The sequence below is a fragment of the Streptomyces sp. NPDC054783 genome, from assembly GCF_053611725.1.
Genome location: NZ_JBSHAY010000020.1, coordinates 56,319 through 113,217, shown reverse-complemented (window position 1 = coordinate 113,217; position 56,899 = coordinate 56,319). Strand labels below are relative to the sequence as shown.

Annotated in this window: 49 protein-coding genes and 1 tRNA gene (2 of these 50 only partly in view); 35 read left to right on the top strand and 15 right to left on the bottom strand. The window is 71.5% G+C overall.

The genetic code is table 11. The features are described 5' to 3' along the window. From ACWGJ5_RS29885 to ACWGJ5_RS29875, 3 genes are all read left to right on the top strand, one after another. Positions 1-138, top strand: partial view of a DUF4244 domain-containing protein gene (locus tag ACWGJ5_RS29885; protein WP_453312750.1) — the 3' portion only. Its footprint begins 63 nt before the window's first position; 138 of the gene's 201 nt are visible here — the last part of the coding sequence; its start codon lies beyond the left edge, outside the window; it ends in the stop codon at positions 136-138. Beyond that, entirely contained in the window at positions 125-553 is a 429-nt protein-coding gene (locus tag ACWGJ5_RS29880) for a TadE family type IV pilus minor pilin (protein WP_453312749.1), read from the top strand. Before ACWGJ5_RS29885 ends, ACWGJ5_RS29880 begins: the two co-directional genes overlap by 14 nt. 68 nt (positions 554-621) lie before the next feature. Beyond that, complete coding sequence (locus ACWGJ5_RS29875; RefSeq protein WP_453312748.1) at positions 622-1,020, top strand: Rv3654c family TadE-like protein; 399 nt, start codon at positions 622-624, stop codon at positions 1,018-1,020. A gap of 130 nt (positions 1,021-1,150) precedes the next feature. Here the strand turns inward: ACWGJ5_RS29875 and ACWGJ5_RS29870 are convergent, their stop codons facing one another. Beyond that, on the bottom strand, positions 1,151-3,718 hold the full coding sequence (locus ACWGJ5_RS29870; protein WP_453312747.1) for a DEAD/DEAH box helicase: 2,568 nt from the start codon (positions 3,716-3,718) through the stop codon (positions 1,151-1,153). 82 nt (positions 3,719-3,800) lie between these two features. Here ACWGJ5_RS29870 and bldG point away from each other — a divergent pair, with 82 nt between their 5' ends. The 13 genes from bldG to ACWGJ5_RS29805 all read left to right on the top strand — a co-directional run bounded on the left by bldG (position 3,801) and on the right by ACWGJ5_RS29805 (position 25,707). Then, positions 3,801-4,142, top strand: a complete 342-nt coding sequence (gene bldG, locus ACWGJ5_RS29865) for an anti-sigma factor antagonist BldG (protein ID WP_010986038.1) — start codon at positions 3,801-3,803, stop codon at positions 4,140-4,142. Between the two features lie 202 nt (positions 4,143-4,344). Next, positions 4,345-4,776, top strand: a complete 432-nt coding sequence (locus tag ACWGJ5_RS29860) for an ATP-binding protein (protein WP_453312746.1) — start codon at positions 4,345-4,347, stop codon at positions 4,774-4,776. A gap of 270 nt (positions 4,777-5,046) precedes the next feature. Continuing rightward, positions 5,047-7,449, top strand: a complete 2,403-nt coding sequence (locus ACWGJ5_RS29855; RefSeq protein ID WP_453312745.1) for a sodium-translocating pyrophosphatase — start codon at positions 5,047-5,049, stop codon at positions 7,447-7,449. 270 nt (positions 7,450-7,719) lie between these two features. Continuing rightward, positions 7,720-8,349 (top strand): small secreted protein, encoded by a 630-nt coding sequence (locus ACWGJ5_RS29850; protein ID WP_453312744.1) that lies wholly within the window; start codon positions 7,720-7,722, stop codon positions 8,347-8,349. 72 nt (positions 8,350-8,421) lie between these two features. Next, positions 8,422-9,963: a DUF7059 domain-containing protein gene (locus ACWGJ5_RS29845; RefSeq protein ID WP_453312743.1), complete on the top strand. Its 1,542-nt coding sequence runs from the start codon at positions 8,422-8,424 to the stop codon at positions 9,961-9,963. Between the two features lie 436 nt (positions 9,964-10,399). Beyond that, positions 10,400-10,597, top strand: a complete 198-nt coding sequence (locus tag ACWGJ5_RS29840) for a hypothetical protein (RefSeq protein WP_453312742.1) — start codon at positions 10,400-10,402, stop codon at positions 10,595-10,597. A 267-nt stretch (positions 10,598-10,864) separates the two neighbouring features. Then, entirely contained in the window at positions 10,865-13,696 is a 2,832-nt protein-coding gene (gene topA, locus ACWGJ5_RS29835) for a type I DNA topoisomerase (RefSeq protein WP_453312741.1), read from the top strand. A gap of 200 nt (positions 13,697-13,896) precedes the next feature. Continuing rightward, on the top strand, positions 13,897-17,166 hold the full coding sequence (tmk, locus tag ACWGJ5_RS29830; RefSeq protein WP_453312740.1) for a dTMP kinase: 3,270 nt from the start codon (positions 13,897-13,899) through the stop codon (positions 17,164-17,166). Between the two features lie 170 nt (positions 17,167-17,336). Then, positions 17,337-18,542 (top strand): DNA polymerase III subunit delta', encoded by a 1,206-nt coding sequence (locus ACWGJ5_RS29825; protein ID WP_453312739.1) that lies wholly within the window; start codon positions 17,337-17,339, stop codon positions 18,540-18,542. A 140-nt stretch (positions 18,543-18,682) separates the two neighbouring features. Continuing rightward, positions 18,683-20,287 carry an alpha/beta hydrolase gene (locus ACWGJ5_RS29820; protein ID WP_453312738.1) on the top strand — a complete coding sequence of 535 codons (1,605 nt, stop codon included), beginning with the start codon at positions 18,683-18,685 and terminating at the stop codon, positions 20,285-20,287. Between the two features lie 107 nt (positions 20,288-20,394). Further along, positions 20,395-20,471, top strand: a tRNA-Thr gene (locus tag ACWGJ5_RS29815). Between the two features lie 206 nt (positions 20,472-20,677). Further along, positions 20,678-21,571, top strand: coding sequence for a glycosyltransferase family 2 protein (locus ACWGJ5_RS29810; protein WP_453312737.1), 894 nt, complete (start codon positions 20,678-20,680; stop codon positions 21,569-21,571). Between the two features lie 893 nt (positions 21,572-22,464). Then, on the top strand, positions 22,465-25,707 hold the full coding sequence (locus ACWGJ5_RS29805; RefSeq protein ID WP_453312736.1) for a BTAD domain-containing putative transcriptional regulator: 3,243 nt from the start codon (positions 22,465-22,467) through the stop codon (positions 25,705-25,707). A 176-nt stretch (positions 25,708-25,883) separates the two neighbouring features. On the opposite strand, the gene ACWGJ5_RS29800 is transcribed toward ACWGJ5_RS29805, so the two are convergent. The 3 genes from ACWGJ5_RS29800 to ACWGJ5_RS29790 all read right to left on the bottom strand — a co-directional run bounded on the left by ACWGJ5_RS29800 (position 25,884) and on the right by ACWGJ5_RS29790 (position 29,093). Continuing rightward, positions 25,884-27,584, bottom strand: a complete 1,701-nt coding sequence (locus ACWGJ5_RS29800) for a bifunctional 3'-5' exonuclease/DNA polymerase (RefSeq protein WP_453312735.1) — start codon at positions 27,582-27,584, stop codon at positions 25,884-25,886. Positions 27,585-27,632: 48 nt separating this feature from the next. Then, a complete protein-coding gene (locus tag ACWGJ5_RS29795; RefSeq protein ID WP_453312734.1) occupies positions 27,633-28,397 on the bottom strand; it encodes a Clp protease N-terminal domain-containing protein in 765 nt (254 codons plus the stop codon). Between the two features lie 69 nt (positions 28,398-28,466). Next, positions 28,467-29,093: a LysE family translocator gene (locus tag ACWGJ5_RS29790; RefSeq protein ID WP_453312733.1), complete on the bottom strand. Its 627-nt coding sequence runs from the start codon at positions 29,091-29,093 to the stop codon at positions 28,467-28,469. A 214-nt stretch (positions 29,094-29,307) separates the two neighbouring features. Between ACWGJ5_RS29790 and ACWGJ5_RS29785 the strand changes: the two genes are divergently transcribed. Beyond that, entirely contained in the window at positions 29,308-30,417 is a 1,110-nt protein-coding gene (locus tag ACWGJ5_RS29785; protein WP_453312732.1) for a DUF2786 domain-containing protein, read from the top strand. A gap of 106 nt (positions 30,418-30,523) precedes the next feature. Here the strand turns inward: ACWGJ5_RS29785 and ACWGJ5_RS29780 are convergent, their stop codons facing one another. Both ACWGJ5_RS29780 and ACWGJ5_RS29775 read right to left on the bottom strand, forming a co-directional pair. Continuing rightward, entirely contained in the window at positions 30,524-31,039 is a 516-nt protein-coding gene (locus ACWGJ5_RS29780) for a DUF4232 domain-containing protein (protein WP_453312731.1), read from the bottom strand. Between the two features lie 278 nt (positions 31,040-31,317). Beyond that, positions 31,318-31,818: a hypothetical protein gene (locus ACWGJ5_RS29775; RefSeq protein WP_453312730.1), complete on the bottom strand. Its 501-nt coding sequence runs from the start codon at positions 31,816-31,818 to the stop codon at positions 31,318-31,320. A 223-nt stretch (positions 31,819-32,041) separates the two neighbouring features. Between ACWGJ5_RS29775 and ACWGJ5_RS29770 the strand changes: the two genes are divergently transcribed. The 4 genes from ACWGJ5_RS29770 (at position 32,042) to ACWGJ5_RS29755 (ending at position 33,695) form a co-directional block, all read left to right on the top strand. Further along, the gene (locus ACWGJ5_RS29770) at positions 32,042-32,416 is read left to right on the top strand and encodes a VOC family protein (protein ID WP_453312729.1); all 375 of its coding nucleotides are present in this window, start codon (positions 32,042-32,044) and stop codon (positions 32,414-32,416) included. A gap of 7 nt (positions 32,417-32,423) precedes the next feature. Beyond that, positions 32,424-32,780, top strand: coding sequence for an ArsR/SmtB family transcription factor (locus ACWGJ5_RS29765; protein ID WP_142218641.1), 357 nt, complete (start codon positions 32,424-32,426; stop codon positions 32,778-32,780). Further along, positions 32,777-33,256 carry an SRPBCC family protein gene (locus ACWGJ5_RS29760; protein ID WP_453312728.1) on the top strand — a complete coding sequence of 160 codons (480 nt, stop codon included), beginning with the start codon at positions 32,777-32,779 and terminating at the stop codon, positions 33,254-33,256. Before ACWGJ5_RS29765 ends, ACWGJ5_RS29760 begins: the two co-directional genes overlap by 4 nt. Before the next feature lie 169 nt (positions 33,257-33,425). Continuing rightward, the gene (locus ACWGJ5_RS29755; RefSeq protein ID WP_228624203.1) at positions 33,426-33,695 is read left to right on the top strand and encodes a DUF397 domain-containing protein; all 270 of its coding nucleotides are present in this window, start codon (positions 33,426-33,428) and stop codon (positions 33,693-33,695) included. A 115-nt stretch (positions 33,696-33,810) separates the two neighbouring features. On the opposite strand, the gene ACWGJ5_RS29750 is transcribed toward ACWGJ5_RS29755, so the two are convergent. After that, positions 33,811-34,341 (bottom strand): ATP-binding protein, encoded by a 531-nt coding sequence (locus ACWGJ5_RS29750; RefSeq protein ID WP_453312727.1) that lies wholly within the window; start codon positions 34,339-34,341, stop codon positions 33,811-33,813. 344 nt (positions 34,342-34,685) lie between these two features. Between ACWGJ5_RS29750 and ACWGJ5_RS29745 the strand changes: the two genes are divergently transcribed. The 6 genes from ACWGJ5_RS29745 (at position 34,686) to ACWGJ5_RS29720 (ending at position 40,239) form a co-directional block, all read left to right on the top strand. Then, positions 34,686-35,510 (top strand): helix-turn-helix domain-containing protein, encoded by an 825-nt coding sequence (locus ACWGJ5_RS29745; protein ID WP_453312801.1) that lies wholly within the window; start codon positions 34,686-34,688, stop codon positions 35,508-35,510. Positions 35,511-35,634: 124 nt separating this feature from the next. Further along, on the top strand, positions 35,635-37,095 hold the full coding sequence (locus ACWGJ5_RS29740; RefSeq protein WP_453312726.1) for an aldehyde dehydrogenase family protein: 1,461 nt from the start codon (positions 35,635-35,637) through the stop codon (positions 37,093-37,095). Positions 37,096-37,225: 130 nt separating this feature from the next. Next, positions 37,226-37,774, top strand: a complete 549-nt coding sequence (locus ACWGJ5_RS29735) for a DinB family protein (RefSeq protein WP_453312725.1) — start codon at positions 37,226-37,228, stop codon at positions 37,772-37,774. A 39-nt stretch (positions 37,775-37,813) separates the two neighbouring features. Continuing rightward, positions 37,814-38,455 carry a PadR family transcriptional regulator gene (locus ACWGJ5_RS29730; RefSeq protein WP_453312724.1) on the top strand — a complete coding sequence of 214 codons (642 nt, stop codon included), beginning with the start codon at positions 37,814-37,816 and terminating at the stop codon, positions 38,453-38,455. Between the two features lie 72 nt (positions 38,456-38,527). Next, on the top strand, positions 38,528-39,481 hold the full coding sequence (locus tag ACWGJ5_RS29725) for an ATP-binding cassette domain-containing protein (RefSeq protein WP_453312723.1): 954 nt from the start codon (positions 38,528-38,530) through the stop codon (positions 39,479-39,481). Beyond that, positions 39,478-40,239: an ABC transporter permease gene (locus ACWGJ5_RS29720; RefSeq protein ID WP_453312722.1), complete on the top strand. Its 762-nt coding sequence runs from the start codon at positions 39,478-39,480 to the stop codon at positions 40,237-40,239. The genes ACWGJ5_RS29725 and ACWGJ5_RS29720 overlap by 4 nt, the downstream gene beginning before the upstream one ends. 15 nt (positions 40,240-40,254) lie before the next feature. Here ACWGJ5_RS29720 and ACWGJ5_RS29715 read toward each other — a convergent pair whose 3' ends face one another. Both ACWGJ5_RS29715 and ACWGJ5_RS29710 read right to left on the bottom strand, forming a co-directional pair. After that, the gene (locus ACWGJ5_RS29715; RefSeq protein ID WP_453312721.1) at positions 40,255-41,664 is read right to left on the bottom strand and encodes a glutamate decarboxylase; all 1,410 of its coding nucleotides are present in this window, start codon (positions 41,662-41,664) and stop codon (positions 40,255-40,257) included. 30 nt (positions 41,665-41,694) lie between these two features. Continuing rightward, positions 41,695-42,981, bottom strand: coding sequence for an ion channel protein (locus ACWGJ5_RS29710; RefSeq protein ID WP_453312720.1), 1,287 nt, complete (start codon positions 42,979-42,981; stop codon positions 41,695-41,697). 113 nt (positions 42,982-43,094) lie between these two features. Here ACWGJ5_RS29710 and ACWGJ5_RS29705 point away from each other — a divergent pair, with 113 nt between their 5' ends. Beyond that, on the top strand, positions 43,095-43,862 hold the full coding sequence (locus ACWGJ5_RS29705; RefSeq protein ID WP_453312719.1) for a MerR family transcriptional regulator: 768 nt from the start codon (positions 43,095-43,097) through the stop codon (positions 43,860-43,862). A 27-nt stretch (positions 43,863-43,889) separates the two neighbouring features. On the opposite strand, the gene ACWGJ5_RS29700 is transcribed toward ACWGJ5_RS29705, so the two are convergent. Continuing rightward, positions 43,890-44,255, bottom strand: a complete 366-nt coding sequence (locus ACWGJ5_RS29700; protein ID WP_228624213.1) for a YbjQ family protein — start codon at positions 44,253-44,255, stop codon at positions 43,890-43,892. Between the two features lie 149 nt (positions 44,256-44,404). On the opposite strand from ACWGJ5_RS29700, the gene ACWGJ5_RS29695 reads away from it, so the two are divergent. After that, entirely contained in the window at positions 44,405-45,316 is a 912-nt protein-coding gene (locus tag ACWGJ5_RS29695; RefSeq protein WP_453312718.1) for a DedA family protein, read from the top strand. 10 nt (positions 45,317-45,326) lie between these two features. Here ACWGJ5_RS29695 and ACWGJ5_RS29690 read toward each other — a convergent pair whose 3' ends face one another. Further along, on the bottom strand, positions 45,327-46,982 hold the full coding sequence (locus ACWGJ5_RS29690; RefSeq protein ID WP_453312717.1) for a threonine/serine ThrE exporter family protein: 1,656 nt from the start codon (positions 46,980-46,982) through the stop codon (positions 45,327-45,329). Between the two features lie 135 nt (positions 46,983-47,117). After that, complete coding sequence (locus tag ACWGJ5_RS29685) at positions 47,118-47,609, bottom strand: inorganic diphosphatase (protein ID WP_030734045.1); 492 nt, start codon at positions 47,607-47,609, stop codon at positions 47,118-47,120. Positions 47,610-47,688: 79 nt separating this feature from the next. Between ACWGJ5_RS29685 and dacB the strand changes: the two genes are divergently transcribed. The 6 genes from dacB (at position 47,689) to folE (ending at position 55,476) form a co-directional block, all read left to right on the top strand. Next, positions 47,689-49,314: a D-alanyl-D-alanine carboxypeptidase/D-alanyl-D-alanine endopeptidase gene (dacB, locus tag ACWGJ5_RS29680; RefSeq protein WP_453312716.1), complete on the top strand. Its 1,626-nt coding sequence runs from the start codon at positions 47,689-47,691 to the stop codon at positions 49,312-49,314. Between the two features lie 88 nt (positions 49,315-49,402). After that, positions 49,403-50,536 (top strand): zinc-dependent metalloprotease, encoded by a 1,134-nt coding sequence (locus tag ACWGJ5_RS29675; RefSeq protein ID WP_453312715.1) that lies wholly within the window; start codon positions 49,403-49,405, stop codon positions 50,534-50,536. A gap of 191 nt (positions 50,537-50,727) precedes the next feature. Beyond that, on the top strand, positions 50,728-51,831 hold the full coding sequence (gene tilS / locus ACWGJ5_RS29670; RefSeq protein WP_453312714.1) for a tRNA lysidine(34) synthetase TilS: 1,104 nt from the start codon (positions 50,728-50,730) through the stop codon (positions 51,829-51,831). A 90-nt stretch (positions 51,832-51,921) separates the two neighbouring features. After that, positions 51,922-52,482, top strand: coding sequence for a hypoxanthine phosphoribosyltransferase (gene hpt / locus ACWGJ5_RS29665; RefSeq protein ID WP_030177349.1), 561 nt, complete (start codon positions 51,922-51,924; stop codon positions 52,480-52,482). 215 nt (positions 52,483-52,697) lie between these two features. After that, positions 52,698-54,737, top strand: coding sequence for an ATP-dependent zinc metalloprotease FtsH (gene ftsH, locus ACWGJ5_RS29660; protein WP_453312713.1), 2,040 nt, complete (start codon positions 52,698-52,700; stop codon positions 54,735-54,737). A 133-nt stretch (positions 54,738-54,870) separates the two neighbouring features. Continuing rightward, positions 54,871-55,476, top strand: a complete 606-nt coding sequence (folE, locus tag ACWGJ5_RS29655) for a GTP cyclohydrolase I FolE (RefSeq protein WP_055708011.1) — start codon at positions 54,871-54,873, stop codon at positions 55,474-55,476. Between the two features lie 24 nt (positions 55,477-55,500). Here the strand turns inward: folE and ACWGJ5_RS29650 are convergent, their stop codons facing one another. The 3 genes from ACWGJ5_RS29650 to folB all read right to left on the bottom strand — a co-directional run. Continuing rightward, positions 55,501-55,989 carry a DUF3180 domain-containing protein gene (locus ACWGJ5_RS29650; RefSeq protein WP_453312712.1) on the bottom strand — a complete coding sequence of 163 codons (489 nt, stop codon included), beginning with the start codon at positions 55,987-55,989 and terminating at the stop codon, positions 55,501-55,503. Between the two features lie 80 nt (positions 55,990-56,069). Further along, complete coding sequence (folK, locus tag ACWGJ5_RS29645; RefSeq protein WP_228624222.1) at positions 56,070-56,681, bottom strand: 2-amino-4-hydroxy-6-hydroxymethyldihydropteridine diphosphokinase; 612 nt, start codon at positions 56,679-56,681, stop codon at positions 56,070-56,072. After that, positions 56,678-56,899: the 3' portion of a dihydroneopterin aldolase gene (folB, locus tag ACWGJ5_RS29640; protein ID WP_228624223.1), read on the bottom strand. It continues 138 nt past the right edge of the window; the window shows 222 of its 360 coding nt (coding positions 139-360); the start codon falls outside the window, past its right edge; it ends in the stop codon at positions 56,678-56,680. The genes folK and folB overlap by 4 nt, the downstream gene beginning before the upstream one ends.

Genomic DNA, 56,899 nt, shown 5'->3' with positions numbered 1-56,899 from the left:
ATGGTGACCTCCGAGTATGCGATGGGGATCATCGCGGCCGTCGGTTTCGCGTTGCTGCTCTACGAAGTCGTCACCAGCGGGCAGGTCCGCGCGGAGTTGCAGGACATCGTGAAGAAGGCCCTCAATGCGCGGATGTGAGCGAGGGGCGGACCGGGGGTTCGTGACCGCGGAGGCGGCCGTGGTGTTGTGCGTGCTGGTGGCGTTCACGATGGCGCTGATCTGGGGGCTGCTCGTGGTGGCCGCACAGATCCAGTGCGTGGACGCCGCCCGCATCGGCGCCCGGGCCGCCGCCCGTCAGGACCCGGCCGACGCCGTGGTGACGGTGACCCGGGAGGCCGCACCGCGCGGCGCCCGGGTGACGGTCGGGCGCGAGGGCGACCAGGTGCGGGTGACGGTGGTGGCGAGACCGCCGGTGCTGAGCGGACTGCCGTTCGAGCTACGGGAGCAGGCCGTCGCACCGGCAGAGGAGACCGCGGCGACCGGTGCGACGACGTCGACCGGGGAGGTCGCGCCGGCTGGGAAGACCGCGGCGACCGGGGAGGCGGATCAGTGAGGCGAGGTGGGGCGAGGGATCGGCACCACTTGGACCGGGGGTCCGCCACGGTGTGGAGCCTGGGGGCGATGGCCGTGCTGTGTGCGGTGTTCGGCGCGGTGCTCGCGCTGGGACAGGCCGTCGTCGTCCGACACCGGGCGGCCGGCGGCGCCGATCTGGCAGCGCTCGCGGCGGCGGCCCACTGGGAGGAGGGCGGCGTGGCGGCCTGCACGCGGGCCGAGCGGATGGCGGCGGCTCAGGGGGTACGGCTGGTGCGCTGCACGATCGTCGGCGAGACCTCGGACGTGACGGCGGCCTCGGGAAGAGGGCCGTTCACGGCGGAGGCCAGGGCCAGGGCGGGGCCGGCGGGACCGGTGCCGAGTGGATCCGTGCCAGGACCGGTGCGAGAGACCCCCATGCCCGGAGGACCGGCGTCGGAAGCCCCCGTACCGGGAGGACCGGCGTCGGAAGCCGCCCCCGTGCGGTAGGCCCTGCCGGAGCCCCGTGGCGGAGCCTCGTTGGCCGATCCCCGCGCCGGACCTACCCGCGCCTGAGCCCCGTGCCGGAGCCCACACCCATGGCGGCCCCTCGTGCCCGAGAGGCCAGCGCCGCACACGCTCAACCCCGCGGTGCCGGCCCCGGAGCCGACTCGTCCGCCGGCCCTTCTCCTGGAACCGGCTCCACCGTCGGCTGTCCGCCCGGAACCTGCCCCTCCGCCGGCTGTTCCCCCGGCTTCTCCCCCGGCGCCCCCCGCAACAGCACCGTGAGAAGCCGTACCGCCCCCCTCTTGTGCAGCGGGTCGTTGCCGTTGCCGCACTTGGGGGACTGGATGCAGGACGGGCAGCCGGCCTCGCACTCGCAGGAGGCGATGGCCTCACGGGTGGCGGTGAGCCAGGTCCGGGCGGTGTGGAAGGCGCGCTCGGCGAAGCCCGCGCCGCCGGGGTGGCCGTCGTACACGAAGACCGTCGGCAGCAGGGTGTCCGGGTGCAGCGGGATGGAGACGCCGCCGATGTCCCAGCGGTCGCAGGTCGCGAAGAGGGGGAGGAGGCCGATGGAGGCGTGCTCGGCAGCGTGCAGGGAGCCGCCGAGGATCTCCGGGTTGATCCGGGCCTCGTCCAGCTGGTCCTCGGTGACCGTCCACCACACCGCGCGCGTGCGCAGCGTACGAGGAGGGAGGTCGAGTTTGGTCTCGCCGAGAACTTCGCCGGTCATGAGGCGTCTGCGGAGGTAGGAGACCACCTGGTTGGTGACCTCGACCGAGCCGTAGCAGAGGCGGCCCGTGCCCCAGGGGATCTCGGTGTCCGTCTCCAGGATGGAGATCGACGTGGTGTCGCGGGCGACCGTGGAGTACGGCGGGTCGGCCTGCTCGACCAGGGCGACCGAGTCCTCCAGGTCCAGCTGGCGTACCAGGTAGGTACGGCCCTGATGGAGGTGGACCGCGCCCTCGTGGACCGTGGAGTGGGCGGCGCCCGCGTCGACCGTGCCGAGCAGGCGGCCGGTGCCGGACTCGACGACCTGCACGGGGCGCCCGCCCGCGCCGCGGATGTCGGTCAGGTCGGCGGCCCGCTCCCGGCGCGTCCAGTGCCAGGCCTTCGTCCGCCGGCGCAGCAGCTTCGCGGCCTCCAGCTGCGGCAGCACGTCCGCGCAGGCGGGGCCGAAGAGGTCCAGGTCCTCCTCGGTCAGCGGGAGTTCCGCGGCGGCGGCACACAGGTGCGGGGCGAGGACGTAGGGGTTGTCCGGGTCGAGGACGGTGGACTCCACCGGCTGGGCGAACAGGGCCTCGGGGTGGTGGACCAGAAAGGTGTCCAGCGGGTCGTCGCGGGCCACCAGCACGGCGAGCGCGCCCTGTCCGGAGCGGCCCGCGCGGCCCGCCTGCTGCCACAGGGAGGCACGCGTGCCCGGGTACCCGGCGATGACCACCGCGTCCAGGCCGGAGACGTCCACGCCGAGTTCCAGGGCCGTCGTGGCGGCCAGGCCGAGGAGTTCGCCGGAGTGCAGGGCGCGTTCCAGGGCGCGGCGCTCCTCGGGGAGGTAGCCGCCGCGGTAGGCCGCGACACGCCGGACCAGGGAGCGGTCGACCTCGGCCAGCTTCTCCTGGGCGATCACCGAGATCAGCTCGGCGCCGCGCCGGGACCGTACGAAGGCGACCGAGCGCACGCCCTGCACGGTGAGGTCGGTCAGCAGATCGGCTGTCTCGGCGGTGGCGGTACGCCGTACGGGGGCGCCCCTCTCGCCGTGCAACTCGGTGAGCGGGGGCTCCCACAGGGCGAAGACCAGTTCTCCGCGTGGGGAGGCGTCGTCGGCGACCTCGAGCACCGGCAGGCCGGTCAGCCGGCGGGCGGCTACGGCGGGCTCGGCGGCGGTGGCAGAGGCGAGCAGGAAGACGGGCGAGGCGCCGTAACGGGCGCACAGGCGGCGCAGGCGGCGCAGCACCTGGGCGACGTGCGAGCCGAAGACGCCCCGGTAGGTGTGGCACTCGTCGATGACGACGTACTTGAGGGACTTCAGGAAGGACGACCAGCGCGGATGGGAGGGGAGTATCCCGAGGTGCAGCATGTCGGGGTTGGTGAGGACGTAGTTGGCGTACTGGCGGATCCACTCCCGTTCCTCGAACGGGGTGTCGCCGTCGTACACGGCCGGGCGTACCGAGGTGCCGAGCGGTTGTGAAAGTTCCTTCACCGACCGGCACTGATCCGCCGCGAGCGCCTTGGTGGGTGCGAGGTACAGCGCGGTGGCCCCTCGGCCGTTCGGAGCCTCGGAGCCGTCCAGGAGGGTGGACAGGACGGGCACGAGGTACGCGAGGGATTTTCCGGAGGCGGTTCCGGTGGCGACGACCACCGAGTCGCCGTCCAGGGCGTGCTCTGCGGCCAGTGCCTGGTGCGCCCAGGGGTGTTCGATGCCGCACGCCTGGACGGCCGCGATCACCTCGGACCGGATTCGGTCAGGCCAGACGGCATGGCGGCCCGCGCGCGGGGGCAAGTGCTCCGTATGAGTGATGCGCGCAGACCGGCTCGGCCCGGAGGCGAGCCGGTCCAGGACCGCGCCCGGAGACGGGCGGGACGCCGGGTCCGCCGGGGATCGATCGGATCGGTGATTCTTGGCCATCGGCACCGAGTGTGTCACTGGCGTGACGGACAATGGAGTCAAGGCGTCGTGCACGCCTGCCGGTAAGTGATTGAATGCCATCGCGGCTGGCGTTGCGTCCCTGGGGCCGCAAGCCGAGGTGTCCTTAAGGGCGACCGCTCGATAGCAAGGTGCTGGAGGATCCGTGGACCTGTCCCTGTCGACCCGTACCGTCGGCGATCGTACGGTCGTCGAGGTCGGTGGCGAAATCGATGTATACACCGCGCCCAAGCTGCGCGAGCAGCTGGTCGAGCTGGTGAACGACGGGAATTTTCACCTCGTCGTTGACATGGAGGGCGTGGACTTCCTCGACTCCACCGGGCTCGGCGTGCTGGTCGGCGGCCTGAAGCGAGTGCGTGCCCATGAGGGCTCGCTGCGCCTGGTCTGCAACCAGGAGCGCATTCTCAAGATCTTCCGTATCACCGGCCTCACCAAGGTGTTCCCGATCCACACCTCGGTCGAGGAAGCGGTGGCGGCCACCGACTGACCCTGGAGCGGTCACCGGCGCCGGGCTCCCGTCGGAGCCCGGACGCCGGCCGGTGGCGTCCGGTCCGCCGCGTTCGCGGCCGGTGCGTCGACCGGGTCCGTCCCGGGGCCTGGAGCGGCCCGGGGCACAGAAGCACATCAGGGGGTGCGGGCTCTCGGCGGCCCCGCCCCCGACCGCACGCCCGTAGTCGCGAGGGGGATGCATGGCCATCGTCGAACTCCGCTTCAGCGCGCTGCCCGAGCACGTCCGGACCGCCCGGTTGGTGGCGGCCGCGGTGGCACGCAGGGCCGGAGTGGACGAGGCCGTCCTCGACGAGCTGCGGCTCGCCGTCGGGGAGGCCTGCTCCCGCGCCGTCGGCCTGCACCAGAGCAGTGGCATCAGCGCGCCGGTGAAGGTGGCGCTGATCGAAGAGGAGAAACAGTTCTCCATCGAGGTCGGCGACGAGGCGCCGCACGCCGCCCCGGGCGACACGCCCGGCGCCGCGCAGGATGGCGAGGCGGAGGTCGAGGAGGACGAGATGGGCCTCGCGGTCATCAGCGGCCTCGTCGACGACGTCCAGGTCAGCACCGGACACGACGGCGGCCTGATCCGCATGACCTGGCCGACCACCCCGCCGACCACGGCGCTGGTCTGACCGCTGCCGCACCACGTCACGAGGGCCCTGCCGAGCAGGGCCCTCGGTGTTTTTCCAGCACATATGTGCACCCTCCGGAATTCGTGAATCAATTCACGATCATTAAAAATGCCCTGGGGGCATTACTCCATTCGGGTGGTCGGGCGGGATCTCGATCATTTACTGATGGGTCGGCGGAGGCGAATTCCGTTTACCGCGCCCTGTTTAGATCACACTGAGGTACCTAGAATCCCCACATCTTGAGCTCAGCCCAAGCGTCAAGGAGGACGAATGGCGGGGCTTTCTACCCCTCAATCGGGTCATCCCACATCCCTCGCAGCCGCAGTCCTGACCGGTGACAACCGGATCATCGTGGCCGTCATCGCGGTGGTCGCGCTGGCCGCACTGGTGGTCGCGGGGATCCTGGTGCGCCAAGTGCTGGCCGCGGGCGAGGGCACCGACAGCATGAAGCGGATCGCCGAGGCGGTCCAGGAAGGCGCGAAGGCGTATCTCGCGCGGCAGCTGCGCACGCTCGGCGCATTCGCCGTGGTGGTCTTCTTCCTGCTCCTGCTGCTGCCCGCGGACGACTGGAATCAGCGTGCCGGGCGATCGGTGTTCTTCCTGATCGGTGCGGCGTTCTCGGCGGCCACCGGCTATATCGGCATGTGGCTCGCCGTGCGCAGCAATGTGCGGGTCGCCGCGGCGGCCCGGGAAGCCACCCCGGGACCTGGCGAACCGCAAAAGGATCTCACCACCGTCTCGCACACCGCGATGAAGATCGCATTTCGCACGGGCGGCGTCGTCGGCATGTTCACGGTGGGGCTCGGCCTGCTGGGCGCCTCCTGCGTGGTGCTGGTGTACGCGGCCGATGCGCCGAAGGTGCTGGAGGGCTTCGGCCTCGGCGCCGCCCTGATCGCCATGTTCATGCGTGTGGGCGGCGGCATCTTCACCAAGGCCGCCGACGTCGGCGCCGACCTGGTCGGCAAGGTCGAACAGGGCATTCCGGAGGACGATCCGCGCAATGCCGCGACCATCGCCGACAACGTGGGCGACAACGTCGGCGACTGCGCGGGCATGGCGGCCGACCTCTTCGAGTCGTACGCCGTGACCCTGGTGGCCGCCCTGATCCTCGGCAAGGTCGCCTTCGGCAACTCGGGACTCGCCTTCCCGCTGCTCGTGCCCGCGATCGGCGTCGTCACCGCGATGATCGGCATCTTCGCGGTCGCCCCGCGGCGGGCCGACCGCAGCGGCATGACGGCGATCAACCGCGGCTTCTTCATCTCCGCGGTGATCTCGCTGGTGCTGGTCGCGATCGCGGTCTTCGTCTACCTGCCCTCGAAGTACTCCGCTCTGCACGGCGTGACGGACGCGGCGATCAGGGGCAAGGACGGCGATCCGCGGCTCCTCGCCCTGGTCGCGGTGGCGATCGGCATCCTGCTGGCCGCCGTCATCCAGCAGCTGACCGGCTACTTCACCGAGACCAACCGCCGCCCGGTCCGGGACATCGGCAAGACCTCCCTCACCGGACCGGCCACCGTCGTCCTGTCCGGTATCTCGGTCGGCCTGGAGTCCGCCGTCTACACCGCGCTGCTCATCGGGCTCGGCGTGTACGGCGCGTTCCTGCTCGGCGGTACGTCGATCATGCTCGCGCTGTTCGCGGTCGCGCTGGCCGGCACCGGCCTGCTCACCACGGTCGGCGTGATCGTCGCCATGGACACCTTCGGGCCAGTCTCCGACAACGCGCAGGGCATCGCCGAGATGTCCGGCGACGTCGAGGGCGCGGGCGCGCAGGTGCTCACCAACCTGGACGCGGTCGGCAACACCACCAAGGCCATCACCAAGGGCATCGCCATCGCCACCGCCGTCCTCGCCGCGTCGGCGCTGTTCGGGTCGTACCGCGACGCGATCACCACCAACGTGCAGGACGTCGGGGCGAAACTCACCGGGCCGGGCGCGCCGATGAGTCTGTCCCTGGACATCTCGCAGCCCAACAACCTCGTCGGCCTCATCGCGGGCGCCGCGGTCGTCTTCCTCTTCTCCGGACTGGCCATCAACGCCGTGTCGCGTTCGGCGGGTTCGGTGGTGTTCGAGGTGCGGCGGCAGTTCCGCGAGAAGCCCGGGATCATGGACTTCACCGAGACGCCCGAGTACGGCAAGGTCGTCGACATCTGCACCAAGGACGCCCTGCGGGAGCTGGCCACGCCAGGTCTGCTCGCTGTGATGGCGCCGATCTTCGTCGGGTTCACGCTCGGCGTCGGCTCGCTCGGCTCCTACCTCGCCGGCGCGATCGGCGCGGGCACGCTGATGGCGGTGTTCCTCGCCAACTCCGGCGGCGCCTGGGACAACGCCAAGAAGCTGGTGGAGGACGGCCACCACGGCGGCAAGGGCAGCGAGGCCCACGCGGCCACGGTGATCGGCGACACGGTCGGTGACCCCTTCAAGGACACCGCGGGACCGGCGATCAACCCGCTGCTGAAGGTCATGAACCTGGTCTCGCTGCTCATTGCGCCCGCGGTCATCAAGTTCTCCTACGGCAACGACAAGAACCTGGGTGTACGGATCGCGATCGCGGTCCTCGCGCTCTTGGTGATCGTCGTCGCCGTGTACGTCTCCAAGCGGCGCGGCATCGCCGTCGGCGACGACGAGAACACCGAGCGGGTCTCCAACTCGGCGAGCACGGCGGTGGTTTCGTAACCGAAAGCCCTGTCTCTTCGAGGAGCCCTGCTCAACGGGCGGGCGGACGGCGCGTGTTGGCGCGCCGTCCGCCCGCTGCCGTCTGTGGGACCGTCCAGGGGGGTGGTGTGCGGGGTCGTTTCCGTGGGGCCCGTTGAGGGCCCGCTTGTGGGCTCGCCCACGTGGTGAGCCTTCTCTCGCATGGTGCGAAGAGTCACAAAGGGCGCCTTGGGGAGCGTTCGGGGTGCGGAGGGTGTGGGTCCGCCGTGTAGGGTCCGTGGGCCGAGAGCCATGGAAGGGACCAATCCGGTGAACAAGAAGCTCGCGGCCGCACTGTCCGGCGGTGCGGTACTGGTGGTGGCGCTGTCGGGATGCACCAGCAGCGGCGGTGACAAGGGACCCGACCCCAAGCTGGTTGCCTGGGCCAAGTCGGTGTGTGACGCGGTGCCCGCGCAGGACGCGAAGATCAAGGCGGCGAACGCGGCGATCAGCACGACGGCCGCCGACACCGCCAAGCCCGAGACCCTCCAGAAGACGGACTCGCAGGCCTTCCAGGACATGGCCGACGGCTACAAGGCGATAGCCACGGCCGTCAGCAACGCGGGCGCGCCTCCCGGTGTCCAGGACGGCGCCAAGCGGCTCCAGGACGTCGTGAAGAGCTTCAACGGGCTCTCCGCCTCCTACGCCGGCCTGAAGAAGCAGGTCGACGCGCTGAACACCAAGGACCAGGCGAAGTTCGCCTCGGGTCTGCACGACATCGCGGTGCAGATGACGGACCTGGAGAAGCAGCACAAGAGCGGCACCGACGCGCTGGAGAAGCTTCAGCAGGGCGACGTGAAGAACGCCATCGCCCAGCAGGCCAGCTGCAAGAAGGTCGCGGCCACGGCTTCGTCGTCCTCCTCCTCGCCGTCGGCGGGCTGACCGACGGGCCGTGGCCGGGCCCGTGCCGGTGAGGCGTGCTGAGGCCGCGTACGGAACGTGCCGCGGGCCACAATGGGGGGCGTGACTGACTCCGGACTCGCTTCCCTGCCCGCTTCCGACCGGCCCGACATCGCCGCGCGCCTGCGTGACGCGCTGCTGGCCGCCTCCTTCACCGCCGACGGGCTGCTGGACCTGCTCGGTGCCCCCGCGTACGCGGCGCTGGCCCGCAGCGAGACCGTGCCCGCCCTGAGGGCGACCCGTGGCGACACGCCGCTGGAGACGCTCGTACGGCTGTTCCTGCTCCAGCAGCCGGTGCCGCACGCGCGCGTGGCGGCCGTTCTGCCGGCCCGGGAGGCGCTGGAGGCCGGGTGGCTCACGCGCGTGGGCGGCGACGAGGTGGCCGCCACCGTGGACGTACGGCCCTACGGCGGTCCCGGTGGCGAGGACTGGTTCATCGTCTCCGACCTGGGCTGTGCCGTCGGCGGGGCCGGTGGCATCGGGCAGCTGTGCCGTCAGGCAGACGCAGCTGTGGTCCTGGGCGTCGGCGGCGCCTCCACGACCCTCGCCGGCATCACCGTCCGTACGCCGGTCGCGTCCGCCCTGGACCTCGGCACCGGCTCCGGCATCCAGGCGCTGCACGCCGCCCAGCACGCCACGCGCGTGACGGCGACCGACCTCAACCCGCGCGCACTGCACATCACCGCGCTCACGCTCGCGCTCTCCGCCGCCCCCGCCGCCGACCTGCGCGACGGTTCGCTGTTCGAACCGGTCCGGGACGACGAGACCTTCGACCTGATCGTCTCCAACCCGCCCTTCGTCATCTCGCCCGGAGCGCGCCTCACGTACCGGGACGGTGGCATGGGCGGGGACGATCTGTGCCGCTCGCTCGTTCAGCAGGCGGGGGAACGGCTGAACGAGGGCGGGTTCGCGCAGTTTCTCGCCAACTGGCAGCACGTAGCGGGGGAGGACTGGCAGGACAGACTCAGGTCGTGGGTGCCGCGCGGGTGCGATGCCTGGATCGTGCAGCGCGAGGTGCAGGACGTCACGCAGTACGCCGAACTGTGGCTGAGGGACGCCGGTGACCACCGCGGGGACCCGGCGGACTACCAGGCGCGGTACGACGCCTGGCTCGACGAGTTCGAGGCGCTCAAGGTCAAGGCGGTCGGCTTCGGCTGGATCACCCTGCGCCGGACGGGTTCCGCCGAGCCCGTCGTCACGGTGGAGGAGTGGCCGCATCCGGTCGAGCAGCCCCTCGGGGACACGATCCGGGCGCACTTCGAGCGTCTCGACTATCTCCGGGAGCACGACGACGCGGCGCTCCTCGACAGCCACTTCAGGCTCACCGCCGAGGTGGTCCAGGAGCAGGTCGGGCTGCCCGGCGCCGAGGATCCGGAGCATGTGGTGCTGCGCCAGCACCGCGGGATGCGCCGGGCCACGAAGGTGGACACGGTCGGCGCCGGGTTCGCGGGCGTCTGCGACGGCACGCTGAGCGCGGGCCGCATCCTGGACGCCATCGCCCAGCTCATGGGCGAGGACCCGGTGGTGCTCCGGGACCGGACGCCCGCGCAGATCCGCCTGCTGGTGGAGCAGGGCTTCCTCGAGCCGGCGCACTGAGCCGCGCCGGGCGCGCCGGGCGGAGTGACGGGGGTACGGCGGCCGGTGCGGCGTGCGACAGGGGTCCGGCGGTCTCTCGGGCCCGCCGCGGGCCATGGCAGCTTGGGCCGCCTGAGGTACGCCCGGTACCGGTGCGGTCGTAGCCGTCCCCGGATGCCTTCGTGGCCGCGTCCGGATCATCGTCGTATGCCGAGGGCACGGGCCGGTGTGCTGCCCGGTGCTGCCCGGCGGCGGGAGCCGTGACGCGCCGATGCCGGGAAAACGGCCGGAAAAATATGGGTAGGACGGCCATCCCCGCGATGTTCGACTGTGTGTTCGATGTCACGTCGGTCTCCCGTTCACCCCGATGTCGCCCGCCCGTTCCCCCTCCGCCTCCCGCGCGTGCCAGTCTCCCGGCGCGGGCAGAGCCGGACGGCACGGAAGGGGTGGGTGGGGGATGGAGAGCGGGCCGGCGATCTTCGCGGGAATGGTGTTCGCCCTGTTCGGAGGCGCCCTCCTGGCCTGGACCGGCACCCGCCTCAGGCGCCGCGAACCGGTCGCCCACGGTGTGAACCAGGTCGCATCGGCGGCCCTCGCGAGTGTGGGCGGGACGGTCGCGCTGGCCCTCGGCATCTACTGCCTGACCCGCCTCTGACGTCGGCGGGCGCGCCGGGAAAGAGTGGCGCAGGAGTAAGGGGAGCATCACGCTCCGGACATGCCTCGAGTGGGTACCCGGTAGTCCGGGCGGCAGGAATGGCGGTAGTCGGGTTACCGTTCGAGTGGCCGTTGTGGGCTTTTCCCGTTTGACACGGGGGCGGGATGTACCGTCACACTCCGCAGCGTCACACGTGCCAGCAGTACGCCGCGACCCCGGGAAGAAGCCCTGGGGAGCCCCCAGCGTCGACCGGAGAGAAGAGCGAAGTTGTCCCCGACCAGCGAGACCGCACAGGGCGGCCGCCGACTCGTCATCGTCGAGTCGCCTGCCAAGGCGAAGACGATCAAGGGCTACCTCGGCCCCGGCTATGTCGTCGAAGCGAGCGTCGGGCACATCCGCGACCTCCCCAACGGCGCCGCGGAGGTGCCCGAGAAGTACACCGGCGAGGTCCGTCGCCTCGGTGTGGATGTCGACCATGACTTCCAGCCGATCTATGTGGTCAACGCCGACAAGAAGGCGCAGGTCAAGAAGCTCAAGGACCTGCTGAAGGACTCCGACGAGCTCTTCCTCGCCACCGATGAGGACCGGGAGGGCGAGGCCATCGCCTGGCACCTCCAGGAGGTTCTCAAGCCGAAGATCCCGGTCAAGCGGATGGTCTTCCACGAGATCACCAAGGACGCGATCCGCGAGGCCGTCGCCAACCCGCGCCAGCTCAACCAGAAGCTGGTCGACGCCCAGGAGACCCGCCGCATCCTCGACCGCCTCTACGGCTACGAGGTCTCGCCGGTGCTGTGGAAGAAGGTCATGCCCCGGCTGTCGGCCGGCCGTGTCCAGTCCGTCGCGACCCGTCTCGTCGTCGAGCGGGAACGCGAGCGCATCGCCTTCCGTTCTGCCGAGTACTGGGACCTGACGGGCACCTTCGCAACCGGCCGCACGGGAGACTCCTCGGACCCGTCGTCGCTGGTCGCCCGCCTGCAGACCGTCGACGGCCGGCGGATCGCGCAGGGCCGCGACTTCGACTCCCTGGGACGGCTCAAGAGCGAGAACACCCTCCACCTCGACGAGGCGACCGCCCGCGCCCTCGCCGCCGCCCTGGAGAGCACGCGGTTCTCGGTGCGGTCCGTCGAGTCCAAGCCGTACCGCCGCTCGCCGTACGCCCCGTTCCGTACGACGACGCTGCAGCAGGAGGCCAGCCGCAAGCTCGGCTTCGGCGCGAAGGCGACCATGCAGATCGCGCAGAAGCTGTACGAGAACGGCTACATCACGTACATGCGTACGGACTCCACGACGCTGAGCGACACCGCGATCGCGGCCGCCCGCGCCCAGGTCACGCAGCTGTACGGCGCCAACTACCTGCCCCCGCAGCCGCGCACCTACGCCGCCAAGGTCAAGAACGCCCAGGAGGCCCACGAGGCGATCCGCCCCTCGGGTGATCGTTTCCGCACCCCCGCCGAGACCGGCCTGGCCGGCGACCAGTTCAGGCTCTACGAGCTGATCTGGATGCGGACCGTCGCCTCCCAGATGAAGGACGCGACCGGTAACTCCGTGACCGTGAAGATCGGTGGTACCGCCGCCGACGGCCGGGACGTCGAGTTCAGCGCCTCCGGCAAGACGATCACCTTCCACGGCTTCCTGAAGGCCTACGTCGAGGGTGCCGACGACCCGAACGCCGAGCTGGACGACCGCGAGCGCCGGTTGCCGCAGGTCGCCCAGGGCGACGCGCTGTCCGCCGAGGAGATCACGGTCGACGGCCACGCCACCAAGCCCCCGGCCCGCTACACCGAGGCCTCCCTGGTCAAGGAGCTGGAAGAGCGCGAGATCGGCCGCCCGTCGACGTACGCGTCGATCATCGGCACGATCCTCGACCGCGGGTACGTCTTCAAGAAGGGCACCGCCCTCGTCCCGTCCTTCCTCTCCTTCGCCGTCGTCAACCTCCTGGAGAAGCACTTCGGGCGGCTCGTCGACTACGACTTCACCGCCAAGATGGAGGACGACCTCGACCGCATCGCGGCCGGTGAGGCACAGGCCGTGCCGTGGCTGAAGCGCTTCTACTTCGGAGAGGGCACCGCCACGGGCGGCGCGGCCGACGCCGGCAACGGCGACGGGGACCACCTCGGCGGCCTCAAGGAGCTGGTGACCGACCTGGGCGCGATCGACGCGCGCGAGGTGTCGTCGTTCCCCGTGGGCAACGACATCGTGCTCCGCGTCGGCCGCTACGGCCCTTACATCGAGCGCGGCGAGAAGGACACCGAGCAGCACCAGCGCGCCGACATCCCGGACGACCTGGCGCCGGACGAGCTGAGCGTCGAGCTGGCCGAGGAACTGCTGGCCAAGCCCAGCGGCGACTTCGAGCTGGGCACCGACCCGGCCACCGGCCACGCGATCGTCGCCAAGGCCGGCCGCTACGGCCCGTACGTCACCGAGGTCCTCCCCGAGGGCACCCCGAAGACCGGCAAGAACGCGGTCAAGCCGCGCACGGCCTCGCTGTTCAAGTCGATGTCGCTCGACACGGTCACGCTCGACGACGCCCTGAAGCTGATGTCGCTGCCGCGGATCGTGGGCACCGACGCCGACGGCCAGGAGATCACCGCGCAGAACGGCCGCTACGGGCCGTATCTGAAGAAGGGCACGGACTCGCGTTCGCTGCAGTCCGAGGACCAGCTCTTCACGATCACGCTGGAGGAGGCCCAGGCGATCTACGCCCAGCCGAAGCAGCGCGGTCGGGCCGCCGCCAAGCCGCCGCTGAAGGAGCTGGGCGACGACCCGGTCTCCGGCAAGCCGGTCGTGGTCAAGGACGGTCGCTTCGGCCCGTACGTCACCGACGGCGAGACCAACGCGACCCTGCGCTCGGGCGACAGCGTCGAGGCGATCACCCCGGAGCGCGGCTTCGAACTGCTCGCCGAGAAGCGTGCGAAGGGGCCCGCCAAGAAGACCGCGAAGAAGGCTCCGGCGAAGAAGGCGGCCCCGGCGAAGAAGACCGCCGCCAAGAAGACGGCGGCGAAGAAGACGACCGCGGCCGCGAAGAAGACCACGGCGAAGAAGACGACCGCCAAGAAGGCGACCGCTTCCAAGGCCACGTCTTCCGGCGCGGAGGACTGACGACTCCGGCGGGTCGCGGCGGCGCACGGCGCATGGGCGCGTACGGCGCCCGGCACAGCGCTTCCGGCCCCCGGGCCGACCCGCCGTCGGCGCCTTCCCGGCTTCACGATGCGAACGCCCCGGCATCACTTTGATGTCGGGGCGTGCCCATGCCAGGAGAGGCGGGGTGTGCTGTCGGTGGCTGCCGATAGGCTGAACGCATGACGCGAGCCGAGCAGCCTACGGCCCCCACTGCAGCCCCGGACGACGCCCTGGTCGCGGACTCCCGCGAGCGCGCCGTCCGTTCCCTGCTGCGCCGACCGCAGCTGAGGCGCCTGTGGAGCGCGCAGCTGGTGAGCGGTGTCGGCGACACCCTCGCCCTCCTCGTCCTGGTCGTCCTCGCCCTTCAGGCGGCGATCGGCCAGGGCGCGTTCGGCGGTGGGTACCGGGGTGTGGCGTTCGCAGTGGCGATGGTCTTCGCGGCGCGCGTCCTCGCCGCGCTGCTGTTCGGCGCGGTCCTCCTCGGCCCGCTGACCACGCTCACCGCCCAGGAGGGCCCGCTCGACCGCCGTTGGACCATGGTCGGCGCCGACGGCGTGCGCGCCGTGCTGCTGATCGTCGCGCCCCTGTGGATCGACTGGACCCCGGACAACGCGCTGGCCGTCCTGCTGGTCACTGCCTTCGTCACCGGCGTCGCCGAGCGCCTGTGGACGGTGTGCCGGGAGAGCGCCGCCCCGGCCCTGCTGCCGGGCCCGCCCCCGGAGGGCGCCACCGTACGGCCGCTTCCGGACCACATGGACGCCCTGCGCCGCCTCTCGCTGCGCACCACCTTCCTGGCCGTCCCGCTGGCCGCCGCCGCGCTGGTCGTGGCCGGCCTGCTCAACAACCTGCTGGGCACCGGCGTCGCCTGGTTCGACCAGCACCAAGCGGCCCTCGCCTCGTACGTGGCGGCCGGCCTGTTCGCCGCCTCCCTGTCCGTGCTGACGTTCCTGGAGCTGCCCGAGGTCCGCACCCCCCGAGCGCGCTCCCCGCTGGAGGGCCTGCGCCGCCCGCGCACCGGCACCGGTGTCGACAAGGGCCGCACGGGCGCGATCCCGCTGCTCGTCCCGGCCTGCGCGGCCGTGGCCGGAGCCGTCGCGGCGGCCGTCGCGGTGTGCGTGCTGCACGCCACCGACCTGGGCGGCGGCCCGGTCCTGTACGGCCTGCTGGTGCTCGGCCTGACCGGCGGTGTCGCGGTCGGCATCCGTACGGCGCCCGCGCTGCTGCCCTCGCTCTCGCGCCGCCGGCTGCTCGCCCTCGCGATCGCCTTCACCGGCATCGCCCTGCTGGCCGCCGGGCTGGTCCCGGACGTCACCACGGTGCTGCTGATCGTCACGCTCGCCGGCGTCACCGCGGGCGTGGCCGCGAACACCGGGCACGCCCTGCTCGACCAGGAGACCGAGGACTACCGCCGGGCGCGCGTCACCGAGCACCTGCACGCGGTCGTCCGGGTCTTCATAGCGCTCGGCGCCCTGATCGCGCCCGTCGTCGCCGGGCTCATCGGCCGGCACCGGCTGGAGAACGGCAAGTTCGTCTTCGCGCACGGCGGCGCCTCCTTCACGCTCATGCTGGTCGGCGCGCTGCTGCTGCCGGTCGCGGCCCTGGTGCTCGCCAAGGTCGACGACCGCTCCGGCATCCCACTGCGCCAGGACCTCAAGGACGCGCTGCTCGGCGGCGACGACCCGGTCGAGGCACCGGCGTCGGGCGGCTTCTTCATCGCCCTGGAGGGCGGCGACGGCGCCGGCAAGTCCACCCAGGCCGAGGCCCTCGCCGAGTGGATCCGCGGCAAGGGCCACGAGGTCGTGCTCACCCGCGAGCCGGGGGCCACGCCCGTCGGCAAGCGGCTGCGCTCGATCCTGCTGGACGTCTCCTCGGCGGGCCTGTCGCACCGCGCGGAGGCGCTGCTGTACGCCGCCGACCGGGCCGAGCACGTGGACACCGTCGTACGGCCCGCTCTGGAGCGTGGCGCGGTGGTCATCTCCGACCGCTACATCGACTCGTCGGTCGCCTACCAGGGCGCCGGCCGCGATCTGTCCCCGACCGAGATCGCCCGCATCAACCGCTGGGCGACCAACGGGCTCGTCCCGCACCTCACGGTCCTGCTGGACGTCTCTCCGGAGACCGCCCGGGAGCGGTTCACCGAGGCGCCGGACCGGCTGGAGTCGGAGCCGGCGGAGTTCCACGCGCGCGTGCGGTCCGGGTTCCTCACGCTGGCCGCCGCCGACCCCGGCCGCTACCTGGTCGTGGACGCCGGGCAGGAGCCCGAGGCCGTCACCACGGTGATCCGGCACCGGCTCGACACCGTGCTTCCCCTGTCCGAGGCCGAGATCAAGGCCCAGGAGGAGGCGCGGAAGAAGGCCGAGGAGGAGGCCCGCCGCAAGGCCGAGGAAGAGGCCGCGCGCAAGGCCGAGGAGGAGCGCCTGGAGCGCGAGCGCCAGGAGGAGCTGGCCCGGCTGCGCGCCGAGGAGGAGGAGCGCAAGCGCCGCGAGCTGGAGGAGGCGCAGCGCCGCGAGGCCGAACGGCAGGCCGAGGAGGCCCGGCAGCGGGCGGCGGAGGCGGCCCGGCGCGCGGAGGAGGAGCGGCAGCGCCTCCTTGCCGAGGAGAAGGCCCGCGCCGAGGAGGAGACCCGCCGCAGGGCCGAGGAGGAGCGGCGCCGCAGGCAGGCCGAGGAGGAGGCCCGGCTGCGCGCCGAGGAGGAGGCCCGGCGTCTGGAGCAGCAGCGCAAGGCCGAGGAGGCGCTGCTGCGCGCGGAGGAGGCCCGAAGGCAGGCGGCCGAGGCAGCGGCGGCGGCCGACACGGCGGCCCGCCGGTCCAGCACGCCCTTGCCGGCCGCGCCGGGCCCGGTCCCGGACGCGGCGACGGTTCCCACCCCGGCGGTGTCGCCGCACCAGGGCGAGCCGGGCGCGCGCGGGTCGGGCACGGACGAGACGGCAGTGCTGCGTCCGGTGCGCGAGGAGCGGGGCGACTCCGCCGGGAACGCCCAGGACGCCAAGGCTTCCGACGCCTCCCACCCGGACTCCGAGGTGACCGCCGAGCTGCCGCAGCCTCCGGCGGCTCCGGGCGCCGCGGACGAGACGGCGGTGCTGCCCCGGGTTCCGGGTGCGGCGGACGAGACGACGGTGCTGCCGCCGGTGGTTCCGGGTGCGGCCGACGAGACGGCCGTACTGCCGCCCGTACGGGGCGACGGACCGGCGGACCGGCGGCCGTCCGGCTTCTTCCGGGACGAGCGGTCCGCCGCGGGCCCCGACGGCACCGAGGACCGTACGCGCGAGATGCCGCAGATCGACGCCGACGGCGCCCCTCGCCGCCGGCCGCGTCCCGACTGGGCCGAGGAGACCCCGCTGGACGACCTGCCGTCGCTGGCGGACGAACTGCTCGGGTCGTACGACGAGCGGGAGCACGGCGACCACGGCGAGGAGCAGGGCCGCAGGGGCCGGGGCCGGCGCGGCTGACGTCCGGTACGCCGGGTGCGGCGAACAGAGGGGCGGCGTGGGTCGTGCACCGACCGGCGCCGCCCTCGCCGTTCCCACCGTCCGTCGACGCGCACGCGGACCGCGTTGTCAGTGCCCACCCGCACAATGGATTCCAGTACGCGGAGAGTGACGGAAGGGCGGCGTGACCCATGACCGTATGGGACGACCTCGTCGGGCAGGAGAAGGTGAGCGCGGTGCTCGACGCCGCCGCGCGGGACGCCGACGCCCTCGTCACGGCCGCTGCGGCCGACGAGCCGCTGCCCGAGGCGTCGAAGATGACACACGCCTGGCTGTTCACGGGCCCGCCCGGAGCGGGCCGGAACCAGGCGGCCAGGGCCTTCGCCGCGGCCCTGCAGTGCGTCAGCCCCGACCGCGCCCTCGGCGGAGCCCCCGGCTGCGGCTTCTGCGACGGCTGCCACACCGCGCTGCTCGGCACCCACGCGGATGTCACCGCGGTCGCCGCGGTGGGCTCCGAGATCCTGGTGAGGGACATGCGGGACACGGTCCGCAAGTCGTTCACCGCCCCGGCGAACGGCCGCTGGCAGATCATCCTGGTCGAGGACGCCGAGCGGCTGAACGAGAAGTCGGCCAACGCCGTCCTCAAGGCGGTGGAGGAGCCCGCCCCCCGCACGGTCTGGCTGCTGTGCGCCCCCTCCATCGAGGACGTCCTGCCGACGATCCGCTCCCGCTGCCGCCACCTGAACCTGCGCACGCCGTCCGTGGACGCGGTCGCCGACATGCTCGTCCGGCGCGACGGCATCGAACCCGAGGTCGCGGCGGCAGCCGCCCGCGCCACCCAGGGGCACGTCGACCGCGCCCGGCGCCTGGCCACCGATTCGGCGGCCCGCGAGCGCCGCGCGGCCGTCCTCAAGCTGCCCCTGCGCCTCGACGAGGTCGGCGCCTGCCTCAGGGCCGCCCAGGAACTGGTCGACGCGGCCGCCGAGGACGCCAAGCAGCTCGCCGAGGAGATGGACGGCAAGGAGACCGAGGAGCTGAAGGCGGCGCTGGGCGCTGCCCAGGGCGGCCGGCTGCCGCGCGGCACGGCGGGCGTGATGAAGGACCTCGAGGACATGCAGAAGCGCCGCAGAACCCGCACGCAGCGCGACAGCCTGGACATCGCCCTCGGTGACCTCACCGCCTTCTACCGCGACGTCCTCGCCCTCCAGCTCGGGTCCCGCGTGGCGATCGCCAACGGCGACGCCGAGGACGCCCTGGAGCGGCTGGCGCGCGGCAGCGCCGCGGAGTCCACACTGCGCCGCATCGAGGCGATCGCCGCCTGCCGCGAGGCCCTCGACCGCAATGTGGCCCCGCTGCTGGCGGTGGAGGCGATGACGATGGCGCTGCGGGCGGGCTGAGCAGCGCGGGCGGACCGAAGACCGAAGCGGGAGGCCGACCGACGATGTCACAGGTAAGAAGCCGCCGCCGTTGTCCCTCGTACGAGGCCACAATGCGCACGCATCGCGTCCGGGGTGTCGCACAGCGTTACGCTCGCCTGATGCACACCAGGCCCTCCCTCCGCCGGACCCGGGGCGCCCGCACCCGGACGACGGCCCGCCTCACGGCCGCCCTGTTCACGGCCGCCACCCTGCTCGTGTCCGCCTGCTCCTCCGGGAGCTCCACCACGTCGGCGGGCGGTGGGGCGGACGCAGTGCTGGCCGCGCTGCCGCGTGCGACGCCGTCGACGCTGTCGGCGTACTACTCCCAGCGGTTGCACTGGCGCGGCTGCGGTGTCTCCGGTTTCCAGTGCGCGACGATGAAGGCCCCGCTGGACTACGCCGACCCCGGTGCGGGCGACGTCCGGCTGGCCGTGGCCCGCAAGCTCGCCACCGGCAAGGGCAAGCCGCTCGGTTCGCTGCTGGTCAACCCGGGCGGCCCAGGCGGCTCGGCGGTGAGCTACCTCCAGAGCTACGCGGGCATCGGCTACCCGGCCGACGTCCGTGCCCGCTACGACATGGTCGCGGTGGACCCGCGGGGCGTGGCCGGCAGCGAGCCCGTGGAGTGCCTCGACGGCCGCCAGATGGACACGTACGCGCAGACGGACCTGACCCCCGACGACCAGCAGGAGCGGAACGCGCTGGTCACAGCGGACAGGAAGTTCGCGGAGAGCTGCGGGACGCACTCGGCGCGGCTGCTGCGGCACGTGTCCACCGTCGAGGCGGCGCGCGACATGGACATCCTGCGGGCGGCGCTGGGTGATCCGAAACTGAACTACGTGGGGGCGTCGTACGGCACGTTCCTCGGGGCGACGTACGCGGGCCTGTTCCCGGACCGGGTCGGCCGGATGGTCCTGGACGGCGCGATGGACCCGTCCCTGGACGCCCGGCAGATGAACCTGGACCAGACGGCCGGCTTCGAGACGGCCTTCCAGGCGTTCGCGAAGGACTGCGTACGGCACTCCGACTGCCCGCTCGGCAGCAGGAGCACGACGCCGGCGCAGGTCGGCGACCACCTCAGGGCGTTCTTCCGGAAGCTGGACGCGCATCCCGTCCCGGCGGGCGACGCGGACGGCCGCAAGCTCGGCGAGGCGCTGGCCACGACCGGGGTGATCGCGGCGATGTACGACCAGGGCACGTGGGAGCAGCTGCGCGAGGCACTGACCTCGGCGATGAGGCAGAACGACGGCGCCGGCCTGCTCGCGCTCTCCGACAGCTACTACGAGCGGGACACCAGCGGTCACTACAGCAACCTGATGATGGCCAACGCGGCCGTGAACTGCCTGGACCTGCCGTCGGCCTTCACCGGCCCCGAGCAGGTCGAGAAGGCGCTGCCCACCTTCGAGAAGGCATCCCCGGTCTTCGGTGACGGCCTGGCCTGGGCCTCGCTGAACTGCGCGTACTGGCCGGTGAAGGCCACGGGCGAGCCGCATCGCATCGAGGCGAAGGGCGCGGCGCCGATCGTGGTGGTCGGCACCACCCGCGACCCCGCGACCCCCTACCACTGGGCCCAGTCCCTGGCCCGCCAGCTCTCCTCGGGCCGCCTCCTGACATACGCCGGCGACGGCCACACCGCCTACGGCCGCGGCAGCACCTGCATCGACACGGCGATCAACACCTACCTGCTCGGTGGCCCCCCGCCGATCGCGGGAAAGCGCTGCTCATAGGCCCTGTGCCCCGCCCCGGAGCCTCGCCTCCGGGGCGTGGTCGGAGCACCCCCGGAAACTGTGTAGACTTACCGACGTTGCCGATCGCACCATAGTGCGGACGGCGCGCCGCCTTAGCTCAGATGGCCAGAGCAACGCACTCGTAATGCGTAGGTCTCGGGTTCGAATCCCGAAGGCGGCTCCACCGGGACCCCAGGTCAGATATCAGCTGGCCTGGGGTTTCCTCTGTTCTGGCCCCGATCGTCCAACGCCCGGACAAAACCACAGCAAAGGGGCCGCAAAGTGAATCGGGGTCGGGTGAACCCGCAGACCTGAGGCAACATCTTGGTGAACGGTGGGCACCCAGCGGTCAGGGCGCGGTGCCGCCGTCGGCCGGATGGGGTGAGAGACGTGGTGGAGCCGAGGATCGCCGTCGCCGTGGTGACCATGGGCAACCGGCCCGCCGAGGTCGACGCCCTGCTGGAGTCCGTGGCCAAGCAGGACCTCGCCCCCGCCCGCATCGTGATCGTCGGAAACGGCTGCCGGCTGCCCGAGTTCGCCCGCCGGCTCTCCCTGCCCGGCGAGGTCGCCACCATCGACGTGGAGGAGAACCTCGGCTGCCCGGGCGGCCGCAACGTCGCCCTCGCCCGCCTGCGGGAGTTCGGCGACGTCGACGTCGTCGTGGAACTGGACGACGACGGCCTGCTCGTCGACGCCGATGTGCTGCGCCGCGTACGGGACCTGTACGCCGCCGACCCGCGTCTTGGCATCGTCGGCTTCCGCATCGCCGACGAGCACGGCGAGACCCAGCAGCGGCACGTGCCGCGCGTGGGCAAGTCCGATCCGATGCGCGGGGGCCATGTCACCGGGTTCCTCGGCGGCGGGCACGCCCTGCGCATGGCGATGCTGGCCGAGACGGGGGACTGGCCCGCCGAGTTCTTCTTCGCGCACGAGGAGACCGACCTCGCCTGGCGCGCCGCCGACGCCGGCTGGCAGATCCTCTACGCCCCCGAGCTGCTGCTCCAGCACCCCAAGACGTCACCGGCCCGGCACGCCATCTACTACCGCGTCAACGCCCGCAACCGCGTCTGGCTCGTCCGGCGCAGGCTGCCGTTGCCGCTCATCCCCGTCCACCTCGGGGTGTGGACGCTGCTCACCCTCGCCCGCACGCGCTCCCTGGCGGGGCTGAAGGCGTGGTTCGGCGGGTTCGTGGAGGGACTACGGAAACCGGCCGGCGAGCGCCGGCCCATGCACTGGCGCACGGTGTGGCGACTCACCCGGCTGGGACGCCCGCCGGTGATCTGAGCGGGGGCTGGCGGTGGGGTGAGGTGCGGGGCGCCTGGCGGTGGGCCAGGTGTCTGGCGGCTTGCGGTGGGTCGAGGTGCGGTGACCTTGTCGGGGGCTGGGCCCGGGGCTTTCGGCAGGGGCCTGGGGCGCGGGGCCTTCGTGGGTGGGGTGAGGTGCGGGGCGCCTGGCGGTGGGCCGAGGTGCGGCGGGCTGGTCCGGGGGGTCTCCGGCAGGGGCCCAGGGTCGGGGCTTTCGTCGGTGGGCTGGGTTCGGATCTCCGGCAGGGGCCTGGGACAGGAGCCACCGTCGGTGGGCTGGGATCGGGTTCTTCCGCAGGGAACTCAGGCTGGCGGCCTTTGTCCGTGGCTGAGGCCCGGACTTCGGCGAGGAGCTGAGGTTCGGTGCCTTCGTCGGCCGGCCGGTGCGGGGCCTTGTCGGCGGCCTGGGTTCGTCGTCTCCGTAGTGATGCCGATGGGGATCCGGGGCGCGGGTCTCTGCCGATCGCTCGGCCGACGGGGACGAGGAATGGGACGGGGCCCCGGGCGTTCACCTCCGCCGACCGGGGCCCCTTGCGTCCCCGGACCCGGCCTACGGCGACACTCCCCCGAGTTACGCGACATACGCGCGCGCCGTCGGGCCAGATCCGATGGAAATGATCACATCAGGATCCACCAACGGATCGCTAACATGTGGCCAACGGTTCGTCGGCAGACGGCGGATCCGCTGGCTGGAATTCACCGACGGTATCCGAAACAGGCCGTCGGACAGGCTGATCCGGGGCAGGTCCGGTCGGCAGGAGGTGGCGGGAAACCGTTGTGGACAGAGCGGAATTCCGCCAGGGAACGGCGGGCGCACGCTCGTCGCGGAGCACGGTCGACCCCGACCGCGCAGGAAGACAGTGGAGCGGCGTGATGCGGCGGTGCGAGCTGCGGTTCGGACTGTTGGGACCGCCGGTCCTGTACGACCGACAGCCGTTCGGGATCCCGTACGACACCCCCGGTGTCCTTCCGGGCAACTCTCCCCACGACGGCACCGATACCGACAACGACGTCCGCGCCATCGGCAGCCCCAAGGTGCGCGCGCTGCTGGCCGCGTTGCTGCTGGAGCCGGGCCGGGTCGTGTCGGTGGAGTCGCTCAAGGACGCCCTGTGGGGCGGGGCGCCGCCCGTCTCCGCGCAGGCGTCCCTGCACAACCATGTCACCCGGCTGCGCCGGCTCCTGGACGACCCCGACCGGCTCAGGGCCGTACCGCCGGGTTATGTGCTGCGCGTGGATCAGGGCGAGTTGGACGTGCACGTCTTCGACGCCCGGGTCGCCGAGGCGCGTGCCGCGCATGCCCGGCGGGACTGGCCGGGTGTCGTACGGGCCTGTACGGCCGCGCTCGCGCTCTGGCGTGGCACCCCGCTCAGCGGGCTCCCCGCCGATCTCGGCGGTTATGCCCTGGTGCAGCGCCTGGAGGAGGCGCGGCTGCTCCTGCTGGAGTGGTGCTACGACGCCGAACTCGCCCTGGGTGGCGCACGGGTGGCCGGAATCGTCCCGGAGCTCGCGGCGCTGGTCGCCGAGTATCCGCTGCGCGAGGCGTACCACCGTCAGCTCATGCTCGCCCTGTTCCGCACCGGCCGTCAGGCCGAGGCCCTCGCCGTCCACCGTGATCTGCGCGCCCGCCTCATCGAGGAACTCGGCATCGAACCCGGCCCATCGGTCCGCGAGGCCCATGTCGAGGTGCTGCGGGGGACTGACGAGGAACGGCAGGCGGCCGCGGGGGAGCGTGACGGCCGCGGATGGGGCGCGAGGAGCGACCGCCGGCAACAGCCCTCGGGCGCCGGTAGCCTGGCGAGCGCCGCCGAGGAGCAAGCCGAAACGCCGGCCGTGCACGAGGGCGGTGTCGCACCGAAGGCGCGGCGGACCCCGCGCCCCGCCCAACTCCCGCCGCCGCCGGCCCATTTCACCGGCCGCGTCGATGTCCGCCGTGAGCTGCGGCGCGGGCTCACCGAGCCGCCCGCCCCGGCACCGGCCATCGCCGTGATCAGCGGCATGGCGGGCGTCGGCAAGAGCGCGCTCGCCCTGGCTGTGGCGCATGAGCTGCGGGAACGTTTCACCGATGGGCAGCTGTACGTCAACCTGCACGGCGCCACCCCCGGCATGACCCCGCTCAGCTCCACCCAGGCGCTGGCCGCGCTGCTCCGGGACCTGGGCGCCGAGCCCCGCAGCATCCCCGAACACCCGGACGCGGCGGCCGCGTTGCTCCGCTCGCTGCTCGCCTCCGCCCACGTCCTGCTGGTGCTGGACGACGCGGCGAACGCGGCCCAGGTACGACCCCTGCTGCCGGCCGGGCCCGGCTGCGCCGTGATCGTCACCAGCCGCTCGCCGCTGACCGCCCTCGACGGCGCCCGCCGCTTCCCGCTCGCCCCGCTGACCGGCGAGGACAGCGCGGCACTGCTGCGCGCGGTGAGCGGCCGCGAGGGGCTGGACGCCGATCACCCGCTGGTCGAGCTGACCGGCCGGCTTCCGCTGGCGCTGCGCGTCGTGGCCGCCCGGCTAGCCGCCCGTCGCGCCCTCCCCCCGGATGTGCTGGCGGGCCAACTCGCGGAGACCGGTGGCCGCTTGCGCCATCTTGAGTACGACGACCTGAGCGTCCGGCGTTCCCTGGCCGTCGCCCACGACGCGCTCGCCGCAGCCGAGCGCGAGGCGGACCGGGACGCGGCTCTCGCGCTGCGCCGCATCGGCGCGCTGGACCTGCCGACCTACGGCGCCCCGCTGATCGCCCGCCTCACCGGCACCGACGCGCGGCGCGCCGAGGCAGCCCTGGACCGCCTGGTCGACGTCGCCCTCCTGGAGGAGACCGCCTACGGTCGCTACGCCCCGCACGACCTGGTCCGCGACTTCGCCCGCGAACTGGCGGACACAGGGAAGGACGCCGGCGCGGGCGCGCCGAGCGACCTGCGGGACACGGACACCGACGCCGAGCAGAGCCCGGGACCGCAGGGGAAGTCCGATCGCCGGAGTGGTCTCGCCGCCGCGCCGGTCCCCGACCTGGTCGCCCTCCGCTGGTACGCCGCCGTCGCCGAACGGCTGCTGGAGACGATCGTGGAGCCCGGGATCGACCAGGAGGACCGGCGTCGGCCCACCTCCGCGCAGCCGCCGGAGCACGCGGCCGACGTGGCAGCGCTGGCGTCCTTCGAGTCCACCGAGCAGGCCTTCGGCTGGGGCGAGGTGGAGCTGGAGAACGTCGTCGCGCTGGTGTCACGCAACGCGGACACGTCCGACCCGCGCCGGGCCACGTACCTCTCGACGCTCGCACGGCTGCTCTTCCCCTACGTCCAGCGCGGCGGCCGGGTCGCCGAGATGGAGGTGCTGGGGCGGGCCGCGCTCGGGGCGGCCCGGCGGCTCGGGGACCCGGCGGCCGAGGCGTACGCCCTCGGCGACCTGGCGGCCCTGCACTTCCTGACCGGCCGCCAGAAGGACGCGCTCGCCCTCACCGACCAGTGCCTGGAGATCTGGCGGCGGCTCGGTGTCGTCTCCAGGATCCGGCGCTCCCTGAACAACCGGGGGCTGCTGCTGGAGGGGCTCGGGCGGTTCGCGGAGTCCGGGGAGGCGCTGCGGCAGAGCCTCGCGTACTCGCGCCGGCTGAACGACCCCTACGGAGAGGCCGTCACCCACAGCCATCTCGGCAACCTCTACGAGCACACCGACCCTCGTGCCGCGATCGAGCAGCACCGGCGCTCGCTGGCTATCGGGGACGCGATCGGCGCGGTCATCGTGCAGCACTCGGCACACTGCAACATCGGCTACGCCCATCTCACCCTGGGCGAACCTGCCGCCGCGGCGGAGCACTTCGAGGAGAGCCTGCGCATCCTCGGCGGCCACGGCGACTGGCACGGCGAGTCCCAGACCCGGCTCGGCCTGGTCCGCGCGCTGCGGCAGCTGGGGGACACCGAACGGGCGGGCCGCGAGTGCGCCGAGCTGCTGCACCGGGCCGACGCCCGCGCCGACCGCTACATGGGCGGCCTCGCCCGGCACCAGCACGGGCTGCTGCTGAGCGCACGCGGCCGGCGGGCGGAGGCGTACGACGCCTGGCACGCTGCGCTCGCGGCACTGGACGCCACCGACGAGCAGGCGGTTGTGGCGGAACTGCGGGAGCTTCTGGCGGAGTGAGCGAGGCTGGGCGAGGACACGCGCCGCGAAGGGGCGCGGGGAACTGCGCGACCAGCCCCGACGCACCCGCACACACCGGCCGTGAGCTCCCCCCCGCCCTCTTGGACGGACACCTCCGGCCGACCCGCACTCGCGTGCAGCCCGCGAGGAGCGACCGAAGTGCGCCCGCGCGGCGCTCACTTGGCGTCGGCATAGCACTCCACCACCGCTGTCGTGAACGGGAACCGCACCGGTGTCTCGCCGAAGGTCAGCCGGCCGGCGAGGTCGGCGGAGGCGCGGATGGCCTGGACGACCGTGTCGGCCTCCTCGGCGGGGCAGTGCACGATCACCTCGTCGTGCTGGAAGAACACCAGCTCCGCCTTGAGGTCCGCGCAGGCCCGGCGGAGCCCGGCGAGCATCAGCAGGGCCCAGTCGGCGGCGCTGCCCTGGACGACGAAGTTCCGCGCGAAGCGGCCCCGCGCCCGGGAGTTGCTGGAGGCGTAGCCGGGGACCCAGGCGGTCTGGCCGTCGGCCTGCGTCTCGGTGTCGTCGTCGGCGATGGGGATGCCCGCCTCCCCTGCCGCGTCCTCGCCGGCACCGGCGGCCGGCGGGCAGGTCCGGCCCAGCCAGGTGCGCACGAGCCGGCCCTCCTCGCCCGCGCGGGCCGCCTCGTCGACGTAGGCGACGGCCTTCGGGAAGCGGCGGCGCAGCGCGGCCAGGTTCTTCAGACCGTCGCCCGAGGTCTGGCCGTAGACCGCGCCCAGGACGGCGATCTTGGCCTGGTCGCGGTCGCCGGAGAAGGCGCGGTCGGACACGGACTGGTAGAGGTCGCTCTCGCGGCCGGCGACCTCCATCAGGCCGGGGTCGCGGGAGATGGCGGCGAGCACGCGCGGCTCCATCTGGTCGGCGTCGGCCACCACCAGCCGCCAGCCGGGGTCGGCGACCACGGCCCGGCGGATCACCTTGGGGATCTGCAGCCCGCCTCCGCCGTTGGTCACCCAGCGTCCGGTGACCGTGCCGCCGGCGAGGAACTCGGGGCGGAAACGGCCTTCGCGCACCCAGTCCTGCAGCCAGGACCAGCCGTGTGCCACCCAGATGCGGTACAGCTTCTTGTACTCCAGCAGGGGTCCGACGGCCGGGTGGTCGACGGACTGGATCTCCCATCGGCGGGTGGACTTCACCTTGATCCCGGCCTGGGCGAAGGCCTTGATCACGTCGGCGGGCAGGTCGGGTCGGACGCGGCGGCCGAAGGCGGCGGAGACCTCGTCGGCCAGCTCGGCGAGGCGGCGCGGCTCACCGCCGCCCGCGTACCGCTCGCCCAGCAGGTCGTGCAGCAGGCGGCGGTGGACCTCGGCGCTCCACGGCAGGCCCGAGTGGTTCATCTCGGCGGCGACCAGCATGCCGGCCGACTCGGCCGCGGTGAGCAGCCGCATCCGGTCGGGGTGGGCGGTCCGCTCGTGCCGCCGCAGCTGCTCGGCGTAGACCGCGAGGAGGTCGGTCAGGGGCAGGCGGGTGCCGGTGGGCTCGAACAGCGGGGACTGGGCGCCCGGTTCGGCGGAGCGCTGGGGCGGGTCCGACGGTACGGGGCCGCCACGGAGGCGGGCCAGGGCGGCGGCGGCCGAGCGCGGCTCGCCGTACCGGCCCTCGTGGCCCAGCAGGAGGGTCTCGGCGTCCTCGATGTCGTAGCACCGCTCCACTCGCACCCCCGTGGCGAGCAGACGCGGGTAGACCTCGGGGGTGGACCGCCACACCCAGCGCGTCACCTCCGGGCGGCTCCGCACCGCCCCGGCGAGATCGCTCTCCCGCCGCACCGGCCCGGTGGGCAGGCCGTCCGGGCCGAGGGGGGCGACGTCCACGCCGCCGTCCTCGGCCGGTGCGAGCGCCCACCGGTCGGTCATGACTGCGAGTGTGTCAGCCGGGTCTGACAATCGCTCTGACCTGCGATTTCAGTCCTGAGAGGCGGTCGGGTCGTCTGTCCCGGCGGCCGCCGCCTTCGTCTGCTCCAGCAGCAGCGACAGCACCTTGGCGAGGTGCTCCTCGGTCGCGGCCTTGGTGATGCCGAGGTCGCTCAGGACGCCCTGGCCGTTCTCCTGCTCCAGGAGCGCCAGCAGGATGTGCTCGGTGCCGATGTAGTTGTGGCCGAGCCGGAGGGCCTCGCGGAAGGTGAGTTCCAGAGCCTTCTTGGCGTCGGGGCCGTAGGGGACGAGGTCGGGAACGTCGTCCGCGGCGGGCGGGAGCGCGGCGGTCGCGGCCTGCCGTACGGCGTCCAGCAGAACGCCCTGCGCGGTGATCGCCTTCGCGGCGATGCCTTCGGGCTCGGCCAGCAGTCCGAGGACCAGGTGCTCGGGGCGGCCCTCGGGGTTGCGGGCGGCCACCGCCTCGTTGTGCGCGGCGATGACCACGTTCCGCGCTCGTGGGGTGTAGCGGCTGAAGTCGCCGGCGTCGAGTTCGGCGGACTCCTTCGGCACGAACCGCTTCTGCGCCGCCTGCCGGGTGACGCCCATGCTCCGGCCGATCTCGGTCCAGGACGCGCCCGAGCGCCGGGCCTGGTCGACGAAGTGACCGATCAGATGGTCCGCCACGTCACCGAGGTGGTCGGCGGCGATCACCGCGTCCTGGAGCTGTTCGAGGGGCTCGTTGTGGGCCTTCTTGATGGCCTCGATGAGGTCGTCGAGGCGTACGGATGCCGTGATGTTCGGGTTGGTCGCCATGTGTCAACCGTAGGTTGCGCCCCGCGAGGTGTCAACTGACGGTTGACAGTGTTTCGGCGTGACCTCCCGTCACTTCGGTGCGGTCGCCAGGCGCACCGCGAGCCCGGCGAACACCGTCCCGCTGAAGCAGTCCAGGCCCCGGGCGACCCGACGGCTGCGCCGCAGCAGCGAGGCGAACTTCCCGGAGAGCAGGCCGACCGAGCCGTCCACGATCACGCCCATCAGGGTGATCGTGCAGCCCAGGACGAGGAACTGCTCGCGCACGTGCCCCAGGGCGGGGTTCACGAACTGCGGCAGGAAGGAGACGTTGAAGAGGATCACCTTCGGATTGAGGAGGTTGGTGACGGTGCCTCGCCAGAACGCCCGTCGGCGCCCGTTCCCCCGTGCCGTCTCCGCCTCGACCGGGCCATCGGCGCCCCGGAACGCCCTGACCGCGAGGAACAGCAGGTAGGCCGCGCCCGCCCAGTGCAGCGCCTCGTAGAGCGTCGGCAGGGTCAGGAACAGCGCCGACAGGCCGAGCGCCGCGGCGACCGTGTGCACGAGCATGGCGCAGGCGACGCCGACGGCGGCCGCCATCCCCGTCAGGGGGCCGCCCCGGCCGCCCACCGCCACGATGAACATCATGTCGGGTCCCGGAGTGACGCAGAGCGCGAAAGCGGCGATCAGGAACGCCGCATAGAGAGACGTGTCCACCATGCCGCCATGCTTCGCGCTCTCCCGCGCGCGCGTGGCGGAATTCCAGGGACTGAGATGAACCGCCGGCCAACTGGTCCACGGGCTGGCGGTGGTGAGGTCCGGTGGCAACTACCTTGGTCTCGACCGCTGCCACCCATGCCCCCGGCGCCTGGTCATCCACAGCCTGTGGACAAAGCTCGGCCCGCTGTCGGCGGGCCGTGGCACGATCGACGGTGTGACCAGCACTGCCAGCACGGTCGAGAGGGCCTTCGAGGCCGCCCTCTACGACGACACCGACTCCGGCCTCGACACCGGCGCCTCCCTGCTCGCCGCCGACACTGCCGCGGATGCCGAACTCGCCCGGCGGGGCGAGGAGTTCGTGGCGACGGCCTGGCGGCGCGGCTGGCAGCCCGCCGATGTCGTACGTCTGGTGCGGCGTGAGCTGGAGGACGTGCACGTGGGCCTGGCCGCCGCGCTGATCCGTGCGCAGGCCGGGCGGGACCGCCCGCGCGGGCGCCGCTGGGCCGCGCAACTGGCGGCGCTGCCCGAGGGGCCGGCCCGCGAGGCCGACCGCTTCTCGCAGGCCACGACCACGCTGGAGCTGTACCGCGTGCTGCTGCGCCTGCCCGCCCTGGAACCCCTGGAGGAGGAGCCCCGGCGTGCCCCCGGCCCGGCCGCCTCCCGCATGCTGGCCCGGATCCGCGCGCTGCTCGCCAAGGCCGAGGCGACCGGGTATCCGGAGGAGGCGGAGGCGCTCAGCGCCAAGGCGCAGGAACTGATGGCGCGGCACAGCGTCGACGAGGCGCTGCTCGCAGCCGAGGCGCCCGCGCCGGACGCGCCCGGCGCCTGCCGGATCGGGGTCGAGCCGCCGTACGAACAGGCCAAGGCGGTCCTGCTCGACGCCGTGGCCGGCGCGAACAACTGCCGCGCGGTGTGGAACGAACCGCTCGGCTTCTCCACGGTCGTCGGCTTCGAGGCGGACCTGGAGGCGGTCGAACTGCTCTACACCTCACTGCTGGTGCAGGCCACGCACGCGATGACCAGGGCGGAGGCCGCGCAGAGAGCCGGCGGGCGGAAGCGGACCAAGACCTTCCGGCAGTCCTTCCTGGCCGCCTACGCCCACCGGGTCGGCGACAGGCTCGCGGCCGCCGCCGAGACCCAGGTCAGCCAGGACCTGCTGCCCGTCCTCGCCACCAGGGAGATAGCCGTCACCGACCGGCTGGAGCGCATGTTCCCCGAGACCACCACCACCCGGCTCCGCGGGGTGAGCGACGCGGCCGGGTGGACGGAGGGCGCACGAGCAGCGGACCAGGCCCAGGTCAGAGCCCGCCCCGGGCTGGAGTGAGCTCGCCAGGCCGAGCCGGCTCGCCGGAAGTCGGGATCAGCGCGCCCGGCCGAGTCGGAGCCGGCCCACCCGAGGCCGACGCCGGCCCGTCCCCTGCCGGACTCGCTCAGTCGCCGACCTGCTCGAAGGCGGTCACGGAGGCGTTCGGGCCGGTGCCGCCGGGCTGGGTGGCGACGGGGCCGTACGACCAGGGGAAGCTCCGGGAGGCGGTGGTGCCGGGCAGGGTGATCTTCACGGTCTTGGCGTCCAATGCGGCCTTGTCGCCCGCCTTGCCGCGCACGTAGGCGATCGTGAAGGAGGCCGAGTCGCCCTTGGCGAGCTTCAGCTTCTGCGCCTTGGCGCCCTTGAGGGCCGGCACCTTGGCCTCGGTGTTGCCCGCGCCCAGGACGACGCCCGGAAAGTGGTCCAGGGTGCAGGGCTTGCTCTGGTTGGTGATGCTGACCGGAATCTCGCCCGTGTCCCCGGCCTTGGGCGCGACGCTCGCGGACCCGGTCTGCACGGAGACCCCGCCGATCTCGCAGGCCGAGCCGTTCTTGCCGGCGCTCTTGCTCCCGCCGCCGTCGCAGGCGGTGAGCAGCAGGGCGGCCGTGAGGGCCGTGACGGTGAGCGGAATGGCGCGCATGAGCAGGTCCCATCGAGGTCGTGACGGTGCCCCTGCATCATGGCGCCTGCGTCCGCGCCCGGTTCGCCCGCCCCCAGCGGAATCACCGCTTCAGGTGGCACTTCCCACCGGACCCGTACCTCCCGCACCTGTCACCCAGGACCCGCGCCTGTCACTCCGGCCCGCAACCGTCATCGCGTCAGCACACCGCGTCAACGCACCGCGTCAACGCCCGGCTTCGCCGACCTGTCCCACCACGCCGCTCCAATTGCACAGCCGTAGAGCCGCACAACGTCAACTCACTGCTTCAGCTTGGTCGGCAGGGCCGAGGGCAGTGTGCCGCCCTCCGCCTTGGTGTACGTCTCCTTGCCGGTCTTGCCCGACCAGCTCACCGTCATGCCCTTGGCGTCCACCGAGTCGACCATGCCGGTGGCTCGGTCCTTGTTGCCGTCGGGGCAGGTCAGATGGATCATCTGCATCCCGGACTCCTCGCCCGCGGCGCCCTGGCACCAGGCCTTCCGTCCGGTCACGAAGAGCCCGGCCTTCTTGCCGGTGATCACCAGGGCCACGATCTTGCCGCCGCTCGTGGTGATCCAGCTGCCCTGGAGCTTGCCGGAGGCCCCGGCCACCGCTCCGGCGGCCGATGAGGAGGCCGAGGCGGAGGCCGACGCGGTCGCGCTCGGCTTCGTCGTGGCGGCGGTCTTGTCGCCCCCGCTCCCGCCCCCGCTGCACGCGGTCAGCGCCGCGAGCGCGCCCGCCAGGCCGGCTGCCACGACCGCGGTCCGCACCCTGGCAGTCATCGCAGTCGCAGCACCAGTCGCACCAGTCGCAGTAGTCACCGGAAAGCTCCCAAGCTGTAGCGGCGGGCCGTCCTCGGCCGGACGGCCCGCAGCAAGCTACCAGCAGTGACCGACCGGATTTCCGGACGCCGCACAGGAATCCGTTGTGAAGCTGACCATCACGCATAGGTAGGGGATTTCCTACACTTGACTGGTAGGGAATCACCTACCTATTGTCGTACCCATGAACATCACTCACGCCTCCTTCGTCACCCTCCCCGTCACCGACCAGGACCGCGCCCTGCGCTTCTACCGGGACGTTCTCGGCTTCGAGGTCACCGCCGATCTGCAGATGCAGCCCGGGCGCTGGCTCCAGGTCGCGCCGAAGGGTGCGCAGACGGTCTTCACGCTCTCCGGGCCCGGCATGGGTGGTTTCGAGCCCGGTTCGGCACGGGGGATCATGTTGGTGACGACCGATGTCGACGCCGACTGCGCGCGCCTCGCCGAGGCGGGCACCGAGGTGCGGGGCCCGGAGGAGTACCCGTGGGGGCGCATGGCCTCCTTCACGGACCCCGACGGCAACGGTCTGATGCTGCTGACGGAGAAGGAAGGCTTCTGAGCGCACCATGAGCACTGGGACCGGGACGGGCACCGCCGCCGAGGACCGCGTCTTCGCCGCGCTCGCCAACGCCACCCGCCGCGAGGTGCTGCGGCTGCTGCGCGAGCGCGGACCGCAGCCCGTCCAGGCCCTCGCCGACCACTTCGACATGCGCCGCCCGAGCCTCTCGGAACACCTCAAGGTGCTCCGGGAGGCCGGCCTCGTCTCCGAACAGCGCTCCGGACGGCAGCGCATCTACCGCCTCGAGGCGGCTCCCCTCGCCGAGGTGCAGGACTGGCTCCACCCGTACGAGCGGTTCTGGCGCGACCGGCTGAAGGGCCTCGGTGACCTGCTCGACCGCTTGCCCGACGATGACCAGCCATGAGTACCGAACCCGGCAATGACCAGGACGCGGACGACCTGACCACCATCCGCGTCGACCAGTTCTTCCCGCACCCGCCCGCCAAGGTCTGGCGCGCCCTGACCGACCCCGGCCTGCTCGCCCGGTGGCAGATGCCCGGCGCCGAGGGCTTCCGCCTGGAGGTCGGTCACCGGTACCGGATGACCTCCGTCCCGCGTCCCAACGCCCGCTTCTCCGGGGTCGTGGAGGTGCGGGTGCTGGCCTACGACGTCGAGCGGATGCTGTCCGTCCGCTGGGCCGACGCCGATCCGGCCAACCCCGCGGACTGGACCATCACCTGGACCCTGGAACAGGAAGGGCGCGGTACGCGTCTTTTCCTGGTGCACGAAGGTTTCGATCCGGACGATCCGGCTCAGCTGATGGCACGCAAGATCATGGACGGGGGTTGGCGGGGGCATGTCCTGCCTGCTCTGGGGCAGGCGCTGCAACAGCTTGGCTGACGCAGCGGTCTCCCGGGTGGGTAAAGCGAACGTCAAAGCTGTAATCGTGGGAACACCCCCCGTGCACGTGCATTTGCTCATGCATCTGCATGTGAACAGGGTTATGATCCGGGTCAGTTGACCACAGCATCTATGGCCACACAGCCAGTGCACCACCGGGGAGCGACCTGTGGACCGCGACGTTGACGGCGTGTACGGGGGGTACGACGTGTACAACGGCATGGCTGCCGCGCAGTTGGACGGAGTGGCCTGGCAGAAGAGCAGGCACAGTAACTCACAGGGTTCCTGCGTGGAGTTCGCGCGGCTGCCCGGCGGCGACGTCGCCGTACGCAACTCGCGTTTCCCGGACGGCCCCGCGCTCGTCTACACGCGCGCGGAGATCGAGGCCCTGCTCCTCGGCGTCAAGGACGGCGAGTTCGACCACCTGATAGTGAGCTGAGAGCGCGAAGGACGGCGGGCGGCGCCCCGGGTGGGCCTGTGGCAACGATGTCGGACCGGACCGTGGACACGGCGCGACGCGCGTAGAAACCGCGCGTCGTCGGTGCCGTACCGCGTCAGCCGGCCGACTGGAGCCGGAACAGCGCCCAGACCACCTTGCCCTCGAGCGTGCCCGCGAGCGGGTGCCAGCCCCAGCTGTCGGCGAAGGAGTCGACCAGGAACAGCCCGCGCCCGGACTCGGCGGAGAAGTCGTCCGAGTCGCGCGGCGTCGGGGACTCGTGGCTCGGGTCGCGCACCGCGCACACCAGCCGCTCGGTCCAGCGCATCAGGTGCAGCCGTACCGCGGGCTGGTGCTCGGCGCACCCTTGGTCGGACGGGTGGTGGTCCCCCCGCTCGAGCGCAGCCGGGAGTGGGCAGGCGTGGCGCAGGGCGTTGGTGACGAGTTCGGACACGACGAGACATATGTCGTCGAAGCGGTCGCCGACGTCCCACTTGTCGAGGGTGTCGCGGGTGAAGCGCCTCGCCTCGCGCACCGCCTCGTAACGGGTGGGCAGGGCGCAGGAGGCGGCATCGGACACGGCTGCGGGGTCCAGCGGCGGAAGGCCCTGCCGTAACGGCTTGAGCATGGTCGATCCATTCGTTCCCATGCGAGGCACTCCCGGGAATTCGCGGTCGTTGCGATGCAGCGGTGGCGCGGCACCATGGTTTCGGATGCGCAGAGCAGATGCAAGGGCAGATGCACGTGCACGCGACCGAAATGGCCCTTCCCGTACCGCTTCTTGGCCATTTTTTCCGCCATCTTCCAGCGGTTGTCGCCAGAGGTCCTGACCTCTTCCCGGTCACACGCAGGCGGAAACGGCCTGCCTCTTTCCGTTTCCGTAACCGGACGAGTACTGCTCGAAGTGTTTTAGTGGCAGACTGCGGGCCCTGGAGACGGTTGGGGAGGCTGGCGAACGTGAGCGCGGGAGAGCCCGGATCGGTGGTGCGGCGGATGCTGCTCGGCTCGCAACTCAGGCGACTGCGGGAAGCGCGCGGCATCACGCGCGAGGCGGCGGGGTACTCCATCCGCGCCTCCGAGTCGAAGATCAGCCGGATGGAGCTGGGCCGGGTGAGCTTCAAGACCAGAGACGTGGAAGACCTGCTGACGCTGTACGGCATCACGGACGACGCGGAGCGCGAATCGCTGCTCTCCCTCGCGCGCGAGGCCAACGTGGCCGGATGGTGGCACAGTTACACCGACGTCCTTCCCACCTGGTTCCCCACCTATGTGGGCCTGGAGGGCGCCGCGTCCCTCATCCGCGTCTACGAGGTGCAGTTCGTCCACGGCCTGCTCCAGACCGAGGACTACGCGCGCGCGGTGGTCCAGCGCGGCATGAAGGGCGCGAGCCCCGCCGACGTGGAGCGCCGGATCGCCCTGCGTCTGGAACGGCAGAAGCACCTGCTCGCGCACCGTGCCCCCGAGTTCCACATCGTCCTCGACGAGGCCGCCCTGCGCCGCCCCTATGGCAGCCGCGACGTGATGCGCGGTCAGCTCCAGCACCTGATCGAGATCTCCGAACGGCCCAACGTGCGGCTGCAGGTCATGCCGTTCGGCTTCGGCGGGCACTCCGGCGAGAGCGGCGCCTTCACCATCCTCAGCTTCCCCGACGCCGATCTGTCCGACGTCGTCTACATGGAGCAGCTGACCAGCGCCCTCTACCTCGACAAGCGCGAGGACGTCGCCCAGTACGAGCAGGCGCTGAAGGAACTGCAGCAGGACAGCCCGGGTCCCGACGAGAGCCGGGACGTGCTGCGGGGCCTGCTCCAGCTGTCCTGAGGTCCGGCTGGTCCTGGGATTCAGCTGTCCTGTGGACCACCTTCAACTCGCTTGAAACACAAGTACGATGACGTGCGATCAGACCGTGACCAGGATCTGGCTCCGCTAGTGATTGAGGGATCACATGTCGTCCTACTTCAGCGACCTGGCCCAGCAGTACATCGACGGAGAATGGCGACCGGGCAGCGGTTCCTGGGACGTCATCGACTTCAACCCCTACGACGACGAGAAGCTGGCCTCGATCACGGTGGCCACGGTGGACGAGGTCGACCAGGCCTACCGGGCCGCCGCACGTGCCCAGAAGAAGTGGGCCGTGACCAACCCCTACGCCCGCCGCGCCGTCTTCGAGCGGGTGCTTCGGCTCATAGAGGACCGTGAGCAGGAGATAGCCGACCTGATCACCGCGGAACTCGGCGGCACGCGCGTGAAGGCCGGTTTCGAGCTGCACCTCGCCAAGGAGTTCCTGCGCGAGTCGATCCACCTGGCGCTGCGCCCCGAGGGCAAGATCCTGCCCTCCCCGGCCGACGGCAAGGAGAACCGCGTCTACCGGGTGCCGGTCGGCGTCGTGGGCGTGATCAGCCCCTTCAACTTCCCCTTCCTGCTGTCGATCAAGTCGGTCGCCCCGGCGCTCGCGCTCGGCAACGCCGTCGTCCTCAAGCCGCACCAGAACACCCCGATCGCCGGCGGCACCCTGATCGCGAAGCTCTTCGAGGACGCCGGACTGCCCGGCGGCCTGCTCAACGTCGTCGTCACCGACATCGCCGAGATAGGCGACGCGTTCATCGAGCACCCGGTCCCGAAGGTCATCTCCTTCACCGGCTCCGACAAGGTCGGCCGGCACGTGGCCACGGTCTGCGCCGCGAACTTCAAGCGCTCGGTGCTCGAACTGGGCGGCAACAGCGCGCTGGTGGTCCTGGACGACGCCGACATCGACTACGCCGTGGACGCGGCGGTCTTCAGCCGGTTCGTCCACCAGGGCCAGGTCTGCATGGCCGCCAACCGCGTCCTCGTGGACGCTTCCGTCGCCGAGCAGTTCACCGAGAAGTTCGTCGCCAAGGTGAAGTCGCTGAAGGTCGGAGACCCGCGCGACCCGCAGACCGTCATCGGCCCGGTGATCAACTCCCAGCAGGCGAACGCGATCTCCGGCGCCGTCGAGCAGGCGATCGCCGAGGGCGCCACCGCCCTCGTCCACGGAACCACCTCCGGCAACCTGGTCGAGCCGAGCGTGCTCACCGACGTCCCCGCCGACTCCGCGCTGCTCCAGCAGGAGGTGTTCGGCCCGGTCGCCTTCCTCATCCCGTTCGACGGCGAGGAGGAGGCGCTGCGCATCGTCAACGACACCCCGTACGGCCTCAGCGGCGCCGTCCACACGGGTGACATCGAGCGGGGTGTCGCCTTCGCCAAGCAGATCGACACCGGCATGTTCCATGTGAACGACGGCACGGTCCACGACGAGCCGATCGTGCCGTTCGGCGGCGAGAAGCACTCCGGCATCGGCCGTCTCAACGGCGAGACGACGATGGAGGCGTTCACGACCGTCAAGTGGATCTCGGTCCAGCACGGCCGCAGCGGCTTCCCGTTCTAGCCCACTTTTTCTGGCCCGCCTTTCTGTGACCGGCGGGCCATTGCGGACAGCAGCTGACCGCAATGGCCCGTAGCGTCATCGGTGTCAGGGGGCGGACGGCCCCGGCGACGGCGAGGAGAGGCGGCCGGCCATGGTCAGGCACGTACCGGCGGAGACACAGGGCGACGAGCGCGGGGCGCTGCTCGCGTTCGTCGAGGAGCAGCGCGGCGGGATCCGCCGGGCCCTGCTCGGGCTGACCGAGGAGCAGGCCCGCTCCCGCCCCAGCGCCAGCCAGCTGTCGCTCGGCGGCCTGCTCAAGCATGTCGCCGAGGTGGAGCAGATCTGGATCGCACGGGCCAAGCAGGAGCCTGCGGCCGTCACGCGCGACGAGTCGAACTGGCACGAGAGCTTCCAGCTGGTCGGCGAGGAGACGGTCGCCTCGCAACTGGCGTACTGGGAGCAGGTCGCCGCGGAGACGGAGAAGTTCATCCGTTCCGTGCCGAGCCTGGACGACACCTTCCCGCTGCCGCCGGACCCCTGGTTCCCGCCGGAGGGACGGGTCTCGCTGCGCTGGCTGTGTCTGCACCTGATCCGCGAGACGGCCCGGCACGCCGGCCACGCCGACATCATCCGCGAGTCCCTGGACGGCAGAACGGCCTTCGAGCTGGTGGCCGAGGAGCAGGGCGGCTCCTGGGGGTGACCGCGGGGCGGGCAGCCGTACGGCAATAACCTGGACCGCATGTCAGCGATCCGTCTTCTCGTGCTGGGCGCGGTCCGCCAGCACGGGCGGGCCCACGGCTACCAGGTGCGGGGCGACCTGGAGTACTGGGGCGCGCACGAGTGGTCCAACGCCAAGCCCGGTTCGATCTACCACGCGCTGAAGCAGATGGCCAAGCAGGGGCTGCTGCACGCGCACGAGATCGCGCCGTCCACGGCCGGCGGTCCGCCACGGGTGGAGTACGAGATCACGGACTGGGGCGAGGACGAGTTCTTCCGGCTGCTGCGCGAGTCCCTGGTCGCCTACGACCAGAAGATGGACATCCAGTCGGCGGCCGTCGGCTTCCTGGTCGAGTTGTCCCGGGCCGAGGCGTTGGAGCTGCTCCGGGAGCGGATCCGGCGGATCGAGCAGTGGCGGTCCGCCGTGACCGAGCACTACATCCCCGAGGCCGGCCCCGGACAGCTCGGCCACATCGGCGAGATCATGAACCTCTGGATCCACACGGCCGACGCCGACGCGGCCTGGACCCAGGGGCTCATCGACCGTCTGGAGGCCGGCGCCTACACCTTCGCCGGTGAAGGCGAGCCGTTCGTCGGCGTGCTGACCGAAGGGCAGGAGAACCCGTACGCGACGGGGGAGCGGCACCCGGAGGACGACCGCTAATCAAGTTTGACCAATCGCTCTGCCGGCGTTAACGTTGAGTTGGTAGTCAAAGTTGACTAGCGAGGGAGTGCAATGACCGAAGCGGTGATCACCGTCGAGGACGCACACAAGACCTACGGCACCCGACCCGCCCTGAACGGGCTCCACCTGCACGTCGGCCGCGGCACCGTGCATGCCGTGCTCGGCCCGAACGGCGCGGGCAAGACCACCCTGGTCCGCATCCTGTCCACCCTCCTCAGGCCCGACGGCGGCCGCATCGAGGTCGCCGGACACGACGTGACGACCAAGCCCCGTGCCGTCCGCCGCCGCATCGGTCTGCTGGGCCAGTACGCCGCCCTGGACGAGCAGTTGGACGGCCGGCAGAACCTGGAGATGTTCGCCCGGCTGCACCACCTCGGCGCCCGCCACGCGCGCGTGCGCGCCGCCGAACTCCTGGAGCGCTTCGACCTCACCGGCACCGGCCGCACGCCGGTCTCCCGCTACAGCGGCGGTATGCGCCGCCGCCTCGACCTCGCCGCCTCCCTGATCACCGACCCCGAGGTGCTGTTCCTCGACGAACCCACCACCGGCCTCGACCCGCGCGGTCGCGCAGAGGTCTGGTCCGCCGTGCGCTCCCTGGCAGGCGCCGGGACGACGGTCCTGCTCACCACCCAGTACCTGGAGGAGGCCGACCTGCTCGCCGACCGCATCGCCTTCGTGGACCACGGGCGGGTCGTCGCCGGCGGCACCCCCGACGAGCTGAAGACCCTCACCGGCGGCGACCGCATCGACATCGTCCTGCGCGACGCCGGGCGACTCGGCGCCGCCGTCGCCCGGCTGCCCCTTCCCGGGGCTTCGGTGGACGCCGACCGCCGGCTGCTCAGCATCCCGGTCACCGACCGCACGGCCGCGCTCTCGGCGGCCGTACGAGCGCTGGAGCAGGCCGGGATCGAGGCCGAGGACATCGCCCTGCGCCGTCCCACCCTGGACGAGGTCTTCCTGCACCTCACGGGACCGGACGGCCGTACGACGGAGGCGGCCGCATGACCACCCGCGCACTCACGGACTGCTGGACCATGACCCGGCGCGAACTCGCCCACTGGGCCCGGCAGCCCGGGCAGTTGCTGGTCGCGCTGGTCTTCCCGGTGATGCTTCTGCTGATGTTCGGCTACCTGATCGGCGGCGGCCGGGGCGTGCACGGTCACTACGTCGACTACCTGGTGCCCGGCATGCTCGCGCTCACCATGGCCTTCGGCCTGGAGGGCACCATGCTCGCGGTCACCCGGGACCTCACCAAGGGCGTCATCGACCGGTTCCGCTCGCTGCCCATGGCGGACGGGGCCGTCCTGGTGGGCCGTTCGGCCGCCGACATGCTCCAGTCGGCGGCCGCCCTGGCGCTGACGGCAGTGGTGGCGTACGCGCTCGGCTGGCGGGCCCACGGCGGCCCCGGGGCCTTCCTGGCCGCTGCCGGCCTGCTCCTGCTGTTCCGCTTCGCCATGCTCTGGACCGGCATTCATCTCGCCCTGGTCGCCGGCCGCCCGGAGCTGGTCCAGGCCGTACAGATCCTCGTCTGGCCGGTCGGCTTCCTGTCCAACGCCATCGCCGCCCGCGACTCCATGCCGCAGTGGCTCGGCACGGCCGTGCAGTGGAACCCCCTGTCCCAGACGGCGACGGCCGTACGCGACCTCCTGGGCAGCCCCGGCGGCGAACCGGGCCACATCTGGCCGGCCGTGCTCTGGCCCCTCGCCCTGCTGGCGGTCTTCTTCCCGCTGGCGGTACGGAGGTTCGCGCGCCTGGGCCGGTAGGGCGCACCGCTTGCGTCAGTGGTGGAAACCGGTGGCCGCCTCCTTGTCCCGGGTCAGCGGATGCGGCTGCCGGCGCAGTTCGGGCAGCAGCCGGGTCAGGTCGTCCAGGAACAGGTCGGCCAGATCGCGGGAGAAGCCGTTGCGGCACACGACCCGCAGCACGGACAGGTCCTCCCGGTTCGCCGGGAAGGTGTACGCGGGCACCAGCCAGCCGCCCTCGCGCAGCCGCCGGGAGACGTCGAAGACGTCGTACGACGTGACGTCGTCGGCCGTGGTCAGTGCGAACACCGGCAGCTGGTCGCCGCGTGTGAGCAGCCGGAAGTCGCCGAGCTCGGCGATCCCGTCCGCCAGCGAGGTCGCCACGTCCCGCGTCGACTGCTGCACCGCGCGGTACCCCTCGCGGCCCAGGCGCAGGAAGCTGTAGTACTGCGCGACCACCTGCGCGCCGGGCCGGGAGAAGTTCAGCGCGAAGGTGGGCATGTCGCCGCCCAGGTAGTTGACCCGGAAGACCAGGTCCTCGGGCAGCGCCTCCGTGTCCCGCCACAGTGCCCAGCCGACGCCCGGGTACACGAGCCCGTACTTGTGCCCGGAGGTGTTGATGGAAGCCACGCGCGGGACGCGGAAGTCCCACTCCAGGTCCGGGTCCAGGAAGGGCGCCACCATGGCGCCGGACGCGCCGTCCACGTGCACCGGGACGTCCAGCCCGGTGCGCTCCTGGAGGGCGTCCAGCGCTGCGCACAGGTCCGCGACCGGCTCGTAGGAGCCGTCGAACGTCGAGCCGAGAATGCCGACGACACCGATGGTGTTCTCGTCGCACAGCTCGACGGCGGCCTGCGGGTCCAGGTGGAAGCGGTCGCCCTCCATGGGCACGAGCCGGGCCTCCACCTCCCAGAAGTTGCAGAACTTCTCCCAGCACACCTGGACGTTGATGCCCATCACCAGGTTGGGGCGGGCGCCCGGGTACCGGTCGGCGTTGCGCTTGGCCCACCGTCGCTTGAGCGCCATCCCGGCGAGCATGCAGGCCTCGCTCGACCCGGTCGTCGAACAGCCCACCGCGGCAGCGGGATCCGGCGCGTTCCACAGGTCGGCGAGCATCGCCACACAGCGCCGCTCCAGCTCGGCGGTGCGCGGGTACTCGTCCTTGTCGATCATGTTCTTGTCCCGGCACTCCGCCATCAGCACCCCGGCCTGCGGCTCCATCCAGGTGGTGACGAACGTGGCGAGGTTCAGCCGGGAATTGCCGTCCAGCATCAGCTCGTCGTGCACCAGCTGGTACGCCGTGGACGGGGCCAGCGGCGCGTCCGGGAGCCGGTGTGTCGGCGGGGCCTCGGCCATGCCGCCGACCGGATTGGCCTCCCCGTAGAACGGGTTGACGGACATCACTCGCTGCTGGTGCTGCTTCTCGGGGCCTTTGTGCAGGGCCATGAACGTGCCTCCAGTCAATGCTTCAGCGATTCAGCGGATCGGGGTGCTGTCGTCCCGCAGTTGCATCTGCGGTCGTCCGGTGACCAGCAGCCAGGCCGGCAGTGAGGCGATGCACAGCACGGCGAGGATGGTGGGCGACGCGACCAGGACGGCAGCGGTGAACAGACTCACCCAGCCCTGCCGGGTGATCGCCAGAAGGATGCCCAGGACGCCCGTCGCCACGCCGAGCGCCGGGGGCACGGCCGGAACGAGCGCGTGGGCGCACAGGCCCAGGGCGGTGCCGACGAACACGGCCGGGAAGATACGGCCGCCCCGGAAGCCGCAGGCCGCGGCGACGAGCAGCGCGGCCAGCTTCACGACGGCCATCGTGGCGAACTGCCCGGCCGACCAGCCCTCCGGGTCGTGCGCCAGCTCCGCGATCTCGGCCAGCCCCTTGAAGAGCGTCAGATGCCCGCCCACGGCCGCGAGTGCGCCCAGGGCGACCCCGCCGGCCGGAAGCATCAGCATGGGATGCCGCAGCCGCCGGAAGGCCCTGTGGACGTACGGGAAGGCGTACACGGCGCACATGCCGAGCATCGCTGCCCCCGAGGCGATCACGAGCGCCGCCAAGAGGTCGTCCCAGTGCGGGTGCCCCAGGGGCGGCAGCCCCAGCTCGAAGGTCGGATGGAAGACCAGGGTGGTCGTCAGGGCCCCGAACGCGCCGGCGGTCAGCGGGGCGAACACGTTGTCCCACAGCCGGCCCCGCATCGGCCGTCCGGCCATGGCCTCGGAGATGACCAGCGCGGCCGCCACCGGCGTACCGAACAGCGCGCCGATCGTCGCTGCCTCGGCCAGCGTCGGCCACAGGGCGCCCGGCGTCCGGGGCAGAAAGCGCCCGCCGAGCCAGGCAGCGAGACCCACGTTCACGGCGATGATCGGGTTCTCCGGGCCGAGGCTCGGACCGCCGGCCAGCATCAGGCCGGTCGCCAGCACCAGACCCGGCAGCACGAGGGGCGGCAGCACCGGGGCGTCCAGGCCCAGCGTGGCCGGGTCGGGACCGGCGTGGCCGGGGACCTTCCAGACCACGAGCCCGACGGCGATTCCGGTCGCCACGAGCATCACGAACATCCACAGCACCGAGTACCGGCCCACCCCGAGCGCGTCCGGAACGGGCCCCCACAGCACGCGCTGGAGCTGCTCCGCCGCCACGCTCACGCCGACGTAGACCAGGCTGGCCACGATGCCCACGGCCGCGGCGGGCAGGATGAGCGGCAGCAGAGCCCGTGCCGGGGCCGTGTGAGCGGTCGTCGGCGCCTGCTGCGCGGTCTCCTGGGCCACGGGCTCACCATAAACGGACAAAACGCACGCAACATCCCGAAGAAAATCCGGCTTGCACCTCACGTGACGTGAGGCCTCAGCGTGGACGGCGTACCGACCGAAGGAGCGGAAAAGTGAGCTACTCCGTGGGACAGGTCGCGGGGTTCGCCGGTGTCACGGTGCGCACCCTGCACCACTACGACGAGATCGGCCTGCTGGTGCCCGGCGGGCGCACCCACGCCGGCCACCGGCGCTACACCGACGCCGACCTCGACCGGCTCCAGCAGATCCTGTTCTACCGGGAGCTCGGCTTCCCGCTCGAGGAGGTCGCGGTCCTGCTCGACGACCCGGACGCGGACCCGCGCGCGCACCTGCGCCGCCAGCACGAACTGCTGACCGCCCGGATCGAGAAGCTCCAGAAGATGGCCGCGGCCGTGGAGCACGCCATGGAGGCACGCAAGATGGGCATCAACCTCACCCCGGAGGAGCGGTTCGAGGTGTTCGGGGACAAGGACCCCTTCAACGAGGAGTACACCGAGGAGGCGGAGCGGCGCTGGGGCAGCACCGAGGCCTGGGCCGAGTCCCAGCGGCGCGCCGCGCGCTACACCAAGGAGGACTGGAAGCGGATCAAGGCCGAGGTCGACGACTGGCAGGAGCGGTACGCCGCCCTGGTGGCCGCGGGCGAGCAGCCGTCCGGCGAGGCGGCCATGGACATGGCGGAGGAACACCGGCAGCACATGAACAGGTGGTTCTTCGAGGTCCCGTACGAGATGCACCGGTGCTTCGGGCAGATGTACGTCTCCGACGAGCGCTTCAAGGCGTACTACGACGCCATGGGGCCCGGTGTCGCCGAGCACCTGCGCGACGCGATCCTCGCCAACGCCGACCGTCGGACCTCCTGACCGCCCCCGGCCCGGGGGTGCGCGGGTTCACTCCCGGGCCAGGACCACCGCCGTGCCGTAGGCGCACACCTCGGTGCCCACGTCCGCGGCCTCGGTCACGTCGAACCGGAACGCCAGCACGGCATTGGCGCCACGCGCGCGTGCCTGCTCCACCAGGCGCTCCATGGCCTGGTTGCGGGTCTGCACGAGCGTCTTGGTGAGTCCCTTCAGCTCGCCGCCGATCATCGACTTCAGTCCGGCGCCGATCTGGCTGCCGAGGTGCCGGGAGCGCACGGTGAGTCCGAAGACCTCCCCGATCACCTGCTGCACCCGGTATCCGGGCACGTCGTTCGTCGTCACGACCAGCACGTCCGGCTGGGGCCCCTGGCCGCCGCCGTAGTCATCGAGTCCCATGAGTCACAGCTTTCTCCCAGTCATCCCACAGTGCATCCCGGAGACACCGGTGGAACCTGGGGCGGACACACCACGTTGATAGCTTTGTGCGGCACTTCGTCGAAGACCAGCCGCCGTAGCCGCCTTCACCCCCTCAGGAGCCCGGACCCGTGATGACACTCGCCCTCGGCCCGAGCTGGCTCGATCCCAACCAGCTGCTCGACACCTACGGCATCTGGGGCCTGCTGCTCGTCGTCTTCGCCGAGTCCGGCCTGCTCATCGGCTTCTTCCTGCCGGGTGACTCCCTGCTGTTCACCTGCGGCCTGCTGATCACCTCGAAGCAGCTGGACTTCCCGCTGTGGGGCGCGATCGGCCTGATCTGCCTCGCCGCGATCCTCGGCGACCAGGCGGGCTACATGTTCGGCAAGAAGGTCGGCCCGTCCCTGTTCAACCGCCCGGACTCCCGCCTGTTCAAGCAGGAGAACGTCACCAAGGCGCACGAGTTCTTCGAGAAGTACGGCCCGAAGTCCCTGGTCCTGGCCCGCTTCGTGCCGATCGTGCGCACGTTCACGCCGATCATCGCCGGCGTCAGCGGCATGAGGTACCGCTCGTTCCTGATCTTCAACGTCATCGGCGGCACCCTGTGGGGCGCGGGCGTCACCCTGCTCGGCTCCTGGCTCGGCAACATCGGCTTCGTCAAGAACAACATCGAGGCGATCCTCATCCTGATCGTCCTCGTCTCCGTGGTCCCGATCGCGATCGAGTTCCTCCGGGCCCGCGGCAAGGAGAAGAAGGCCGCGCAGGCGGCACCGGAGGCGTCCCGCCCGGCTCCGCCGGCCATGGACACCTCGACGACCCAGCTGCGCCGCATCGAGCCGGACCAGCCGTACGAGCAGCACTACGGCAACCAGTACGAGCAGCAGCCGTACCAGCAGCCCCAGCAGCCGGACTGGAACCAGCAGGAGCAGTACTGGAACCAGGGCTACGACCAGCAGCAGTACCCGCAGCAGCAGTACCCGCAGCAGCAGTACGACCAGCACCAGCACCAGCACCAGCACCCGTACGACTACCGCCAGCAGTAGAAGCGGCCGCTCAGAACCCCCTGGTCCGCTTGGCAGCCCGCCGCTTGCCGGGCGACCCCACCCGCAGGAACAGCCGGAAGACCTCCGACCCCAGGTTGACCCCGATGGCGATGGCCATGGCCAGCGACGCCGCGTTGGCCAGTGACACCAGCCCCTTGTCCACCTCGTTCTGGGCCATGTTCAGCAGCCCGAAATACGTGGCGGAGCCAGGCAGCAGCGGCCCGATCGCCGCCGTCGTATAGGGCAGCGCCGACGCGAACCGGTAGCGCGAAAGCAGCTGTCCGAAAAGGCCCACCAGCCCCGCCGCCACGGCCGTGGAGGCCACCGGCGAGATGTCGGCGACGTAGTGCATCGCGCCGTACACCGTCCACGCCACGCCCCCGTTGAGGGCCACCCACAGCACGGTCGACCGCTCCTGCTGGAGCAGCACCGCGAAGGTCAGCGACAGCAGCATGGAGGCCGCGATCTGGATCAGCGGCCGTTCGTTGATGACGAGCGCCGCGTCCGGGTTGAGCTTTCCGCCGACCTTCACCCCGAAGTACAGGACGACCAGCACACCGGCGACGATGCCCACGAAGAAGTACAGGACCTCCAGCAGCCGGGCCGCCGCGGTGATGTAGAAGCCGGTCAGACCGTCCTGCACGCCCGCCACCAGCGCCCGCCCGGGCAGCAGCGCGAACAGTCCACCGGTGACGACGGCGGACGCCTTCACATCGAGGTGCGCCAGCGCGAAAGCCACCCCGATCATCGCGGGAGGCATCGCGGCCACCGTGAACTGGTAGAACTCCGGCAGCCCGCGCCCCGCGCACAGCCACGCCAGCCGGTCGCCGAGCATCGCGCCGACGGCCGCCGCGAAGAACACGATGAGGTCACCGCCGACCAGCACGGACGCCGCACCCGCCAGCAGCCCGCTGGCCAGGGTCAGCGCCCAGCCGGGGTAGGGGTGCCGGTTGCGGCGGATCTCCGCCAGCCGCCGGTAGGCCTCCTCCAGCGAGACATGGGTCTCCGGGTCGGTCAGGTCGTCCACCAGCCGGAACACGGCCGCGAGCCGGGTGTAGTCGGTGCCCCGCCGCCGTACCGTCCGCGAGGCCGTCACCGGGTCCTCCACCAGCGACGGCTGGTGCGAGATCGACAGCAGCGTGAAGGTGACGTTCGGCTCGCAGCGGTCCAGACCGTAGGAGCGGCACACCGCGAACATCGCGGCCTCCACGTCCTCCGCGCCCTCACCGCCCGCCAGCAGCAGCTCGCCGATACGCAGGGTCAGGTCCAGCACGCGCGGGACGGCCGGACCCTCCTCCTCCACCCGCTGCACCGGCTCGGGCGCCGGCCGCTCGGCCACCGGCATGCGCAGCATCGTGCGCATCCGGTCCTGCCAGGGCGCGTCCTTGACCAGGCTGACCAGCGGAACGCCGGTGGCCGGGGTGAACGCCGCCGGGGCTTCCTTGGCGCCGTAGACGCTCGGCGTGCTGAACGCCGACGCCTCCGGCTCGGCACCAGGCGACTGCGGCGTCTCCAGGCCCTTCGGCACGACGAACTCCGAGGTGGTCTCCGGCTCACCACCGCCCTCGGAGACCTCGATGCCCTCCGGAATGGCGAACTCGGACGTGATCTCCGGGTCGTACCGCGCCTCGTCCGACCGGGGCTTGCGGTCCTCCGCCTCCGACACCTCGCACCGCTCCCTGAACGACACCTTCCGTACGGCTCAGTATGCGCACAGGTACCCCGATGGTCCGTACGCGTGCGTGAATACCGACGGGCCGCACGCGTGCGCGTACGGCCCGTCAGCGAGAGACACGGGGGCTCAGTGGCCGCCCTGCTCCTTGAAGCGCTTGTACGACCGCTCGATCTCCGTCTCGGCGTCCGTGCGGCCCACCCAGTTGGCGCCCTCGACGGACTTGCCGGGCTCCAGGTCCTTGTACACCTCGAAGAAGTGCTGGATCTCCAGGCGGTCGAACTCCGACACGTGGTGGATGTCGCGCAGGTGCTCCACGCGCGGGTCGGTGGCCGGAACGCACAGCAGCTTGTCGTCGCCGCCCGCCTCGTCCGTCATGCGGAACATACCGATCGCGCGGCAGCGGATCAGGCAGCCCGGGAAGGTCGGCTCGTCCAGGATGACCAGCGCGTCCAGCGGGTCGCCGTCCTCGCCGAGGGTGTTCTCGACGAAGCCGTAGTCGGTCGGGTAGGCGGTCGAGGTGAAGAGACGACGGTCCAGGCGGATCCGACCGGTCTCGTGGTCCACCTCGTACTTGTTGCGCGAACCCTTCGGGATCTCGATCGTGACGTCGAACTCCACCGGTGGCTCCTCCATGATCAGCACATAGTTCTGGTGATTAAGTGTCCCTCACGCAGGTGTGTGATCGCGAAAGGGGCTGGTGGTCGTGCCAGAGCTGAGGCCTTGGCGGGCCGCGAGACCGCGGGTCGAGCGGATCGCGAACGCCGTACGACCGCGTCTGGCGCGGGCCGGGGCGGCCGCGAGGCCGCGGGTCGCGCGGTTGACGCGGGCCCTCCTGCACCTGCCGCGGCCACGGGCCGTGCAGACCTGGCAGTACACCGCGGGCGCCGCCACCGCCGGCCTGCTGCTGGCCGCCGGTGTGGTGACCACGGCCGGCCCCTGGGACGCCAACGGTCAGCGTACGGCCGAGCGGGACCGGGCCGCCGCCCTGGAGCGGACAGGTGGCGCAGATCACGGCCGGTCCGGTACGACGGCGGGGACACCCCGGCCCGCACCGAGCGCCGGACCCGTCCTGATGGGCCTCGACGGCGCGACGAGCGCCGTCGACACCAAGAAGGCCGCGCCGGGTGGAAAACCCCTCTCCGACGTCCTGAGGCCCCTCCTGGGCGCCTCCGCGCTGGGCGGCACCCACGCGGCCGCCGTCGTCGACGTGGCCACCGGCAGGCGCCTGTACGGCACCGACGCCGGCAAGGCCCTCACCCCCGCCTCAACCACCAAGATCGCCACCGCCGTGGCCGCCCTGTCCGCCCTGGGCCCCGACCACCGGTTCACCACCCGTGCCGCCCTGGAACCCGACACCGGCGAACTCGTCCTGGTCGGCGGCGGCGACCCCACCCTCACCGCCCGCGCGGAGGCTGGGGGCACCTCCCGTTCGAGCGAAGCCGAGAGCGGGGGAGGCTGGGCCGGCCTGCGCGAGCTGGCGGCGAACACCGCCAAGGCGCTCCACAAGCGCGGCATCCGCAAGGTCACGCTCTCCTACGACACGACCCTGTACTCCGGCCCCGCCCTGCACCCCATCGGCGTCAACGACAACCTCGCGCCGGTCAGCGCCCTGATCGCCGACGAGGGCCGCACCGACGGCTCCAGCAGCGGTCCGGCGCCCCGCGTGAGCGACCCGGCGAAGGACGCGGCGGGCAAGTTCGCGGGCTTCCTGAAGGACGCCGGCATCACCACCACGTCCCCCGGCCCCTCCAAGGCCAGCACGCGCGCGCAGACCCTCGCCACCGTCTCCTCGCCCCCGCTGTCCGACGTGGTCGAGCGCATGCTGACCAACAGCGACAACGACATCGCCGAGGCCCTGGCCCGCCAGACCGCCCTCACCAGCGGCGAACCAGGCAGCTTCGACGGCGGCGCAGAGGCGATCTCCGCCCGGCTGACCAAGCTGGGCCTGCCGATGTCCGGCGCCTCCTTCCACGACGGCAGCGGACTCGACCGCGACGACCGGCTCACCGCCGACCTCCTCACCGCCCTCCTGGTCACGGCCGGCGACCCCGGCCGCCCCGGCCTGCGCCCCGTCCTCACCGGCCTGCCCGTGGCCGGTTTCACCGGCACCCTGGCCGACCGCTACACCGACAGCGCGGCGGGCGTCGTACGCGCCAAGACCGGCACCCTGACCGGCGTGAACACCCTCGCCGGCACGGTCGTGGACGCCGACGGCCGTCTGCTGGCCTTCGCCTTCATGGCCTCCGGCACGACGGACCCCCTGGAGGCCGAGTCGGCCCTGGACAGGACGGCCACGGCACTGGCGGGGTGCGGCTGCGGATGAACCGCCGTGGGCGACGCCCGCCGCCGCCCCGCCCCCGCCCACCCTCATGGCCTGCCCCTGGTGGGAACGTTCCCGTACGGTTGACGACATGACTGGCTTCGGTGGCACCGCATCTCCCGGGATGGTCGACTGGAACCTCGCGGTGGCGACCGCGACACGGCTCGTACGACCGGGCCCTGACGTCAGCCGCGACGAGGCACGCGCCGTCGTCGCGGAGCTGCGCCGGCACGCCAAGGCCTCGGAGGAACACGTCCGGGGCTTCACTCGTATGGGCATCGACGAGGTCCACGACACGCCCGTCCTGGTGGTCGACCGCCCCGGCTGGGTCCGCGCCAACGTCGCCGGTTTCCGCGAGATCCTCAGGCCGCTGCTGGAGAAGATGCAGGAACGGCGCGCCGGCAGCCCCGGCAGCACGGTCCTCGGCACCGTCGGCGGCAAGGTCACCGGCGTGGAACTCGGCATGCTGCTGTCGTTCCTGTCCTCCCGCGTCCTCGGCCAGTACGAGACCTTCGCCCCCGCCACCCGCGACCTCCCGGCCGGCGAGAACGGCGGCGGCCGGCTCCTCCTCGTCGCGCCGAACATCGTCCACGTCGAGCGCGAACTCGACGTCCAGCCACACGACTTCCGGCTGTGGGTGTGCCTGCACGAGGAGACCCACCGCACCCAGTTCACGGCCGTGCCCTGGCTGCGCGACCACCTGGAGGGCGAAATCCAGTCGTTCTTGGCGGAGACCGACGTCGACCCGATGACCTTCCTGGAGCGCATCAGGGAAGCCGCCCAGTCCCTCGCCGGGGGCCGCCCCGAGGGCGAGGAGGAGGACGGCGGCCGTTCCTTCGTGGAGCTGGTGCAGACCCCCGCCCAACGCGAGATCCTCGCCCGCCTCACCGCCGTGATGTCCCTGCTGGAGGGTCACGCCGACTACGTCATGGACGGCGTCGGCCCCAGTGTCGTACCGACCGTGGCGGAGATCCGCGAGAAGTTCCAGCAGCGCCGCGCCAAGGGCGCCTCCCGCCTCGACCTCGCCCTGCGCAAGCTGCTGGGTCTGGATGCCAAACTGAGGCAGTACCGGGACGGCGAACGGTTCGTCCGGGCCGTCGTCGAACAGGTCGGCATCGACGGCTTCAACCGCGTGTGGACCTCGCCCAACACCCTGCCCACGAAGGCGGAGATCGCCAAACCTGCGGACTGGGTCGCGCGGGTGCACCGCAAGGCCGAGTCGTGACGGGCATGGACACGTCGTGCAATGAATCCGGCCGACGGCAGGCGAACGCCCCTCCAATCACCCGTCCGAGGGACCGTGAGCCATGCGTAGGCGTGCAATGCTCGGGGAACCGCCCGCTTCTGTCACCATCTACACACTCTGAGTGACCGACTCGGGTTCACCCCCCGAAAACTTCATGAAGGGAACCGGACATGGGTCCCCATCCTGCGGTCGCGGCGATACGCCTGGCGGTCCGCCGCGTCCTCCACGACATCCTCGACGACCACCACACCTCCGGCGGCCCGGGCCGACAGCCCTACCGCGAACTCGGCCGGCAGAGCTCCGGCGAGCCCGGCCGGCAGGCCTCCGGCACGCACCCGGACCGGACAGCCGAGCGGCTCCCCTCCCCGCTCGTGCTCGTCGCGTGCTCCGGCGGCGCCGACTCCATGGCCCTCGCCTCCGCCCTCGCCTTCGAAGCGCCCAAGCTCGGCATCCGCGCCGGGGGCGTCACCGTCGACCACGGCCTCCAGCCCGGCTCCGACCTGCGCGCCGACGAGGTCGTCCTGCGCCTGCGCGAACTCGGCCTCGACCCGGTCGAGTCCGTCGCCGTGACCGTAGGCCGCGACGGCGGACCCGAAGCCGCCGCCCGCGACGCCCGCTACGCCGCCCTCGACGCCGTCGCCGAACGCCACGGCGCCACCGCCGTCCTGCTCGGCCACACCCGCGACGACCAGGCCGAAACCGTCCTGCTCGGCCTCGCCCGCGGCTCCGGCATCCGCTCCCTGTCCGGCATGGCCGCGGTCTCGGGGGCCGGCGGCCGTTACCGGCGCCCCTTCCTGGCGCTCGACCGGCAGACCGCCCGCAAGGCCTGCATGGTCCAGTCCCTCCACGTCTGGGACGATCCTCACAACGCCGACCCGGCCTACACCCGCTCCCGGCTGCGGCACGAAGGCCTGCCCGCCCTGGAGAAGGCCCTCGGCAAAGGCGTCGTGGAGGCGCTCGCCCGCACCGCCCAGCTCTCCCGCGACGACGCCGACGCCCTCGACTCCTGGGCCAGTCAGGTCGAGGCCTCCGTACGCGACGCCGCAGGCCTGCTGGAGTGCGCCAAGCTGTACGCCCTCCCGCCCGCCGTACGCCGCCGCATCCTGCGCCGCGCCGCCATCGAGGCCGGCGCTCCGGCCGGTTCGCTGTTCGCCCGCCACATCGAGGAAGTCGACCGCCTGATCACCGGCTGGCGCGGCCAGGGAGCCATCAATCTCCCGGGCAAAGTCGTCGCCCAGCGGCAGGGTGGCAGACTGGTGATTCGGCAAGGCTGAATCCAGGCCCCGCGGAGCGACCCTCCGGCGGCCGGTCCGGGCAGCCGGTGGCCGTGACCTACGGCCGTAAGTGCGGGACGACCGAAAGTGATGCGGGTGGACGCGAAAGACATGGGTGCCGACCTCCAGCAGGTGCTCATCACCAAGGAAGAGATCGACGCGAAGCTGGCCGAGCTGGCCGCGAAGATCGACGCGGAGTACGCGGACAAGGACCTGCTGATCGTCGGCGTCCTCAAGGGCGCGGTGATGGTCATGGCCGACCTCGCCCGGGCGCTGTCCACCCCCGTCACCATGGACTGGATGGCCGTGTCCTCCTACGGCGCGGGCACCCAGTCCTCCGGTGTCGTGCGGATCCTCAAGGACCTCGACACCGACATCAAGGGCAAGCACGTCCTGATCGTCGAGGACATCATCGACTCCGGCCTGACCCTGTCCTGGCTGATCAACAACCTCGGCTCCCGCGAGCCCGCCTCCCTGAAGGTGTGCACGCTGCTGCGCAAGCCGGATGCCGCCAAGGTCGCCATCGACGTCGAGTGGGTCGGCTTCGACATCCCCAACGAGTTCGTCGTCGGCTACGGCCTCGACTACGCCGAGAAGTACCGGAACCTGCCGTTCGTCGGTACGCTCGCGCCTCACGTCTACGGCGGCTGAGCCGCACCGGGTGGTGTGAGCCACTCGGCTCAAGCCTTGTAGGACGATCGGGAACCCCGGCGGGTTCCGGGCCGTTGAAGCATGCAGAGACGGGCTCCCCAGCCCTCGAAGCGGACTTCGTGCGGCTTCGGACCACTGCGCTGGGGTACCGTCAGAAGAACTGTCTTATCAAACTCACTATGGCAGGAGGGACGGGGCGGCACCGCTCCGTATGGATGGACGTGAAGCGATACTTCCGTGGGCCGGTCATGTGGATCGTGCTGGCCGTCCTTGCCGTGGTCGTGTTGATGCAGGTCGTCGGCTCGTCCGGCGGCTACAAGACGGTGGACACCGGCCAAGTCGTTGCGGCGATCACTGACAACAGGGTCCAGTCGGCCAAGCTCACCACCGGCGACGAGCAGACCATCAAGGTCACCCTCAAGGACGGCCAGAAGGTCGACGGCAGCTCGAAGATCCAGGCGAGCTACATCGGCGACCAGGGCGTGACCATCGCCGGTCAGCTGCAGACCAAGTACCAGGACAAGCAGATCCCGGACGGCTATACGGTCTCGCCGTCCAAGCAGAACCCGTTCGTCGGCGTCCTGCTCTCCCTGCTGCCCTTCGTTCTGATCGTGGTCGTCTTCCTGTTTCTGATGAACCAGATGCAGGGCGGTGGCTCCCGGGTGATGAACTTCGGCAAGTCCAAGGCCAAGCTCATCACCAAGGACACCCCGAAGACGACCTTCTCCGACGTCGCCGGCTGCGACGAGGCCGTCGAGGAGCTCCACGAGATCAAGGAGTTCCTGCAGGAGCCGGCCAAGTTCCAGGCCGTCGGCGCCAAGATCCCCAAGGGTGTGCTGCTCTACGGCCGCCCCGGTACCGGTAAGACGCTCCTCGCCCGTGCCGTGGCCGGCGAGGCGGGCGTGCCCTTCTACTCGATCTCCGGTTCCGACTTCGTCGAGATGTTCGTCGGTGTCGGTGCCTCCCGAGTCCGTGACCTGTTCGAGCAGGCCAAGGCGAACGCCCCGGCGATCGTCTTCGTCGACGAGATCGACGCGGTCGGCCGCCACCGCGGCGCCGGCCTCGGCGGTGGTCACGACGAGCGCGAGCAGACCCTGAACCAACTCCTCGTCGAGATGGACGGCTTCGACGTCAAGGGCGGTGTGATCCTCATCGCCGCCACGAACCGCCCGGACATCCTCGACCCGGCACTGCTCCGCCCCGGCCGCTTCGACCGTCAGATCGCGGTCGACCCGCCGGACCTGCAGGGCCGCCTGGAGATCCTCAAGGTGCACCAGAAGGGCAAGCCGGTCGCGCCCGACGTCGACCTGGCCGCCGTCGCCCGCCGCACCCCCGGCATGACCGGTGCCGACCTGGCGAACGTCCTCAACGAGGCCGCGCTGCTGACGGCCCGAGGCGACCAGAAGCTGATCGACAACAGAGCGCTGGACGAGGCGATCGACCGCGTGGTCGCGGGCCCGCAGAAGCGGACCAGGATCATGTCGGACAAGGAGAAGAAGATCACCGCGTACCACGAGGGCGGTCACGCCCTGGTCGCGGCGGCCTCGCCGAACTCCGACCCGGTCCACAAGATCACGATCCTGTCCCGCGGCCGCGCCCTCGGTTACACGATGGTCCTGCCCGACGAGGACAAGTACTCGACCACGCGCAACGAGATGCTCGACCAGCTCGGCTACATGCTGGGCGGCCGCGCGGCGGAGGAACTGGTCTTCCACGACCCGACCACCGGTGCCGCGAACGACATCGAGAAGGCCACCAACCTGGCCCGCGCGATGGTCACGCAGTACGGCATGACGGAGCGGCTCGGCGCCATCAAGTTCGGCGGCGACAACAGCGAGCCGTTCCTGGGCCGTGAGATGGCTCACCAGCGCGACTACTCGGAAGAGGTCGCCGCGCTGGTCGACGAAGAGGTCAAGAAGCTCATCGAGAACGCGCACAACGAGGCCTGGGAGATCCTGGTCGAGAACCGCGACGTGCTCGACCAGCTCGTCCTTCACCTGCTGGAGAAGGAGACCCTGGGCAAGGAGGAGATCGCCGAGATCTTCGCCCCGATCGTCAAGCGCCCGCCGCGGCCCGCGTGGACCGGCTCCTCGCGTCGTACCCCGTCCACCCGCCCGCCGGTGCTCTCCCCGAAGGAGCTGGCACTGACCAACGGTGCGAACGGCGCGACGGCGGCGATCAGCACGGTCAAGTCCACCGCCACGGAGTCGGCCCCGGTGACGGACCAGACCCCGGAGGACCGTCCGGAGAGCTGACCGCGTTTCGGCCAACCGGCCTGGAATGAACGCCGCGCCCACCAGGTTTTAGCCTGGGGGCGCGGCGTTCGTATGTCCGCAGCCAGACGCGTGGCCGCCGCCACGCGATAGAGGTACAGGAACGAGGAAGCACATGACCGACCCGGTGACGCTGGACGGTGAGGGCCCCATCGGCGAGTTCGACGAGAAGCGCGCCGAGAATGCCGTACGGGAACTGCTGATCGCGGTCGGCGAGGACCCGGACCGGGAGGGCCTGAGGGAGACACCGGCGCGGGTGGCGCGGGCCTACAAGGAGATCTTCGCGGGCCTGTGGCAGCAGCCGGAGGACGTGCTCACGACGACGTTCGACCTGGGGCACGACGAGATGGTGCTCGTGAAGGACATCGAGGTGTACAGCACGTGTGAGCATCATCTGGTCCCGTTCCGGGGCGTCGCTCACGTCGGCTACATCCCGTCCGTCACCGGAAAGATCACCGGCCTGTCCAAGCTGGCCCGCCTGGTCGACGTCTACGCCCGTCGGCCGCAGGTGCAGGAACGACTCACCACGCAGATCGCGGACTCCCTCATGGAGATCCTGGAGCCGCGGGGCGTCATCGTGGTCGTCGAGTGCGAGCACATGTGCATGTCCATGCGCGGCATCCGCAAGCCGGGCGCGAAGACCATAACGTCGGCTGTGCGCGGTCAGCTGCGGGATGCGGCGACGCGGAACGAGGCCATGAGCCTGATCATGGCGCGCTGAACCGGTGCCGGGGGAAACCGGCGGTCAGGCCGCCGGTTCCGCTCCCGGGGGGTTCTGGTCGTCGTCCTCCGGGAGCTTGCACACCCGCTCCAGGAACAGGGCCGCCGCTATGACACCGATGCCGGCCAGGACCGAGAGCCCGGCGTAGACGGCCTGGTCGCGGCGGGCGGGGAGGTCGAGGAGTTCCAGCAGGAAGACGCCCGTGCCGCCGTACATCCCGGCGACGAGGGCGGCGACGAGGGCGCTGGCCTGGCCGAAGACGACCGCGCGGGCGGCCATCAGGGGATCGACGCCCTTGGCGCCGGGGCGGCGCTCACGCTGGGCCTTGAGGCGGGCGCGGAGCGAGAGCGCCGTCGAGAGCAGCACCACCGCGATCAGGGCGAGCACGATGGGGGCGGCCAGGGGGACGCTGGGGAGGGTCCCGATCGAGTTCCAGAGGCGGGCGCCCGCCCAGGACAGGATCCCGGCCACGACGAACACACCCGCCAGCACCCTGATGCGCAGCTCTCTCACGGTGTCCCTTCAGCTCCCCCGGACCGGTCCGGACTGCGGTCGTCTCGACCTTGTCGTTCGAGTCGTCTTGACCTTAACGACTATTCGGGCAGTCGGAGTTCCAGGTCCTCGCGGGGTTCGACGCCCGCACGGGTGACGGACGACAGCAGTTCGGCCACCGGGCCGCGGCCGGGCAGCTGGGCCTGCGGGTCCACGTCGTGCCAGGGTGCGAGCACGAAGGCGCGCTCGTGGGCGCGCGGGTGGGGCAGGGTGAGCTGCGGGTCGTCGGAGGTGACGTCGGCGTAGGCGACGATGTCGACGTCCAGGGTGCGCGGGCCCCAGTGCTCGTCGCGGACGCGTTTGTACGCCTCCTCGATGGCGTGGGCGCGCTCCAGGAGGGAGGCCGGGGGCAGGGTGGTCTTGAGGACCACGACCGCGTTGAAGTACGACGGCTGGCTGCCCGGCTCCACGCCCCAGGGCTCGGTCTCGTACACCGGGGAGACGGCCTTCACGCGGACACCGGGGGTGTCCTCGAGCGCGTCGACCGCGCCCTGGAGGGTCTCCAGGCGGTTTCCGAGGTTGGAGCCGATGGAGATGACGGCCCATTTCGGGTTCTGCAGGGTCGTGTCGGCGGCGTCGACCTTCTCGACGACGGAGGCGGGCACCGGCTGGACGGTCGGGTCGCTGTGACCCTGGAGGAAAGATCGGGTCATACTCGGCTCCGGGTGATGGTGACGGTCACGTCGTCGAAGGGGACGGTGATCGGTGCGTCCGGCTTGTGGACACAGACCTCGACCTCCTTCACTCCTTCGTGCTTCAGGCAGGTCTGGGCGATCCGCTCGGCGAGGGTCTCGATGAGGTCCACCGGCTCACCCTCGACCACGGCCACGACCTCCTCGGCCACGATGCCGTAGTGCACGGTCTTCGCCAG

Bases quoted from the DNA above. Each gene is read 5' to 3' on its own strand.
- ACWGJ5_RS29880 (WP_453312749.1), top strand. From the start codon at position 125: ATGCGCGGATGTGAGCGAGGGGCGGACCGGGGGTTCGTGACCGCGGAG.
- ACWGJ5_RS29825 (WP_453312739.1), top strand. From the start codon at position 17,337: ATGACCGTATGGGACGACCTCGTCGGGCAGGAGAAGGTGAGCGCGGTG.
- ACWGJ5_RS29855 (WP_453312745.1), top strand. From the start codon at position 5,047: ATGGCGGGGCTTTCTACCCCTCAATCGGGTCATCCCACATCCCTCGCA.
- ACWGJ5_RS29860 (WP_453312746.1), top strand. From the start codon at position 4,345: ATGGCCATCGTCGAACTCCGCTTCAGCGCGCTGCCCGAGCACGTCCGG.
- ACWGJ5_RS29770 (WP_453312729.1), top strand. From the start codon at position 32,042: ATGAACATCACTCACGCCTCCTTCGTCACCCTCCCCGTCACCGACCAG.
- ACWGJ5_RS29805 (WP_453312736.1), top strand. From the start codon at position 22,465: ATGCGGCGGTGCGAGCTGCGGTTCGGACTGTTGGGACCGCCGGTCCTG.
- tmk (WP_453312740.1), top strand. From the start codon at position 13,897: ATGACGCGAGCCGAGCAGCCTACGGCCCCCACTGCAGCCCCGGACGAC.
- ACWGJ5_RS29820 (WP_453312738.1), top strand. From the start codon at position 18,683: ATGCACACCAGGCCCTCCCTCCGCCGGACCCGGGGCGCCCGCACCCGG.
- ACWGJ5_RS29845 (WP_453312743.1), top strand. From the start codon at position 8,422: ATGGGGGGCGTGACTGACTCCGGACTCGCTTCCCTGCCCGCTTCCGAC.
- ACWGJ5_RS29780 (WP_453312731.1), bottom strand. From the start codon at position 31,039: ATGCGCGCCATTCCGCTCACCGTCACGGCCCTCACGGCCGCCCTGCTG.
- ACWGJ5_RS29745 (WP_453312801.1), top strand. From the start codon at position 34,686: ATGCTGCTCGGCTCGCAACTCAGGCGACTGCGGGAAGCGCGCGGCATC.
- ACWGJ5_RS29790 (WP_453312733.1), bottom strand. From the start codon at position 29,093: ATGGTGGACACGTCTCTCTATGCGGCGTTCCTGATCGCCGCTTTCGCG.
- hpt (WP_030177349.1), top strand. From the start codon at position 51,922: ATGCGGGTGGACGCGAAAGACATGGGTGCCGACCTCCAGCAGGTGCTC.
- folE (WP_055708011.1), top strand. From the start codon at position 54,871: ATGACCGACCCGGTGACGCTGGACGGTGAGGGCCCCATCGGCGAGTTC.
- ftsH (WP_453312713.1), top strand. From the start codon at position 52,698: ATGGACGTGAAGCGATACTTCCGTGGGCCGGTCATGTGGATCGTGCTG.
- folK (WP_228624222.1), bottom strand. From the start codon at position 56,681: ATGACCCGATCTTTCCTCCAGGGTCACAGCGACCCGACCGTCCAGCCG.
- tilS (WP_453312714.1), top strand. From the start codon at position 50,728: ATGGGTCCCCATCCTGCGGTCGCGGCGATACGCCTGGCGGTCCGCCGC.
- ACWGJ5_RS29675 (WP_453312715.1), top strand. From the start codon at position 49,403: ATGACTGGCTTCGGTGGCACCGCATCTCCCGGGATGGTCGACTGGAAC.
- ACWGJ5_RS29750 (WP_453312727.1), bottom strand. From the start codon at position 34,341: ATGGGAACGAATGGATCGACCATGCTCAAGCCGTTACGGCAGGGCCTT.
- ACWGJ5_RS29870 (WP_453312747.1), bottom strand. From the start codon at position 3,718: ATGGCATTCAATCACTTACCGGCAGGCGTGCACGACGCCTTGACTCCA.
- ACWGJ5_RS29700 (WP_228624213.1), bottom strand. From the start codon at position 44,255: ATGGGACTCGATGACTACGGCGGCGGCCAGGGGCCCCAGCCGGACGTG.
- ACWGJ5_RS29730 (WP_453312724.1), top strand. From the start codon at position 37,814: ATGTCAGCGATCCGTCTTCTCGTGCTGGGCGCGGTCCGCCAGCACGGG.
- ACWGJ5_RS29800 (WP_453312735.1), bottom strand. From the start codon at position 27,584: ATGACCGACCGGTGGGCGCTCGCACCGGCCGAGGACGGCGGCGTGGAC.
- ACWGJ5_RS29775 (WP_453312730.1), bottom strand. From the start codon at position 31,818: ATGACTGCCAGGGTGCGGACCGCGGTCGTGGCAGCCGGCCTGGCGGGC.
- ACWGJ5_RS29740 (WP_453312726.1), top strand. From the start codon at position 35,635: ATGTCGTCCTACTTCAGCGACCTGGCCCAGCAGTACATCGACGGAGAA.
- ACWGJ5_RS29795 (WP_453312734.1), bottom strand. From the start codon at position 28,397: ATGGCGACCAACCCGAACATCACGGCATCCGTACGCCTCGACGACCTC.
- ACWGJ5_RS29715 (WP_453312721.1), bottom strand. From the start codon at position 41,664: ATGGCCCTGCACAAAGGCCCCGAGAAGCAGCACCAGCAGCGAGTGATG.
- ACWGJ5_RS29850 (WP_453312744.1), top strand. From the start codon at position 7,720: ATGGAAGGGACCAATCCGGTGAACAAGAAGCTCGCGGCCGCACTGTCC.
- ACWGJ5_RS29760 (WP_453312728.1), top strand. From the start codon at position 32,777: ATGAGTACCGAACCCGGCAATGACCAGGACGCGGACGACCTGACCACC.
- ACWGJ5_RS29735 (WP_453312725.1), top strand. From the start codon at position 37,226: ATGGTCAGGCACGTACCGGCGGAGACACAGGGCGACGAGCGCGGGGCG.
- ACWGJ5_RS29840 (WP_453312742.1), top strand. From the start codon at position 10,400: ATGGAGAGCGGGCCGGCGATCTTCGCGGGAATGGTGTTCGCCCTGTTC.
- ACWGJ5_RS29765 (WP_142218641.1), top strand. From the start codon at position 32,424: ATGAGCACTGGGACCGGGACGGGCACCGCCGCCGAGGACCGCGTCTTC.
- ACWGJ5_RS29720 (WP_453312722.1), top strand. From the start codon at position 39,478: ATGACCACCCGCGCACTCACGGACTGCTGGACCATGACCCGGCGCGAA.
- ACWGJ5_RS29725 (WP_453312723.1), top strand. From the start codon at position 38,528: ATGACCGAAGCGGTGATCACCGTCGAGGACGCACACAAGACCTACGGC.
- ACWGJ5_RS29875 (WP_453312748.1), top strand. From the start codon at position 622: ATGGCCGTGCTGTGTGCGGTGTTCGGCGCGGTGCTCGCGCTGGGACAG.